A 57,671-nucleotide genomic window follows, 5' to 3' on the forward strand; every position below is an offset into this window, starting at 1 on the left:
AGGGATTGAAGGGGGAATTTGGCAAAAAGACATAGTTGTCGTTCACAACGATTTCCCATTTCCTCTTGATTGTCTCAAAACTGTAGCAAACATCTAAGCTATATATACCAAGGGATTGAAGGGGGAATTTGGCAAAAAGACATAGTTGTCGATCACAACGATTTCCCAATTCCTCTTACTTGTCTCAAAACTGTCGCAAACATTGAAACTATATATACCAAGGGATTGAAGGTAGAATTTGGCAAAAAGACATAGTTGTCGATCACAACGATTGTCAGAAGACCATATAGATTAATCGATTCCAATAAAGTTTGTTACTTTTCCTCTGTCAGTTCACTTGGCAAAGGTGAAGTGAACCAAGAATAGCAAGCACGTCTTTGCCCCAGTACTTGCAAAAGCATTTCCTGTTTGTCGTTTTAGAGGATAAGGACTGCAGGTTGTTTGTGTAAGCTATCTTAGTTTACTGAACCTTTTCTACGAGCCTTTTCAGCTTTCTTTTTAGCTTTAGCCTCCTTGTAAGCCGCTCTGTCCATTTCCTCTGCCAGTTCCCAATCTGATTTCACTTTCGGTTCGGGCGGTTGAATGAATTTTCCTCCGAAATACTTACCAAGACTGAAACCAAATTGTCTTGCAAGAGCGCCCACACCTAAACCCAAAAGGCGTGCCAGAAAGAACAAAACACCTTGCACCATGACATCAAAAATTCTAAACACCCGGCTTACCCTCAATATTCATTTCAATAACTATTGATGGCTAGTATACACATTAAGCTATTGATGACTTGATGACTAATTGAACTGTGATTGTTAAGGCGGAATGATGTGAGTACGAAAAGCAGCTAAAAGTCGTGTTTTTATGTCGATAAAATCATTGGTAAAGATGTCTCGTCGATCACTGGGGTTGCCACTCACCCCCGAATGTTACTCAAAATCGATGCAAGCGTAGAAGCCTTATATAGTAAGGGATTGAAGATAGATTTACCCAAAAAGACATAGTTGTCGATCACACCCCCCCCTACTTTGGTTTCCATCCAAATTGACTATCTAGATGCTAAGTAGTACTCTCTAAACTTACCTTAAGGTATGTATGTCAAATCCTGAAAGACATTAAAACGGAAACGTCGAAAGACATTCATTTCAAATAAATCTATAGGTTAAATCCTACTTACCAATAAACCTTTTTGATTATGGATAATACTCCAATCATAGGTTCCCACTGTCGAAAGACATATTTAATTAAGGAGTAATTCATGGCTAGTCTAATTTGTAGCTGTTGTGGTAATGGTTTTCGCGGGAAACAAGATTCAGAACATGACCGCGGATTTGGCACCTGTAATAACTGTATTACTACAGTCATTGAACCATTGAACGAACGCTTCATTAAGCAAGGTAAAGACGCACTGAAAAAAGCCTCAACACCTGAACGCTGGACACATTTTTGCAGCTGGAACAAAACCAAACAAGACAATTTTATTCTGATGCTATTTCAGAAAGGTGTTCTTAAATTTGGTTATTAACTAATAAAGCCGAAAGGCATTAAGCAAGGAGTAATATACAATGAAAATTTCTAACGTATCGTTTTTGCCAACCCAAAGAGTACGCAATTTCCTAACCCAATTCATTCCAGAAGAACCTGGATGTTATGAATTGGCTTTAGCTGATGGAAACTATTCCATTGAACATCGCGGACATCGCCCTTGCAATTTCACGATAGAAAGAGGTAGCGATAATCAGTTGACGTTACACGAACTCGTTGAGTTCTGTGGTGCAGAGGGTGAATGTGCAATTGGAGGGCTAGTTGAAAGTAATCGATTCGATTTCTCCCTAAGAGCTTGTTATTTTGAGTTCGTTGGAAGATTAGCGATCGAGGCTCCATTCGAAACTGAAGTAAGTGATGTTTTTGACTTGTTTGCACAGAACATAGTTACCAACTATGAAATTGGTTCTTATGATCTCGTTTCGGTAAAGAAACTAGTTACGGGAGAGTAGCTTATGTTCAGCAAACGGCAGAGAACGCCATGTGCCATTTAATTAAGCGTGATACTAAAGGTGAGGTTTTAATGTGTACATTGACTCTAACAAAGAGTTAGGTGAACTCTTAACAACTTCAGCTCAAAATTCGGCTGAAATTAAAATTGTCTACATGGTAAAAGTTGGAAATCGCTAAGCACATTCTGGTTTACGAAATATTTACGTAAACCATTTTTAACACTGAAAAGTGAAAATTAAGGAGAAAATATGGAAATCATTTTAAATTCGAAAGGGACGATGCCCGTGCATAGATTCGTAGTCGATAAGGCATACTTTCTTATGTACGGTCACTACGAGACAGTAACCATTTTAAGTGAAAATACAGAGCTAGTTGTGACAGGTGAGCAGCTTACTCCTATTGACGATTATAAAATGGATTACCCTAATGTGAGCTTTATCTCTCATGATGAATTCGATACTTTAAGTATTGAATATGAAGATATTCTAAAAACGCGGGTTAAACGTATCAGCCAAGAAGCCTACAATTTCATGATGGGTTATGTAGACGCAAGACCGACTATTATTGACGGTTTAACCTTCTTCATAACCGAACATGAAATCAGAGCAAATTTGGTCAATTGGGTATGTTGTTTTAATAAAGTTTACTTTGAATTTATCGATGAAAAAAATCGCGAAAGCGACTACATCGTTGAACGAGCGAAACAAGAGTACAAACGTGTTCTTGAAACTACAGAGTGAGTGTTATGAGTAACTTAATCGATAGTAAGCAACTCGGTAAACTTATACACCTCCGTGACTCGGCCACCAGCGACATGTATAAGCTTGTAGCAAACCAGATGGTTAGCGCTATAAATGTAAAGGATGCTAATAGCTTCGAACAAGCAATTGGTGTTTTACAAGCTTTAAACTTATCTCCTGATGAGTTATTAAAGAAAATGGTTCTCATATTAAAAGAGAAAGCCTAATAAAAAAGCCCGCGTACATAGCGGGCTTTTTTCCTAAACTTCTAAAAACTATCTAATACTTTATCGATCAAATCAACCTCACCAACTCTGAAATCAACTTTCGTTGTCACGTACCGTTTGAATGCTGAGTAACTGTTATGGCCGCTATCTAACATAAGCTTCTCAGGCGACCTACCAGCGCTTAAGGCCAAACTTATACCGGTGTGCCTAGTTGAATGCGCGGACAACGAACGGAGTATATCTGCCTCTTCAAACTCTTCCATATCTTCAAGTCTCGATGCAGTAAAGTGGAATATTTCTTTTATCAAATTATAAATGGAATTAGAGGATAGGTTGGCATCAACAATCCCAGCATCTCTGCCATGTGACGCGGGGCGGTGCCTTGTAAACAACGGGGAATTATCATTCGAGTCCGGATAATCAGTTAGACCTAAAAATCTTCTGTACCGTACCAATGCATCTACCAATTTTCTTGGACAAAGCACCTTACGAGAACGGCCTCGTTTAGCTCGTCTTATATGAAATACATACCTAAATTCATCGCCAACTCGAACCCTTATAAAATCTGACATTTTAGGAGAATATGTTGTTGAAGCCGAAACCTCACTGCGTCTTGGGAAAGCGAGAATCATTAAATACACAAGAAAACGTGTACGTTCATACTTATCTCGATTTTCCGAAGCCAAATCCTCTATTACATCAAGCAAAGTGGCTAACTGTAATATTGAGAGAGATCTATCAACTTCATCATGAGGCTTAACGTTATCTAATGAACCGATATTTAAACGTCTTAATACTAACGCCGCGGGATTATGGTCGCAGTACTCACAATCATTCAAATACGTATAAAAAGAACTAATTACTGATAATTGCTTTGCAATAGTAGCTTGGCTGCGCGAGTAGGGCATTTCAATACTCGGATTTTTAAATGGGCGCCAATCTGGGTTTAAAATAAATTCATCACGATACTTAGAATCCGTTAGTACTGTTCTTGGGGCGGCTTTCGCGATCAATTCTTGGGGCGGTGTATTACAAAAGAAAATAAATTGAGTCATTTCCTTCCTACGAATTGAACCAACTTCCAGTTTATGAGCCCAAACCCAATTCAAGAAACACACTAAATCTGTTCTGTAGCTGTCGTAGTTGTTTTTATTGCCCATTAACTCAGATAAAAAGTCTTCCGCCAGTTCGTATTCTTCCTGAGCTTCTGGTAATTCATTGAATAGGACTTGAAGAATTTCTCTTAATTCTGGGAGAACAACTTGTGAGTACGAATGAGGAAGGATTACTGGATAAAAATTGGATACTGAAAGTGGTGGGTACTGCATTCTATTAATATCCTGTGGTTGGGATAACTCGCTTTGATGATGGGAATTGATAATAAGGTACGTCGAAACAAAATGTAACCGTGTTTCTAGGTGAATCAGGGATCCAATGGATGATAGTTTGGTTTTGATCGTTAATTATGGGGACAAGGCGAAACAAAGCTTTATCTGACACTCTGGTGACTAGTGGGTATGAATGGAACTGAGTTATTACAACTTCCATTAATTTATAACCGGCAACAATCCTCAAAACATCATTTGATTTAGGGTCGGAAGAGGGTTGTGGGACTTCTATTTGGCAAGAATCAAATTTCCCGAAATGTTTAGCCAGTTGTGCTAGGCCGTCTAATAATTCAAGTTCTTTGGCCTTTTTAAACACCTCTACTTTCTGTGGGGTAGAGGTGTCAATTTGGACTTCGTACGTAACAGGTAACTCAGACAAGTTAAGAAGCTCGCTTCAATGGTTTTTTTTCAATTAGTAGTTTAGGTTTCAGTGCTAAACCTGCAGTTCTCGCCCTAGAGTAAATATTCTTACTGAAGTCTAAACTTGCATCTTCGATGACAGTTTTAATTCGATTATGAAATTCAGATAATGGCAGTGAAACAACTGAGAATAGACTGGTAAATTTTGCCTGTTTCAATAATTGAACTTCTTCATCAGCGTTTCCATAGTTTGAAACGAAATCTACATGTTTAAGTGAATTAACATATTCCACGTATCTAGGGTTAATAGCTGCTATCTGGTTCGAAAATGACTTGTGAATTTCCGTATTCAATTCAGGCGGCCAATCGTTATTAGACCCAATATTTGCAGGCACTACTGGCGTTAAAAATTCCGTCATCGCGAGTATATAAGACACACCGGTACTCAATAGGACTTGGTAATGAAAATCCAATCCGTCATAAAGCTTTATCAGTTCAGCATCATGGATTGCAAGTTCTAGTGGGAACTTAAGGAAAAGTACTCTGTACGTAATTTCACTCTGTAGACCCTCATATGCGCAAACTTCATGGTCCCCATTGGTCTTTTCTGACAATTTTTTTATCGAGATTTTTAAGTCAGCATTTTCAGATATCAATTTTGTTTGATCTTCAGTGATTTTCTTATGCTTTTTAAGCAAACGGTCGTAATCACGCTTCAGCTGTTTAGGTTTTAGATTTTGAAGTTCTTGGAACTCGGGCATTATCTTGTCGACTCTTGAAGCACGAGTCTGAGCATCCGATAAGCTCCTTCTAACTTCTTTTAGCAGCTCATCTTTAGCAAATGAGCTATCTTCATATTTCTTCGTTGAAATAGAATGCTTCAGTTCCAGCTCACGATATGCTTGCTGAAGTTCTTCAAGCTGGTCTGCTAATACTTTGCATTCCGAACCTAGTTTTTTTAAATCATTTATATTGGTGTTAATTTGCATCCCATTTTCGGAAATCGTGGTTCGTAATTCACTAACCACTTTAAGGTAGATATCAGCTTCGACCTTTAGTAAATCATAAATCTCTTTCCCTTTGGTCAAACAAATCTCTGCAAGGGCTATATTTCCATCTTTAATATAAGATTCAGCAGCTGCAATAGAACCATATGTATTCATTAATAAAGTTTGGAATGTTTTCGCATTGAAATCCATTAAACCCCTCCTTAAATTGATTGGTAGCAGTATATGCAAATGGGCATACGGTCAACCTTGTATGCCGAGGCAGTAAGGTTAGGATTTACCGGCTTAAATTTTAAACCTATAATACACCAAATATATAACGCTTCACACAATTGTAGGACGCAGAATGAGCTCTATTCACAAGAAATCTATAAATTGTAATTTCCGAAACCTAAAATCCGGGAAATTTATGCGCTATGTGGCGTTATTTACAACTTGTTCATTGATTCCAATGACCGCTGCAGCAAATACACAAACCGAATCCACCGAAATTGCCGAAATTCCGAGTAACATGGAGAACGCTTCTTACAGTGTAGGGTATGAAGTAGGGCGAACTATTTCTGCATTGATTGAACAAACTGAATCAACATCTACGGTTAAGTTCCAGAGAGAAAAGGTCATAGAAGGTGTCCGCGATGCAATTAGTAAATCTCCTAAGCTGACAAGAGAACAAATTGCTCGCCAATTAACTTACCTCGATACGGTCACAAAGGATCTCAGCAAGACCAAAGAAGAATACCCGGATTATCAAGCGGGTATAAAAATTCAAGAATCAGCCAAGAAACAAAAAGGTGAAATGGCGACGGCTTCAGGATTACTTTACAGAGTAATTAAACCAGGGGTTGTAAAAATCAAACCCAGTATAAATAGTGTTGTTACATTGATCTACGAGGGTCGATTAGGAAACGGTAGAGTTTTTGATTCTTCGAACTGGAGAAAGCAACCTTCAAGCTTTGTTGTTTCTGACCTTACACAAGGACTACAAGAAGGTGTTTTATTAATGACGGAAGGTAGCGAATATGAATTCGTAATAAAACCAGAACTTGCGTATAAGGATCAACCACAGCCTAACATCCCAGCTTATTCAACATTAATCTACCGAGTAAAACTGAGTAAAATAGATTAATACTAAATAACCTTTTGCAAAACCTCTAAGACAAACCCCTATCTGACTTTAGATAGGGGTTTTTTAGTTATCCGCAAACTTCTCTTGACTAGCAGGGGAGGGGTGCCATGTGGACATTATTTTGGACCAACATAAATAACGCAGCAAAGAGGGAAGCTGGAAATGCCGCATATAAACAAGTAAATCCATTCCTCACACCTATAATCCCTTACTCCGAATACTTAATGTAAATGTCGCAAACTCTTTGAATATTTTGATCTATCTCGGATGGTAGAAATTCTAAGCAAGTATCACGATTTACATCGTGTGAAATATCACCTCCGCTATGCTGACGAAGCATGAGTTCCGTGAAATAAACTGGTGTATCAGAGTAGAAATCATCGTCCAGTCTAATGCGGAGGTAAGGATTATGATAGAGTTCGCCATTATCCCTCGTTGACCAAAAGAAGTTATCGTCACTATCGTCTAACTCTAAAACAGCTACATCGACACCCATATCGGCCAACCGTTTCAATACTAGCTTTGACACTTCGTTGGGTTCTCTTCTTGGCAATGCAAACTCTGCAACAACCGTTTTCATACTTTAATTCTCTCGTTAAAGCGCTTTAGGGATGTTGTTAGCATCCATGAACGCGCTGACCTTCTTCTCCAGTTGAATTGCACTTGGTTCTGTTTCTAACGTGCTAAGCAATTCATTCACGTTTGAAATGCAGTCGGTATCAACGGTAACTATTTTCTTACCTGTACTTGAAATATGAGTACCACATATCGTTTGTAATTGAAGTTCAACTAATGAATCGACCATGGCCGAACCAAACTCTTTAGCTACTGTCTCTGTAGTTGTAGCATTTGCTATCGATGCAGACATAACCAGAAGCGTTGATATAAATAGATTTTTCATACCGCTTTTGCTTCCCTTAATTATCTGGGCATATTACACATAGATAGAAGAGAATCGAAGTTATGTGGTTCCTTTTGAGCAAGTTGGAATAGCTCAACTTGATTTTTTATACTTCCATCACCTAGTTGGAACCCATCACAGTAAAAACGATAAGCGGCTTCAAGTACTGATACTGGTAATTTGGTACCTAAGAACTTATTGTCGATTTTTTCCTGTAAAGAAAATAAGTGTTCACTAATATCCGATACAGCCATTCCGAAATCGTCTCCAAGCTGAGTAGCTAAAGAATAAATTTCTTGCTCACTGGTTACCGAAGTGATGTAAAACTGAGGGGTATCACTAGTAGAGCAAGAAAGACCTATATAACCAGGCTCGTTGACAACGGTTCGAATCATATGACCTAAACGCCTGTTTGTACTCTGTAGGGTCTTTGTAAGGTGCTTCTTACCCATTTGTACTAAGTTAGCTAAAGAATTCAACTCAGGCTCTGTGAACTCCTTTTTCTGGATTAGTTCATTGAAACTAATGTTAGCTAATGGGTTTGAAATGGTTGGTGTGGTTCTTCGTCCATCGTGAAGTTCTAACGCAGCCAGAAAGAGTTTTTGATCAACGGTTACAGAAATTTCTTCATTGGCACAATCTATGTAACAGGTATATCCATATAGCTCTAGTGTATATTGAGCCTTATATTTGGTTTTTGTAGCATTAAAAATCTTAGTTTTGTTCTTTGTTGACCTAGACAAGCTATATAAAGCATCTTTCAAACGGTTTGCAAAATCTGACACTGAAGAACCTGTTCCAGAGTTTACTAGGAAGAAAGACTCAAAGCTGAATGTATAAGTGCCTTTTTGCCCCATACGAGTACGTAGGTAAAGATATAGCGCAAAGAAAAGGTCATCAACAGTGAGTATGGAAGGTGGCATTAACCAATGAAATTCTTCACAGAATAACGAATTAAAAAGCACTTCTGGAAGCTCAACAATATAGTCCATCGTGCTTGCTCCGAACTTACCTTTGCTATTCGTGTACTCAACGCGAGCAAGTTTACTGAAAGGCTTTATTTCAGTTTCTGTTACTGGCCTGTCACCATCGTTTTCACCAGTTTGCATCAAGGCATTCTTTAAAACAGAGATTTCCTCTTGTTTATGCGGAGTTAATTCCACTATGGTTTTCCGAATTCTTTGTAGTGCTTCTCGGCATTCATTTCTCTGAATTCCGCCAAACCCTTTTTTTGTGTTTGGGTAGATTAGAGAAAGAATGTCATCGATGTGAAGGTGAGTCCGGTTAACAGGAGGTCTTTTCTGGTAAAGGTAATCATTTAGGCGTGCAACATGTGCATGGAACGTAAGAGTATTTGCAGCAAAGTAATACTTCAAATCCTTAAATAGCATCACACTGTCTGAGTTGGTCCATGTTGAAACCTCGTAGTCTGTAAGCATGGTTATTTCTTGAGGACCCTGCTTAAGAGACACTGCCATGGTACCGGTTCTATTTTGTTGTTTATCTGTTGATGCAACTGATACCAGAATGTTCATCAAACCAGAATAGTTATCTTTGATTGCGATAACTCTTTTTTCATCAGTTGCGATATCAAATGAGCTTGGAATGTAGGAAATTTGATTTCTAATTGCTTGTTTATTTAACTTATTTAAAGCAGGTGATAAGGATCCTTCAGATTTCAGAACTTGCAAATTATTACTTCCAGCGGAGTCGATGATAGAATCCAGATTGTCGAGAATTTGACCCGAATACGTAATCGCGGGATAAATCCGATCAGAATTAGAGTCTTTTACGGTGGGAGTTTCAAAAATGCCCTTAGCTATAAAGAAATGATTTAACAAATTACGACAAACTGTCGTTTTACATAGTTCCGACTCAACAATTTCGCTCAATACGTGACTTAGTGGTATGACAGCTTTATGTTGATTCTTTCTAAGCAGTTCTGTAATAAACAGCAGATATTTGCTTTCTAGTTTTAAGCCTGCATCATTTAAACGCTTGGATAGAGTAAAGAAGGGGATAACTAGATCATCATTTACGAAGAAAGGATTTAGAAACAATTTCATGTTCGGACTTGGTTTAAAAGTCTCGTCTAGCTCAATCTCTTTCATCAACAATACCCACTATATCCATTTTCTTAAATAAACACAAAACGACCTTTATTATTATTATTGATCTTTTTATATGAGATCAATGATCAAATGGATCTAAGATAGCTTCAATACTGCACTGTACTTAGTCTATTAGAATCGTTTTGCCCCTAGCCACGTTTAATAAAGTCGCTATATCGGTTTGCTATCATACTCAAATTTGAAAGAGACATGAATACCAAAAACACACTCCAAAAAGATCTTTCTTGAAACTTATTGTAATTCAATAAGTTGAGTTTGTTTTGTGTGAGAAAATTTGAAGATAATAAAGCTAAAAACTAAAAATCTAACCGGATAAAACTAAAAATCTAACCCAGAGATTCCAAAAATCATACCAAGTAATCATAAAAATCTAACCCAGAGGTTTTAAAAATCTAACCGTTAAACCGTAAAAATCTAACCAGAAAAGTTTAAAAGTCTAACCGCTAAAAACCAAAAATCTAACCGAGACTTTCTAATAATCTAACCGCCTAAGTTTAAAAATCTAACCCAGTAAGTTATAAAAATCTAACCGCTTGGTTCTAAAAATCTAACCAGAAGGATTTAAAAATCAAACCCTGAAAGTTTACAAATCTAACCCCATGATTTTTAGAAAAAACAGTAGATTAGCTCGAAATACAAGCTTACCAACAAGCTATGCACAGGATATAAACAGGATTATTAAGTGTATTTGTGGGTTTTTATTTTAAAAATGTGAATTTGATCACTATGAAAAGGATCATTCCTTTTTGGGGGGGAGTAATAGATCAGCTTTTATCGTGTTAATCTATTGTATAAATATACAGCGGTGGTTAGATTTTTACAACTTGAGGATCAGCATTTGTCAAATGATAATGAATATTCAGGTACTACGGTTAGTAATCTAGAGGCAGCTTTCGATGTGATTACGGAAGGTAAAAAACTCCTATCTACCAAGATTAAGAGAGGAGTACATAAAGCAACTCTATACACTTATGCCCCATGGAAAAGAAACAGCGTTCTTAATCATAGTATTGAGGTGACGGAAATAACCGGGTCTGAAGCCGTCAGGATTGCATGTAATATCTACAACTTTGAGCAAAAGCACGAAGGTATTACAGTACCAACCAAGTTCGTTGGTACAGTTGAACTCAATCGCTGGGCCTTTGCTGATATAAGTAAACTAGTATCAGAAATAAATGAAGCTAAGAAAATCATAAAACACGGTGCTAGACACGCTATTCCGTCACGCCTAGAACGCAGGAAGTATTACGATTCCAAAGTAAAAGATGTTATTAGCTCAACTATATACCGACAAATTCCAATATTAAATAATGTTACATCGTCACATTTTCATTGGTGTGATACTCAAAAAGCACCAATCTTATTAAATGATAAAGAAGTAGAGCTAATTACCTCAAATGCTGCACCTACTGATCGAGAAACGTCAATTCATCAGTACCAGCGGCTTGAGCGCTTCCACTCAAATCTTAATTCTCACGTTACAAACGGGAGCAACCTCTACCGTTTGATGAGTGTAAGGATTCATCCAGTTCATCAACTGGGGGTGCTAGAAGGGATGAAGAGTGAAAGAAAACTTCTCAAATTAAGTGTTCCAGTGTTGATTGTCCGAGCTCCAAAAGGGTATAAAGAAACACCTCTTGAAACGTATGTTGCACCGTCATGGTCTACAGGTGATTCCAGTCCACAACAATTTCCAGACCAATACGGAAAATTACGCGGGCTTGGATTTGGTATTTATGTCGATTAACCTTTTTTTTGTATTATGTGTGAAGCGTAATGAAACTAAATAAAATCATACAAAATCCATTAAGAAACTATCAACAACGTGTAGTTACCAAGTTATGGCGGTGGTTTAAGAAAAATAAGATAGGTAACCCACTTATTAAGGTCCCTACTGGGGGCGGTAAAACACACATCCTAGCTCAAATTGTAATCGACGCACTTTCTTTCAATAGTACTAAGAAAATCCGCATCATCGTACTGACCCAAGATACAACGCTGGTTAAACAGAATTCAGAAAAATTCTTTAAAATTGCTCCATCCGTTGATGCTGGCGTATTTTCCGCCAAGTTAGATCGTAGAGATACAGAAAATCAGATTATTTTTGCGAGTATTCAGTCTGTTTATAAACGTGATGATATGGGCGAATTCGATTTAATTATTGTCGATGAATGCCACCAAATCCCTCCGAAAGGTGATGGGATGTATCAAACCTTCATTAGTAAACAAAAAGTTGTAAATAAAAAGGTTCGGATTGTAGGGTTAACAGCAACTGATTACCGTCTTACTACTGGCAAACTAACCGACGGTAAGAATCCACTGTTTAAAGAAGTTGTGGCAGAGGTAACCCTGAAAGAGTTACTAGAGCTCGGGTTTCTTGTACCTATTCGTTACGTTAAAACACCATTTACAGTATCGATGGATAAAGTGAACGTCCGGGGTTATGACTATAACCGTGACGAAGCCGCAGACGTCATGATGGAAGACAACAGAACCGATGATGCGTTAAACGATACAATTGCTAAAGCGAGAATGTTTGGCTTAAAAAAATGGAAAATATATTGCGCGAACGTCAAACACTGCGAAGCGGTTCTAGACTATCTAACATCGATGGGAATTGAAGCCAGGGTGATTGATGGCAATACAAAACAAAAAGCGAGAGATAAAATTTTAGAGGAGTACAGGGACGGTAATTTTACCGCGCTTATCTCATGTGAAACTCTTATAACAGGTTTTGATGAAACAGCTATTGACCTGATCGTAAACCTTAAACCAACAAAGTCAAAAGGTCGTTGGGTACAGTTGTGTGGCAGAGGAATGCGCCCTCATTTAATGGGTACAAAGGACGCCAAAAAAGAATGCATGCTTTTAGATTACACTGAGAATACTCATGCGCTTGGCCGTGCAGACATGATTGAGTGGTCTACTGACTGTATAGAATCACCGAGCCATTTAAAATCAAGAGTCATTCGCTGCCCTCAGTGTAATGTAGCTCTGAATCGTTATGATCAGCACTGTGATAATTGTGATTTCGTCTTTGATTATTCAAGGCCTCTGGTTCAGGCCTCTGAAGCTATCGTTTCCTACTGCGCCAAGGCAGGTTATGAACTTCCAAAAGGACTGTCGCTATTTCATATCCATACCGCTGACATAAAGCCAGCATTTATAAATAAACAGCTGTGCCTGCAAATTAGATTCTTTGGTACCGAAGTAGCTCAAAAAGTGAAGACTTCTGGAAGTCCTTTCCTTAGTGAGTTCATTCCATTTACCGAGATGAAAGAAGAATTTGTTACGTATTTTACGGACGTAACTGATATCAACGTTATAAGTCATTTGGTCAAGCCACAAGACTTTGCAAGAGAAGTGGCAAATCGAATAGTTCTACCAGAAGCGGTAATAACGAAACAAAATGAATTTGGGTATAATTACTCTGTAGCTTACGTACATTCGCAACGTAATAAACTGCATTGGCAAAACGATCAGGAAACTGTTATCAGAGACCTATTAGCCGCTTAATACTGCATACTTGACCGTGCCTCAAATCCGTTATGATTTACCTATACGCAATAAACAGGTAAAGACAGATGACCCTTACAGAAACAACTCTCCACTTAAGTACTACAAAGTTAGGTCTGTATCTTCGTTTTGAATCTGTCGAATCCGAAGATTTGCTTTTCATAATGATTGCAGAGGAACCTAGATATGACGACGAACTAAATAATGAAATCGGGCACCTTGCTAATTTTAGCTCTACAAACATGGGCGATTTGAAATGTTGGGTGGTAAAAAACGCTTCTGAAAGATTGGTTTCTATTACAAACGCATTGAACCGATATTTATCAAAAAAGATGAATAAGTTGAGCAAGATAACTCGATTGTGAAATTGCATCCTAAGATTAAACGGTTTAATATTTAAATGATTATGTCATTCATGGCAATACCTCGCTGAAAAGCACTTAATTTAATCAAGGAGTCACAAATGAAAGTAAAAGTCATCGACTTGAACCATTCACTGTTTAGCAAAACACACCGACCTAAATACCGAAGCAATAGAACACCACCAGTTCATCGCACAGAGACTCACCCTCAAAAAAGAAAGGTGGCTTTATGACGGTACAATTCGAACGCGAAGAATTGGAAAGAACTTTGATCAAGCTCTTGAAAGAATCCAAGCCACAAGAATTTGCCCAACAAGCCTCTGTACTTCTAGGTGGAGCTCATATTCGTGTGCTGGCGTCAAAATCAGGCCCGATATTCATGTTAGACGATGTACCAAAAGGGATGTCCGAAACATTGATGATACTGACCAGAACGGACAGTCAAGTTAAATCCGGACTCGATCAGCTTAGCAAGTTAAAGGAACAACATTTTCATAAGGGGTAATACTATGATTTATGTATTCTTTAGTATGCTTCGAGAGCCATTACGCCTAGTTGTTTTTCTAATTGGATTAGTAGCAATATCTACTTATTTAACCAATGGAGATATGAATGAGGCTGTTGGTGGCTTTATCGCAGCGCTAAAACCATTGAAAGACCAAATAGTTAAGGCGCTACAAATTGTAGTTCCAGCTGCTTTAGAGATGGTAAGTGAAGCAATGAAAGGCTTGAGCTAACAGATTAAAGAAAGGAATCACTCGATGTTTCTTATGAGAATCTTTGTTAAGTTCAAACCTGGCATATGTAAAGGCCTTCTGTTACTTCTGGCATTTACTATCTTACTGCCAATAATCGGGGCGTATTTTGAATGGAACTCAAAGGTGAAATTTGTACTAGGGGCGTTATATCTCTGGGTTTTACTAATTACATGCTTTGATTTTGTTTTGTTCGAAACACCCCGACGTATTACACAGTGGATAAAGAACAAATGGCGATAGGCCACGTTGTTATTGATATTCAGGTGCATTGTTTTACTTCGGTATTTACAATGCACTCTGAGTATTTTTGATCATACTACAGCTCTAAATGCTGGTATTCGATGGCGACAAAACACTTGTTTATCCTAAAACAGCATTGTATTCTGAAGACTCTTATCATACAGCTTAAAAGCTGTAATCCTTCTCTTAAGCATTCAATCCATGCTATCCATACCGAGTGTTGAAATAGGTGTAGTTACGTTAACTAGACGTGCTTATACCTATTTTTGCACTATCGCAAAATTGCGCACTTGCCGTTAGCAAGCATTCCGAAAGGAAATTTAATCAAGGGGACTATCATGCCTTATTTACCAGCCTACATGGGCGAATTTTGGTACGGCATTGCCGAGTTAGCTTTTTGGGTTATTGCAGCAGTTATGCTTGGATACTTATTAAGAAGACTCGTGAATGAAGGTGTCTACATTGTTGTAGATATTTTTATGCGTTTACCGATGATGCTAGTAGATCAATTTATCTCTAGCATGCAGCAAATGTTCTATAAGTTCGGTGAAGAACGAGCAAAACGTAAACGTAGTAAGGAGGAAACAGATACTGTTGAAGAAGAAACTGTTCATATGACAGAATCTCCTGCAGAATCGAAACCATCCAAAGGTTTTGCTCAGTACAACGTTAGCATGTCTGTTAAAGACATAGTCAACGAAGTACCGAAGCAACCTAAAGTGGCTAAACCTCAAGTAAAGCATGAAGCTGACTTGAGCCAACCTGCTTACCTACGTAAAGGTTTATTTGTTTCTGGTGCATTTGGAAATAAAGAAATCGTTGAAAATACTTTTGCTAAACAGCCTCTTCCAGAGACTGTGACTAACCAAAGTAAACGTGATCAGTTACGTAAACAACGTGCTGAATTTGTGAAGAATAAATCTTCGGATAAAAATCCTGCAAAATTTCAGAGTCAATCTGGTTCACGCAGAAAAGCAATGCGCAATAGCACGTACTCATCTAATGGGACAGTGTCACACGCATAAGTAATAAAAAAGAGGTAATGTATCATTACCTCTTTTCCAAGTCTTAATCCCAATGGTACAGCATTGGAATTGAGATTTTTTAACCCGCACTGATGCGGATTTTAACCTGACGAAAGTCAACCTACATTAAGCAAGGAGTCAAAATGAATAACTGTCTATTTTTAGAGGGTAATTTAGCCGAAGACTTATACATCTGCGGCAACGCTGATAATACTGTCGTGAAGTTAGCTGTGATCACTAATGAGACTTTTCGAGATAAGGCCACTGGTGAACAACGTCAAACTTCCGTTCGACACAGTGTTTCAGTGTTTGGATGGAAAGCTAAACAAATCGTCGATAATGCGGAATATTTTCGTAAGGGCGCTTTGGTTCATGTGAAAGCAAAAATGGTTACTGTTAAATCTCATCGTTATGAAGGAATTTATGAGTACCAGCCACATGTGGACAACACCACTTATACATCTGTAGATGCAGTCGTACGTTTTACAAAAAATACTGTTAACAGCAGTGGGTCACAACGCGCACAACCAGTTCGTCAACGTCCACAACCTACTCAGCAGTATTCGCCACGTAGTGAGAGCCTTCCTCAATCGAACGGTCAGCAAATGCCAGCACCGCAGTTTGAAGAATACGAAGAATTTTAACTAAACCAATATGGAACGCTTGAATAGTGTTCCATTTATTCCCGAAAGGGCTAAGTAATCAAGGAGAAATACCCATGTCAATGATCAAAACATTTGCAACAAAATATGGTTTTAACGAAATAGAAGAGATGCTTTGTGTATTGAAGTCAAAATGCTTTCCTCACTACACCAAGTTCTGCTCTGATTCTGTATTAACCTTAATTCAGGCGGCGTTAACACGTGATCTGAATCCGTTTAATCATGAAATCTATGTTGTAGCAGACAAAGATTTAAATGGTGAAGTCGATGGATACAGAACACAAATCGGCATGTCTGGTTGCCTACGTATTGCAAACCGACAATCATCTTACCAGGGCGTAGAGTTTGTCTATCCTGACTCGGGAGACACCATAACTATAAACGTAGAGAGCAAGCTACGTAACGGAACAGTTAATACCGTTACTTGCTTTGCTTGGTTAGAAGCTCGTGTTTATGTGGATGGAATTGAACGTCCATTTGTTGCACGTGAATACTTCGATGAGTGCTTTAGTGAAGTGAGTCCTGCTTGGATACAGAAACCAAAACGTCGTTTACGTCAGACTACATTTGCTCAGGCTATCGAACTAGCTTTCTACGGTAAAGATAACCCTGAAAATTCTGTCTTGGAAATGAACATTTCAGAGAAAGAAATGAATGAGTTTGAGCAACTGGTAAATACCGTTGGTTTCAAGTTTAAGTCTGAAACCAAACCTGAACCTGTAGATGGATCGCGTATCAAATCGAACGTTGATGAGTTAATTACGAAGCAACAAAGTGCTGCACAAGGACACAAACCTCTTGAGAAAGAGAATGTGGAATCTCATAGCGCTCCCGTTGCTAAAGAATTACCAAAAACATCTACCGCTGATTCAGTGGAAGCTGAAACTGATAAATCAGTTGAGGCGGAAAAGCTAGAGACCGTTAACGAAGTTTCAACCCAATCACCTAGTGATAGTGATGAACCTGACTTAACAGTACCTGCGTATATTCGCAAAGGTCTAGAGCTTAATAGCGAAAACCAAGCTGAAGCTGGCGCAAAGGTTCTTGATGAAGCTCAATCTGAAGCAGGAACCCAAGCAAATGATTCTGAAACAACTAAAACTGAAGAAGTCGAAAAAGAGGCTGACTCGGTAGAGGAAATTTCAGATGAGGATGCTGAACGCTATCAAGGTATGTTTGGGCAAGACACTGTTGAAGATGGTGAGACTGGATTTCAACCTCCATTTGTAATGGAAAATGAAATTCCTTTCAAAACAGATTCAGTAGTGACTGAGCCTGTAGTTGAAACTCAAGCTGTAGAGCCTGAGTCGACTACGCAAACGAATGTTGAATCTAGCTTGCCATCGGAAGTTATTGAGTATCTCAATGCTACTATTAGCAAAGAGGATATTGATAACCACGATAGTATTATGTTTATCGACATGTTCATTGATAGCTATTCGTCAGATTCTGAAATGTTCAATGACGTCCAAGTTGCGGGCTTTGTTATGAGTTTACAAGGTAAAGATAAGCAATTCGCTATTCAGCGTCTGTTTAAGGAAAATGTAATCTCAGAAGAACAGCTTCTTAACTTTGTCGAAAAAGTGAACATAGCAGCGTAAAACTGTAGGCACGATTAAGTGCCTACACCGTAACCGAAAGGTGTTCAATTAAGGAGTCAAAGACTAATAAGCTTGGTGGGTTCATCCACCAAGCTTGGAAGTCAAATAACTCAATGGAGTTTGCCGAAAGGCAACCAATGATCAAGGAGAAAACCATGAGTACACAAAACTCATTACATGCTCAGGCATATCAGGAGATGCTAGTTCTTAATCACCATCAACCAAAACTACTTTGGTGGTTGGTGAGTAACTTAGCTGAAGTTGATGCATTAACTGACAGTAAACTTTGTGAGGGCGTTAACCGTGCAGAAGAACTGAAGACTTATCTATTTGGTTTTATCAAGCGAGCTTCATCGCAACAATTGTCAGCCTTTAATTCTCTATGGCAGGCAAGGCTAGGGGAGACAAAACAATGGCTCAACTAGACTTCTTATCAAAGCTTGAATTAGGTAGTGTTGAAACACAGTCGAAGCCAAGACAACGTAAAACCCCACGAGAGAAGGCGGAAGTAAATCCTTTAAACACTTTGCTTCCATATTTGTATCGTGAGGAACATCAGGAACAGGTACTTAAAGGAATGAAGCTTGCTAAAAAGCCTCGCGCCTTCGTATCTTGGGACCTGAAAAACGAACTCCACACAATGCAAATCTGTGTATATTTCATAATGGTGGATGACTTGAGATCTTGTTTTTACTTAAACAAGCAAAATCTGGTTGAACACTTGGAATGGATTATTGATGACCCAGATGATGATTTCTCATTTGTGTCTTGCATGGAGAGTATTGGTATAGATAAGAAGGCAGAGGCCTATGATGTAATAGAGTCTTTCCTTCTTGACCAAGTAGCTTCTGCTGATTTGATCCGAAGTGAAGTATTAAAGAAAATGGATAACGTAGATTATGAATCGAATCTAGATATACCGGAAACGAAGAGTATTCTCGAGTTATCCAAATATGTAGAAATGTATGATCAAAATCGCCGTATTATTATGGCTTGCATTGATCAGTATTTCTCATAACCATAAATGGCCACCTTCGGTGGCCTTTTTTATTCCTCCATTTCCCCAATTTCCCATTAACAAAATTACGGTGAAATTTGTTTGAAATATAACCAGTGTCAATTTACTGCACATGAACTATCGACTATGATTGAAAATTATATGTGAATCATTATTTTTTCGGTGCAGTTATTATGGACTTAGCAATCGCTGAGAAGCGGGAAGTGGCCACAGAAATAGCAAACACACTCTCCAAAAACGTCATAGAACGTACTGGGTATTACGAGTGTACGGATATTGGCTTAATAGTGAGTTGGGCTCAGGGTTTTTTGTTAAAGCTAGCTGACCCGAGTTATTTTGATAAGAGTCTTGAAAAATGGAATCGAGACCAACTCCCGATGAAATGGCCTGTAAAATTCGTCCCTGAACCTAAAACAAAAAAACAATTGGACGTTCTTGGTGCTTTGCTAAAAAAATGTAACCTAGTTTATAACTGTACCGATATAGATAACGCAGGCTCGTGGATATTTTGGAGCATTTACGAGCACTTCAAATGCCAAAATGAAGTAAAACGCGTATACATTAACGACAACAATTTAATACTTCAGGCTTGGCAGCAAGCAAAACCAGGTAAGGAGGATTACGTCAATGCAATGTGTGAACGAAGCCGTCAAATTCTCGATCAACTCGTCGGGTTTAATGTCACTAGAGCCTTAACTACGCAAGCAGGTTTTCAGGGATGGCGCAAACTTCTTACCGCTGGACGAGTGCAATCATTTTTTGTCGGGCTAGTTGTGAGACGGTATTTGGAACGAGAGCGCTTCACATCAACGGATTACTACATTTTGAATGCTGCTTTAACTATCGGCAGTACAGAGCTCGATTTAGTTCGTTACATACCAACTAGTGAGGATCCAGTCGATGAAGAAGGTAGATTGAACAATAAGGATTTTGCGGTACATCTAGAATCCTCTATCGCAGGAAAGAAATTCATACTAGATGAACTTGATGTTGACCAAAAACCTATAAAGCGACCAATGCCCTTTGACCTCGGTAGTTTACAAAGCGAATGTGACCGACTTTTTGGCTATTCATTATCTGAGGTGTTAGAAACAACGCAGAAGCTACGCGATCTCAAACTCATAACGTACAACAGGACGGATTCTAGATATCTGAGTGATGAGTCATTTGATGATGCTGAATCTTTACTTAATGACTTAGCTGAAGTTGATCTGTTTGCGCCATTGATATCTATGACTAGCGTGGACCAGAACCATGTCCCTGCCTGTTTCAACTCTACAAAGGTGAGCGCACACCACGCAATCATTCCCACACATAATACATCCGCTGTTTCACAGTTAAATGAAATGCAATTCTCGGTCTATTACATGATCGTGCGTAACTACATAACCCAATTCTTGCCTGAACACGTAAAGGAATACGTTAGTTTTAAATTCCACACGACTGACGATGATGGGGTAGAGCGCCATTTTAAAGCGAAGAAATCTAGACAGCTTAAACTAGGGTGGAAAGTTTTGTTCGTACGAGAGCCAGAACCAGAAGCAGAAGATAATACTGATGATAATGAGGAAGAAAACTTAGATGTTGACCTCAGTCTGTGTAGTATTGGAGGAGAATTTTCCGTAGTCAAAAGCCATTGTTCTTTAAGGCATACAACCCCACCACCATTCTTCACTATTACTTCATTATTAAGTGCAGCGAAAAATGCGGCTAACCACGTCGATGATCCAGAGATAAAGGAAATGCTGTTGAAAAATAGTCAAGGAAAACCAGAGGTTACTGGTGTTGGTACTTCCGCGACACGCACTCCTATTTTGACTGAACTTTTCAAAAAAGGGTTGCTGAGGAAGGTTGGTGGTAAAGTGAGAGAAACTGAAGAATCGATAGTCTTATACCAAGCTTTGCCGAGTACGTTCACAGATCCAACGACCACCGCTATATGGGCTGACCAACAATCGCGGATTCAAGACGGTACAATGTCCATTAATGAGTTCATGAGCGGCGTAGAACAGGTAACTTCTCAAACTGTCCATCAGATAAAGCAGGGAATAACCATACCTGAAAAGTTCTTAAAAGCAGAAAGGTTAGAAGAATGTCCGAAATGCCACAGTTATACTGCAGAGCAACGACCCGGCAAACACAACCGGGGTGTGTACTGGCATTGTCCGTCATGTTCCAAAAATTTCAATGATTATCAAGATAAGCCATTCGACAAAGAGACGATGCAGCGACGTAAGATGCCGTGTCCAAAATGTAAGGGCGAGGTAGAGCACAACATCGGAAAGTTTGGTGATTACTGGAAATGTATAAGCAACAGCTGTGGCAACTTCCCTGATCTGGAAGATAGTCCGTTCTTTGAATTGTGTCCTGAATGCAATTCTGAACTCAAGATAAAAACGGCCAAGAAGTCGATGTTCATTGGTTGTAGTGGTTACCCAAGTTGCACTTTTACCAGAAAACTATAAATCTGTCTTATGGGCTGAAAAAAATGACCTAAAAAAAGTGCGCGCCTAATGCTGTGAGTCTGAAAGTAGTATTGAAGGCTCACAAAGGTAACTTTAATGAAATTAAATAAGCGTATCCACACAATAAAGGCATTATCACTAACTTCTCTATTACTCTTTGGTGCAATCTCCGCTCCAACTAATGCAGCATCAACGTTAGATATAAAGCAACCAAGTCAAGACCAAATCATCAATGTAAATGCAGCTCTAACTAAAATAGGGATTAAAGTTGCCTCCAAATATGTAACTTCAATGAGTAACGAAGTTGGGTTCCAAACCCTTGTTAGTAATGCCGGGCTCATGCAAGTTAACTATGAAAAAGGCATAGTAATGTATGGGAATAACATTCTTAAAATTGATGAAAATGGAGATTTGGTAAGCAGCAACTCACGAGTAACGAGAGAATTTCTTGATAAGCTTGAGTATAAAATTCTGGCCAAAGCTCCAAATGAAAAATATAGAATTCAGGTGTTTACAGATATAACCTGTCCTCATTGCCAAGATTTTCACAAGAGATTACCGACGCTCCTTAATGAGGGGATTTCCGTAGAATTTATTCTATTTGCACGCTATGGTGATAAACGACCTGAGTTCTTAAGCATGTCGGCTATTCAAGGCCAAAAAGACCCTCTCCAAGCACTAACTAATGAGATGAACGGAATTATTCCAACTGAAGGTACTGGCAAACCATCTTTGCAAATGGTGTTGCATCAACAAGCTGCCATAGGGATAGGTGTAACCGGTACTCCGGCCATTTACTACAAAGGGATTAACATTCCAATCACGCTACCGGAGGCTATGCCAAAGCTTCTTGAGACTTTCGAAGAGGCTTATCGTGACGATAAGTATGCAGTAGAACGGATAAACTAATGGCCGACACTACAACTAATAACACAAGTAACAACCCAAATACCCCAAAGCGGCGGCAAGACATACCGTTAATTACAACGGTATTAGCAACCTTTGGACGCTATTTTTCTTTATGTATTTTGGCTGGTGGTGTGTCAGTTGTTCTGTCAATCGCAATTTATTCTTATTTTTTCTTCTTGGGTGACAACAATTACAGGTGGTCATTGAATATTTACAAAGAAATGCTGGTTTATCAGGAGAGTCTAGGTAAGTGGCTCGATGTTAAAGAGGTTTTCACTGTAATTGTCACCTACATACAAGATAAATTGTCTGGTATCAGTAGTATCGATACGGGCATTTTTAATTCCTTTCTAACGTCCAAACATAAAATTCTGGATTATTCTTTCGAATTTTCGAATATCTATGATGAGAAGGTTACAGCAGAGAACGGGGCGTTTTTTGGAACATTTAGACAGTCGGGTGACTATTTTTACAACTTGGCGATGACCGTATTACTTATGACTATGGTCTGGTTGTTAAAGATATTGACGATAGTTAACTACCTACCGGTTTATCTTCTCTCTATCTGTTTTGGTTTAAGCAATGGACTCACCCAGCGGAAAGTGGCCACTTTTAAAGGTGAGCTGGATTTTCAGGATAGAACAGAGTTGGTATACAGAAAATTACGAATGGTATCTATCACAGTTCTATTCACGTATGTATCGATTCCTTATGGTGTCAATCCTTTATGGGTATTTGTACCTTCTGTGGTACTAACAGGTATATCGGTTAGGTACTTGGCAGCGCTATACAAAAAATACTATTAGAGTCACAACATACGATAAGAAAAGGCTGATAGGTGCTACCCCGTCAGCCTTTTTCATTGGTTATTATCTGATCTCAGTGCGATTTGTGAGTTTTACGCTCCAAAACCACGTCTTCAAACTTGTACCAAGCCTTCATTAATATCAGACCTAAAACCGTAACAATCTTGAAGGTCACAACGATAGGCGGAACAAGAATCCATAACAGTACAACCATATAAGGTTCTTTTGCTGCATTTTCATCCCACAACTTGCGTTTTTTTGGTTTGTAAGTGATGTGTAAGTAAACCAAATACACAATCACCGCAACGGTTAGTGTTGAAGCAAGAATCGGGTTATTCGCATGGAATTGAATAAAAGCAATTTTGGCTGGTTCTACTTTATCCAGCATTGAGTTCAGAAATTCTAGTAGCTCACGCATATGTTTTTCCTTCTTAATTATTCGTTCTTAGTGGCTATGAGAACATCTTATAACCCACTCAGTGTCTACCGCACCCCCCTCTGAATAAAAAAATGCAATTTACAAAATACTGCTTGTAAATCGGAATTATCTCAACAACCACACTTATTTAGGTATTTACATACATGGGAAGAATAACGGTTGAAAAATCCCTTCCGTATTAATTACAGAGGCCTTTTCAGAAATCACAAGAGTATGGATGACGGAAAGATTCTAGGAAAAGGTCATGATACTAAAACACAGCATCCTTTTGTGCGTAGCTGCACTATCCCTACCACAGTTGGCTCATGCTGACGTATGGCAGGAACGAGAGTTACTAGAAAGATGGGCAACCCAAACTGAATCGCTAAATGAGATCTTGGACGAAGCACAATACAGCGCTGATATGAACCGTAGAGCGAAAATGGATTATTCCGCATTACGAAAAGATATCCGGGAAACTCTATTAAAAGTTCGTCATTACCTAGATGCACCTGCTGAACCATTCAATCGTTATAAGGCTGAACAAAATCAGCCGACAATCAGTAAATAACAAGAAAGGAGACCAAGGTGAATATGTTCCGTAAGTTGGTTGCATTACTTGTATTAACAATTTCACCAGGGTTGGCGTATGCGGAAATATTTGCACCATCTCCTGATAGTTCCAATGAAACTCACTGGAATACGATTTTGGGCTCTGGGAGCTACGAAGAATACGCTTTCACATTGCGGCTAATACCATCCGTTCTGCTTTTATTTTGTTCAGCGTGGGCGCTATTTGGGCTTTTTCGTGCTGCTTTTGTCGATGAGACAATTCAAAAAATGGACTTTGTTATTTGGGCCGGGAAGTTAATGCTTATTCTCACCATTTCAATCGCTCTACTTGTTAGTAAATCATCTAGTTAACAAACATAAGAACACGAGGAAATTCATGTTAGTTAAAAAATTATTAAAAGGCATATATCAGTCGAGCGATAAGCTTGCGGTGAGCCTACTTACGTCGCTTGCCTATATTTCACCTTCGCTTGCAGCTTCATATAGTTTACCTACGCCAGTAACAACCGATGTTACAAACGGAAACTACATCACATTGTTTCGTAAGGGCTTCGCGGACTTCGCAATTTTAGCTACAGAGTCGTTCGGTGTAATTGCACTAATCATTATGGCGGCAATTTTTGTTTGGGAGTTCGTACGGGTGACTAACCAAAAACAAACCTGGGGTGGTTTGGGTTTAACGATGGGTGTGGGTGCGCTTATTCTTGTTATTGTTTATGTCCTACTCAACCAAGCTGGAAAGTACGCAGGTGCAGGCTTGAACTCATAATTAGCAAACTATCGCGCTCCTACTAAGAGGGAGCGCAAATCCGTATTGCAAGAAAAAAGAAGAAGGTTCAAGAGATGGATGACGAAGAAACATCAGATCTAATACTCGATACAATCGACTTTACTCCTAATCTTCTGGCTGGTTTTACAGCTAGCGAAATGGTTTCTTTCTTTGCCGTTTGTTTTGTAATTCTGATTATACCGTGCGCTGCTGGTTCACACTACTTAGCCGACACCATTTTGTACGGGTTTATTCTCGATGCTGTAATCAGTTCGTATTTGACATATAGAGGGGCATTGAGGGCGCAAGTACTGAAACGAAATCGTCCTTCATACATGATGTGGATCGACTTACAACGACGTCTACAGGATAGAGGGATTTTAGGCGTAAAGATCAATTTCAAGTTAGTGCCAGATGCTGTCTGGGAAACAAAGAAGATAGGTAGGTAATACGTGGATTTGGACCTTAAGAAAATGTTCAAAAAAAATCAGAATCCGGAAGAAGCCGTAATAACAGAAACTGAAACCATAGATTTAGTTTCCAGCAAAGAATTTGATGAAAACGAAATTCCTTTATCAAAGAGAATTGGTAAGTTACCTAAAATAATGGTCCAAAAAACCCATGAGCATTTATCTCACGTTGCAACTCTTCGTTTCATGATTGCACTGCTTGTTTGTCTCTTATTCATGTCTATGTACACAACATCCCAGATGCCCAAACGTATTTTGGTGAAAATCTCTCCACAAATGCAATCTGGATTAACGATGAAGATAGGCGAGTATCCAAAATCGGCAATTTTAAGTGACATTCAATTCTTGTGGTTGGACATGAACAATTGGGATAAGTCTGGTGATGACCAAGCTATTCCTTTAGTGGATAGATACCAATATTTCCTGAGTCCAGAGTTCCAAGTGCAACTGAAAGAAAAATATGAAGAAATGAGTAGGAAAGGAGCACTAAACCGTACGCGTCTACCTAGTGCTGTGCCGGGTCAACTATTCCAGTTTGAAGATCGCGTAATTCAAGTCAGCAAAGACTCGTGGAAAGTATTTTTAGATATAAAAATTGAAGAAAGGATGGATGGTGAATTAGTTCGAAGTCCGACCTATCGGTATTTCTTCCTCGTCGAGCGATTCGAAAGCAATCTCGATTACAACCCGCTTGGTCTAAGAATCGTTGGTTACAGCGATGAACCAAAACGTATCAAGGACTAATCACAATGAAGAACTTAAAAGTAGTCTTAATCTTACTTTTTACATGTTTAACCTCGGTGGCAGCTAATGCGACTGAGGTACACGTGTGGGATAAGAAGCCTATTGAGATCCAATTAGAAGTTGGTAAAGAAAGAATCATTTTTTTTCCTAGTAACGTGAAATTTGGAATGAGCCCGGACTTTCGTTCGAAAATTAAATTGAGTAATGCTGCTGGTACGGTTTATATAAAGCCTATGCAGGCTTTCAATAAAACCCGTGTCTTTGGGACATTGGATAATGGCGAAAGACTTGTACTTGACTTCTTTTCTGTAAGACCACAAGGGAATGATGTCCCAGAGGATTTCAAAATTGTTCACCCCGCACAAGTGAAAGAGGCTTCGGAAAGTTTAGGTACACAATCTACTGAAGCAGAAGCTGTTGCTGTAGGTGGAAGCTCGAAAGCGGTAACCATTAAGGATCTACTTCAATACGCGAACATAGATTTGTATGGGCCAGCACGATTACTGCCTAATTTACCCATCACAGAAAAAAAAGTAACAAAGCCACTTAATCTAAAGCATGTATTTATCAATCGTTCTGCAGGTTTATTTGAATTAGAGGCATTTAAGCAGTATCAGTCGATGAACTATACCGTTACTGCAATTCATCTAAGAAATAAGACTAGTCGTAGACAGTATATTAACCTTACCGATGTATATCCGGCCATGCTCGTTGATTCGTCTCATCATAGTTTTGTTGAAGCGCGAACTTCTGACCCATCTCAACGTGACAGCACGACTTTCTTCATTGTGACTAACAAACCTCTATCTGATTACAGTTTCTATGCGCCTACGGTTGCAGGGTTACATCAAGTCCAAGGAAGTGAGAATGAATAAGAAAATCGTCCTACTTGGTCTATTGGCTGCAGCCGCGGTGGTTCTTTTGTTCTTCGATGATGGAGAGGCACCCGTAGCACCTCAACCTGTTAATACGACTCCTGAATCGAAGTTTGCGCCAGAAAATACGGCTATTGGAAAAAAAGCTGAGATTGATAATTCTTCAGATGAATTACGGGCAGTTCTGATCGAAGTGAGAAAACTGAAGTCAGAGAATGAGCAACTGCAGGATCAAGTTTCGAAAATTCTATCTAAAGATGCCACGCCTGATTCTAATCAAGCCATTCAAAAATTGCGTAGGGATTTTGCAGAGAAAAATGTAGCGATAGATGAATTAAACCAAAAAGTCGCTGAACTGAATGAAAAGAATCGCAATCTGGCTAACAAAGTCAAAGAAGGTGTACAAACGCCACCTCAAGCGAGTGCTTCTTCGTCTTCGGTTGATTCAGATTTAGGAGTTGACGGGACTAAACCAACGTCGGTTAGTGATGATGACATTCCTATTCTGAATAGACCTGCTGATGCAACGGCAAGTACGAATAATTCTACTCAAACAGTTAATTCCAATACTGAAACCGTAGATGGTGTCGATGACTCGGTCATTGTTTGGTATGAGCCTGACGATGCCATTATTAAAACAGACCAAAGCGGTTCAGAAAAAACTGTTACTTACCCTTTCACGAGTACTCAAATTTCAGGTGTGACACTTGCAAGTGCAGAGCTGGAATCTGTCGGTGCTGAACAGGACAGTCAAAGCGTTAGCAGCAAAGGTGAAAAGAAGAAGGAAAATACGCTGAAACCTATGTATACAGTTCCGGCAAACAGCACGCTATGGGATGTTACCGCAATGAGCACAATGATTGGCCGAGTGCCAGTAGGCGGCTCACTAACCAACCCATACCGATTTAAAGCTTTAGTCAGTTCAGAAAATATGGCGTCAAACGGTATTTTTATTCCCAATCTTAAAGACATGGTTGTTTCCGGTTATCTAGAAGGAGACATGTTGCTTAAGTGTCTTCGAGGAAACATCGATTCAGCGACTTATACATTCAATGATGGAACCATTCGCACTATAAGTGGAAGTGGTAGTGAGGGTGGCGCGGCTGGAGGTATCGGTTGGATAAGCGATAAATGGGCTAATCCATGTATTCCGGGCACTTACGTATCCACTATTAAAGAATACTTAGCGCTCATATCCGGTACCAGTGCAATTCAAGCCTTTGGTGATGCTCTATCTGATGCAAATACAACAACGGCAACTTCAGGTGATGTAATTACAACTGTTACTAGTGGTAGCACGCTTGAAAGCGCGATTGGCTCAGGGATAGCTGACGGTGCAAGTGCTGGTGGCGACTTTATTGAAAAACGTCTAGAAGATGCCTTCGATGCGGTTGTAATTGAAGCAGGACGGTCCATTGTGCTTCACATCGAGCAAGAAATGGACATCGATTACGACACCCAAGGTAGAAAAATTGTTTACCAGAACAACGTAGAGGAGTACTTGAATTGATGTCTAACTTATCATTTAAAAAACAGATTGCAGTCGGGCTGATTTTCTCTGTATTGGTACTGTCAGGTTGTTCCTCTCCAAACGAATTTCAAACCGAAGAAGAACTATATCAAGATTCGGTTATTCCCAAGTCTGAACACACAATGAAAGAGATTTACGAAAATCGCGGGTCTACAGGTAATCAAACTGAAGGGCAGGGAATGCCAACCCAATATGCTGGTTACATGGTTAACAAACGTCCAGCTTCGGACTATGAAGTAGGGCTAAGTCCGTACACTGTCAGCAACACTGCTCAGGCTCATTTTCATTTTTTGCCAAATCCGGTGATTTACATGTACATATTGCCTTCTCTGACAAAAGAAGACCGCCTTCCTCGTCCTGGCTGGGTAACAGAATTTCACATGTACGACAAAGATGAATACGCTTTACCGGGCGAAACTAGCCTAAGAGAGGACAACTGATATGGGCGCGAGCTTGAAAGCTACTTTCAACAATTTTAAAAGAAATGTCTTGGGGCTAGGTTTATACAGACAAGAAGATGAAGCTCGTCTATATGAACGTAAAGGCCCAAATTTTGCTGATACCTTGCCATATACCGCTTATGACGAGTATACAAAAACTTGGATCTTAGAAGACCATGAAAGTAGAGCTGTTGTCTTAACGTTAAAACCAATTTCAACTGTTGGTAAAACTACAGAATCTCTTGTTCAAGACCGTAACTACATCCGTTCAATATATGAAACTTTCGAACGAGTACTACCGGAGCAAGGACAGTGGGTTCTGCAGGAGTTCTATTACAACGATAACCGTGTTTCCCAAATCATGAAAAGCATGCGGGATTACATTGCCCCCCATGCGAAAGGAACGGAGTTTACGGAGCAGTATTTAAAAGTCCAAGAGCACCACTTACGCGGTATGAATAATGAAAATGGGATTTATAAAGACCGTAACGTAACGCGTGAACAGTGGGGTTTAAAAGTTCCCCGTATAAAACTCGTCATTTACCGTCGTGTCACCAATTCTGATTTAGCTCAAAAAGCAAAAGGGCGCTTCGACGCTGCTCAGGAGTTAAATGAGAAGATTGAAGACTTGTCCACAAAATTTGCTTCAGGTGGTCTTACGTTCGAGCGTGATACGAAAGAGGACGTTCTTTACTGGCTATTCGACATGTTTAATGGCGATGGTGACTATGAGGGTGAACGTGAAGATTACATTAAAAAAATGACCGATGTTGACGATGATGTAGTCACGGATCTTAGCGACGTCATTTTTGTAGATCGTCCTGTAAGCAACACAAAAGACAATAGTTGGTCATTCGGTAATAAGAAATCGCGATTTTTGCGTTTCTCTGGATTAACCAAAAAACCGCGGATTGGTCAGATATCCGGCGAAGTTGCAGCAGGTAGCAGTGGTATTCAAAATATTAGTTGTGCCATTGATGCTATGCCTGTTTCGACAATGGTTACTCGTACTATTGTCTTTACGCATAAAGGTGATTTAGAAGCCACATTGAATACCCTTGAAACGAAAAGTAAGGGTGGCAGTACTGAGGCTAGGAAAGCGCGTCGAATCCATAAACAGGCAACAGAAGAATTAATCAACGATGACAATGCAGTACGTTGCACAATGGGTGTTTACTTTTCAGGTAATTCCGTTGAAGAACTCGAGAGGCAGCAGAGAAAGATCATAACGACTTTCGCCAATAACAACATAGCACTAATCAAGGATACAGAAGACGGACTCTGTTTAGATTCTTACCTCATCCACCTACCGATGAATTTTAAACCGTTAAATGATCTCAAGTTTCGTTATTTACGACAAATGAGGATGGATCATAACTGTAACCTGTCTTTGTTATTTGGTCGCTCTGAAGGCTCAGGTAACCCAGGATTAATGTTTTTCAACCGCGGTGGCACTCCGGTATTCCATGACCCATTAAATGGCGATGAAAGGGCTATGAATGCATTTTCATTTGTTGTTGGCCCTCCTGGTGCAGGTAAGTCCGTAACTCTGGCACAAATGGCAATTATGAACATGGCTGTGCACCGTCCACGACTATTTATCGTTGAGTATGGTAATTCATTTGGCTTGCTTGGTGAGTACTTTGAAAGATTTGGTCTAAAAGTTCTGCGTCAGAAATTAGACCCTCAAAATGCTCCTTCATTGGCGCCTTTCGCTGATATCGATTTGGTTATAGACCAGTCCACAGAGCAACGTATTGACAGTTTTGATGACTGGGATTTAAGCAGTATTAAGACTGAAGAAGGACAGGACGCCCTAAGCTTAATGAAGAAAGCTCGAGATAGTCGAGAAGAAGCTGGTGATACTGAAGATGAAGACCGTGATGTCTTAGGTGAGCTTGAACTAATAACTTTCTTAATGATCACCGGCGGAGAAGAACGTGAGTATTTGCAGTATTTACGTGCTGACCGTCAGCTTATACGTGAAGCGTTAGTCCATACGGCTTACCGTATGCGTGATGAAGGGAAAAAGTCATTTGAAACAGCATTAAAAGCTAATGCCTTAACCGAAGAACAGATTGAAGCTGGACCAAAACCGAAAAGCTGTATCACTCAAGATGTTATCGACACCATGATCATGATGGTCAACGGTAAATATGATACGGAAATTACAACATATACAAGTGGCCAAAAAGATAAGCTCAATCAGATGTTGACCACACTTAAGATGTTTACAACTGGTTTCAACGCAAAATTGTTCAACAGACCGGGTGAGTCATTCCCAGACGTCGATGTTGTATTGATTGACTTGGCGGAGTTAGCAAAAGATGCCAACAAAGATAAATTAGCCGTTGCCTATACAGCTCTCATGCAGCGTGTTAACTACCTTGCAGAAAAACACCAATCGGACGCACGGCAAATCCTGGTGTACACCGATGAGTGCCACCTTGTATGTAGTAATCCTCTTCTAGGACCATTCCTAGTTAAGATGGTTAAGTGTTTCCGGAAACTTCAAACATGGCCTTTATTCGCCACCCAAAACGTGGGTGACATGGCTGGTGGTAGTGCAAAACTATTATCAATGATCGAATGGTATTTCGCACTGAATACTGAAAAGGAAGAAGCTGAGCTAATTCAAGAGGTAAAAGGTTTACCTGATGAAATCTGCTATTTGCTTCAGTCTTCTCGTAAACAAGCTAAATCATACACTGAAGGTGTTATCTGTAGTAAGAACTACAACACTCAATTCCGGTCATCACCAGCTTCATTATTCCTCGCTATAGCCATGACTGAAGGCCATGAAAAATCGGCTCGCAGGGAAATAATGGAAGAAAAAGGCTGTGACGACCTTACAGCTGCTTATTACATCGCGCAACAAATAGATAAAGGAAGAGGTTTTAAACATGAATTGGCTTTTAATTAAAAAATCTGCAGTAGTTGTTGCGTTGGCGTCAATTGCTTCAGGCTGCGCGGTAAATAACGAGGCAGAGCAACCTAAAGAAGAAGTAGTTTATACCAATGTTGTTTATTCTGCTGATACGCGCATCGACAATTATTTTGATGATCAATACAAGATATTCAAAGACATTTTCACGGAATTTACGGTGCAAAGAATTAGTGATCGTGAAATTAGAATAATCATTCCGACCGATTATGGGTTTGATGTTGGCGGATGGTCTATGAATCGTACTTTACGCAATCATATAGCTGACATGGCTAATACGCTGAATGATTACAAGGAAACTTCAATTTGGGTACATGGCCACACAGACAATCAAGGGAACCTGAAATACAACATCGGTCTTTCTCAACATAGAGCGGATGCAGTTAAAGACTTACTGATAGCAAATAACGTCGATAATCCACGAATTAAAACGGTAGCAGAAGCATATGAAATGCCCCGGTGTGATAACACCACGAAGATAGGTAAAGATTGTAACCGTCGTGTTGAGATTGTCGTTAGAGCGAATGCATTGAGGTAGTTATGAAGATGATACCCTCATTATTAATTCTCCTTTCATTTCTTGTGCCGACAATAGCGTCGGCACAAGATTACCCGAAAGACATAAAAGTGTTCACTCAGCTTGCAAAAGCAGATGAGATAGTAGATGTGGCTAAAAAGGATCTTCCCGGTGTCAATATCGAAGTTTTCTTCGTTGACCGTTACGAAGACATTATGAACTCAATCAACTCCAACCTCCCACTTGATGAACTCAAACCAATGAGTGAAGAACAGCGGCTAGAGTGGGCAAAAGTTCATATGAAAGAGTTAGCTCAAGCAAAGACACTAAAAAATATGAAGTCCAAGCTTGGCGTATCTTACACTCGCTTATTTGATATTCAGAAAGTTCCTGCAGTATTAATGGATAACTACTATCTAACTTACGGAATGAGCGTTTCAGAGAGTATCGATCAGTTTATTAAAAACGAATCAAGCAAATAGGGTATGTATGGGCAGGAAGTGGTTATTACTAGCAATATGCTTTTGGGTACTACAAGCTAATGCTGCAGAGCTAGCAAGCTTCAGTGAGATAATGGGTTCAGCGTCCGCTATGAGTTCTTCTGATTCTTCCAGTGCCTTAAGTAATAATGGCTCGGGGGCTGCTGGAGCTTCCGGTGGCTCCGATAATATGTTCACAACGGCTTATGAATATATTGCGGGTGCTATGCCTGACATGGAAACGCTAACAGAGGTAGTTAAAGAAGCTGCCGAAACGACAGGTGTAACATCAACACAAGCGGAACCAGTAAGTATCTGGGATGATATAGCGATGTCCTATTCGTACGATTCGAAATCTAGCTGCGTAAAATATATGTTTTTAGGTGAATGCTGGTACATAAAAACATCTTGGATTCCTAATATTGGCACTCAAAGCGTAGCTCAAAACCGTTTAGCAGACCTTCAAATAGAGGTTACGTCTCGCGTACCGTCTGTCTCTGACTCTGCGTTCTTAATGGAATCTGACAACGCGCCGACAGATAGTTACTCTGGTTCTATTGTTCAAAACATGGGTTCCGTAGTCGGAGCATTGTTTAATGAGCTTTTAACCCTCGATGGAGATCCGGGTCTTCAATTTATGGAGAACGAAAGCGATAACAAAAACAACGACATCGTCTTATTCAGAGAAGCGTTAGTGATTGGTAATCCAGTGCAATCACTAATAATGAATCCTTTTTCCATAATGCCAGGCTACTGCAGTTCTTCAGTTTCCCCTTACACACCTTACTTTGTTTCTAGTTTAGACCTCTTCTCTTGGAGGATACTAGCTACAACCGATACCATACTTCTCCCCATTTACATGATTACGTATCAAGGATGGAATGAAGTTGGCAAGAATATGGGCTCAGTATTTCCTCGGATAGGATATAACGAAAGCCCAGACGAGTTCGATGTCGCGGTAACTACCTCTTATAGAGCTTTAAGTATTGTTAGCGACCTGCGTCCTCAGTTCAGCGGTATTCTAGGCTTACACATCGCTTCACCAACTCCTGCCTATGCTTCTGGTTCATGGGATAACCGGGGAGACTATAAGTACAGAACTGTCCGCGACCATGTCACTCAGTTACTTAGAATTTACTATCCGTTTAATGGTGGCACCTGTACCAACTTCCGTGGTTACTCTCAAAGCGGTAAAGACCAATTGAATATTAAGTACAACAAAAAGAACAAATACCACAGTGGGGCATTTAAGGTTTATCGCCCATATGTTTGTTGTAAAAGAAAATACCAATATCTGTTTACGACTGCTGCAAGACCTTCTTTTAAAACATATTAAACGAGAGGCAATGGTGAAAAAGCATATTTTTAGAGTGATTCTTCTTATTTCTACAGTGTTAGTGCAGCATTTATGCTTTGCTAACACTGTAGCAGTATGTAATACGGACCAAATTATATGTAGTAAGCTCGGATCTGAAGATATTAAGTATGGTCTTTTACCATTCGCCTTATCGAGACATAAAATCGATAGTGTAGATTACATTGACTACCCAAAGGCTCTATTGGATGAATTAAGTTTCGATGTTGCTTTGTTGCCCAAAACAGAAGCTCAATATCTACTGAAAAATGGGGACTTTACTGTTTATGATATACCGTTGAAGAACTCCATTATTAAACTCACCCCAGACAATTTGATGACTGAAAGGTTATTGGGAACTCGTAACGCGTGTGATTATGGGCGTACTGATTTGAAGTGCGTATCTATAGAGCAGGCTTTGGGAGAGTTTAATCAAGGCCTCGCAAGTATTGTAGGTTTCGATTCGGTATTAACTCCATTCATACCATCGCTTCAGAATGTCAGAAGCAGTGAAACGTTGGATAACATAGCATATGTACTTCTTGTAAATAACGAATCACCTCTGGCGAGTATTAATTTAAGAAGCGATTTAATTCAACCGTCATTTTTAGATGGGTATGTCATAACAGTACTTATTCTGGCTTTAATCCTGTTGTTGACAGGCTGTACTGTGGCTTATGTTCACTTTAAATCGCAAATTGATGAACAGTCAGGTTGCTACTCTAAAAAGATGTTTGAGAAAACTCAAAACAAAGCTTCAAGTAAGCCTAAAACGATCATGTTGATAGATTACAATAATTTCAAATCAGTTAATGACATTATGGGGCATCCCGTAGGCGACAGAGTAATAGAGTTGGTCAGTTCAGAACTTATCGGAATTCTCCGTAAAAATGACAAAATTTATCGTATAGGCGGGGATGAGTTTTTCGTTGAGTTCAGTAATTATTTGCCTGACTCACGTGTAATTCAACTAAGGCAAAATATGGAAGAGGCCGCCGCGAGAGTATCAAATCAACTGGGTCTAGATGATATTGAATTTGGTCTCGCTGTTGGTCATAAAGCACTAGAAGCGGGTGAGACGATAAAGGATGCTTACAAAATAGTCGATGAACAGATGTACATTCAAAAAAAAGCAATGAAGGCATCGCGTTAGTATAGTTGTTCACACAGCTATCTATTCAAAAAGGTAAGCTTGTGTTAACTTTAAAGTTCTAACTCACCAATTGGTGATTCAGTAGCCGAAAGGCATTAATCAAGGAGACAATTATGGCACCAGCAAAGCCAGTGACGAAATGGCGTCGCACCATCAAACAGCAACTAGAGAAATCTAAGTTAGCTACATCAAATGAGATGGCGTATCGAAGTTACGTTTCAATAATCCATCGTTTATCAATGTCGAACAAGTTGGGAGAAGACTTAAGTAATATAAGTCGACCTATTTTGTTTCGTCATATACGTGAGTTTTTAGCGAATAATGTTTCGCAGCCATGGGAAGCAGATGTCTTGTGGTACACCGCAAACCTTTTAATGGACGCTAGTGAAGGGATTGATTCCCCTCCATTTCAAGGCGCATCTATGGTCTGTGGCGAATGCGGTTTACCCGCAAAACTCAATGATGAACTAGATAGATATGTTTGTCCTTACTGTAACGCACAGGCAAAGGCAGGCCCAAACCGAATACCAATTGCAATTCCTGCATCCAATGAGATAAGGGATGAGCGAGTTCGTTTACACGAGCGCCTTTCTAATGTGATCGGCAATGGTGTAAAAAATGCGAATGTGCGGGATTTGTATTACCGCAAGATAGCTTCGTTGATCAATAAACCTATTGAGAACACACATATTGGTTATATCACTACCATTTATGATGTCGCCCTATGGGATATGGCAATTGATGCTTTGAGCACTATGGACAAATTGGTTTGGAACACGGAGGCTGCTAATGTTTGATATCAGTTTACGTAGGGTGTACCACGAGCAAAAAACTCTTTCTTGGCTTAAATGGCGAATGGAAGGTGTTGGGGCTTCAGACATTGCGGTAATCGCAGGTGTCTGCAAAGAGAAAACTCCATACCAACTATACCAGGAGAAGAAAGGTTATGTAGAGCCAGAAGATCTAAGTCGGAATCCTCATGTAAGACGCGGTAATCGGTGTGAACCTATTGTACGCGAATACATGATTAATGAACTTGGTGTACCTATCGAAGTATTCTGTGCTGAAGATTCAAATCATCCGCATAGAAAAGTGTCATTCGATGGTGTCGCAGTGTATCTATCAAAAGGTGAAGCAATACCTGTTGAAATTAAGTGTCCTTGTCCATCACGGTTTAATGAAGTTCTTGAACATTATGACCCTAATGACCAAGAGAAGGTGCTTAGTAGTGAATTGGTACAATACCATTTATGGCAAATGCAGTATCAAATTGCGATGGTAGGATCGAGATACGGGTTACTTGTTTTCTATTGTGAACATAGCAATAGAATCGTTGTGATCAAAATCCAAGCCAATTTAGCAATACAGCAGAAAGCTATTGAACTGGTAGATCAATTTGCAGAAGCACTTGCGACAGATAATCCACCAGACATGGATCCTGACCGCGATGTTTTTGTGCTCGATGAAAGTACAAAGTCGGACTGGGAAGAAGCAGCAACACAACTTTGGTTACTTAGTGATGAAGAATCGAAGTTAAAAGCTAAGTTGGAAGAACTGCAGAGGAAGAAAGATACCTACTGTAAGGTTCTCTATGATATTTCAAGAGGTTTCCGCACGGTAAACGCTGGTGGAGTTCAAGTAACACGATTCCCGCGTAAAGGTCGTCTGAATTATACCGCGCTTTTAAATGATCATAATATTCAATTGAATGATGAAATGAGAGCTAAATACTCAGGAGAATCAACAATTGGTTATAGAGTCTCGTTTAAAAATAAGGGGTTGTTAACTCAGCAATCAAACCAACTAGTAGTGAAAGATTACTGCTCAACTTGGGATGAAGTGAATAGGGCTATTGCTCTAACGCTATAAATAAGACGGCTTCGGCCGTCTTATTTTTTTGGAGCCAAATTGACTTTTTAATGTAAAATGGCTACATGTTGCAAAAATAAATGTGATGCATATCGCACAAAAAGTTCAAAATAAGACTGACCCTATAAATGCACCTAATGATACATTTAGATAAATGCCATGAATGTTTAATTGTGGCAAATTACCGTACTAAATAACAGCGTGAATGAGATTATGAATCCCCGAAAGCTACAGTTTATTCAAAATAAATTAACGTCGCTGGAAATGATGTCGAAACTGGTGTCAAAGGAAATTGAATCTGCTTCAAAAACGCTCGCTCAAGCTCTCTGTGGCGGTATGGGTATGGTCCTTGATGTCCAACAGTTCGATAAAGTAAAAGAGCATATAAGAGAGTTAGAACTGGATTTTATTGAGTCTCATGAAAAAACAATATCTGATCTAACAATTCAGCATAACCGTATTAAAACTGCCATTTCTAGAATAAAGAATGGTGAGTATCTCACTTGCGTAGATTGTCGTTCTGATATCCCTTCCAAAATACTTAACGTGGACAAAACATCTACTCGATGTGGTTGCTGTATTGAAAAAAATCACCATCTACAAGTTAAACTTGGGATTAACCAACTTACTGAAAGTAACCGTTCAATAGAGTTGCATCAGCTCTCATAGATAATGTAATATGAAATCGTATATTTGGAGTCCAGTACTTCACTTCTAAAGCCGAAAGGCCTAATAAACAAGGAGAAATAACCTATGCATATAGAAGTATGCCCAAAACAACTTTCTTTTCTGATTTCAAAAATCTCAATATTATCTAAAAGTAAGTTTGTCCTACTATCAGCCCAAAAAGGTACGATCCGTTTCTTTGGCGCAAATGACCAAGTTCAGGTTAAAACCCAAACATTAGAATGTAATGTTGTCCGTGAAGGCAATTTTGGATTCGATGTGTCAGTTTTAAAAGACCTTGTTTCAGGTTTGTCCGCATTTTCTTCCGTTACTCTTAAGAGTGATGAGAAAAAGAACGGCATGAGTGTCAATTGTCCGGAAACGAAAGCTAAGTACTTTATAAATGGTTGCAGTGAAACTGAAGTAATGGTTGAACTCGCAAATGCATTTGGTGCACCAAAAGCTCAAATTTTCATTGAACCTGAAATGCTAGCTTGGGCGTTAAGTGCGGTTACCAAAACGGCTGCGAAAAATGACGTTAGATACGAGCTAAACGGTATTTGTGTCGAATTCGTACCAAGTAAAGAAGGTAATTATCTACTATTTATAGGAACAGATGGTCACCGTTTGAATATGGTGGAAGTCCCAGTTCAAGGTATCGGGGTACCTTCGGAATTTATAATTCCTAACAACCCTCAAAACCAGTTTGTGGACAACATTGTTCGTATGGCAGCAGGACAACAATCAAAAGTGGAACTACTCTTCATGGAGAACAGCGTTACAACTGTCTTCGAAGGAGAACGTATTACCTCTTTGTATATTGATAGAAAATACCCCAACTGGCGAGCAATCGTAGATGGTGATTTAGGAAGTTATAAGGCAATCACTGTAAACAAAGGTACGTGTTCTAGTGTACTGAGACGTCTACAAGTTATGACAAGAAATGAACCTTCTCACACTGTTAAGGGCATTCTTAAAGGTAACTCGTTGACATTAAGTGCAATGTCAAAACTAAATGAATACTCAGGTTCGGAAACTATTGAAGTTAAGAACCCAGAGAATCATAAAATGACATTTGGATTTAACTCTACTTACCTAATGGACATGTTAAATTTATCAGTAGAGAATGAGACTACGTTATGGTTGTGCGATGAAGCTACACCAATACGTTACTCACGCGAAGGCATTATCGGAGTTGTAATGCTCTGTCGTCTTTAGAGACAAAAAGGGGCTCAATGAGCCCCTTTATTAGCGTCACAAAAGCTAAGTGCAGTGTACAGTGTACTTAGCTTTTTTGTCGTTGACAGGAAAACACCTCATGGAGGTTTGCTGAAAAGCTGTTAATCAATACATATATGCAATTTTGCACTGCCGAAAGGCTTTATTAAATCAAGGAGTATTTTCATGAACTATCCAACAAATAGCGCAAATCAATTTTTGTTTTCAGATATGTTTTATCCCAAACAAATTTCACATTTGAGCCCAACGGCAACCGCTATGGCCATAACAAGATTTAAGGCTGAAATGAACCCTTTCGTACCATCGATAAATCGAAAATACGTTTTTCGTTATTCCGATGGATTTAGAAAGTTAGTTCAATACTTAAGAAATGGTAAAGGCCAGCTACCGTGGATCTACGGTCCACAAGGTTGCGGTAAAACAAGTGGTGTTTCTCAACTTGCAGCTTGGTTTAGAGCTGAATTGCGACAAGTTTACGTTTCAGATACCACTGAAACACAAGACTTGTTGTGTGGCTATATTCCTTCTGAAGAAGGTGGCGCTAAATTGAAATATTACGCGTTAGCTAAAGCGATGGATGAAGGTCATTGGCTACTTATTAATGAGTTTGACCAATTACCGCCTTCGCAGCAGAAAGAACTAAACCAGATCATAGAGGAAAGAGTGGCTGAATTACCAAATGGAATTCGTATCAAAGCACACCCTAACTTCAGACTGATTGTATCTGCAAATACCAATGGTACAGGTGATGCCACAGGAAACTTTGGTAACACCGAGGCTAGTGATGTTTCTGTTCCTGACCGTTTCTTCTTTGTCCCAACAGACTATTTAGAAGAAGAGGAAGAAACAAAATTATTACGAGACACTGGTGTTCAAAAGTTGAGTGAGATTGTCGACACTTCTGCGATAAGCAAACAAGCTTGGAACAGCTTGAACCAGAGCGTTAATGCGATGGTCAGTGCAATAGTTTCATACGCAAATGTTATTCGTAAGAGTTACAAAGCAGCTCTTGCTGGGAACGATGGTGTGTCATATACATGTTCACAACGCGTCACTATTGAGTGGATTGAACAAGCAGTTGAGGACATGTTTTGGGAGAAGGATCCTAAGCTAGGTATTAGTAACGCGATGAAAAAAGCATTTCAACATGCCTTCCTATATGGATTAAATCCAGAAAACCAAATCTTAGCTTCAGATACATATGACGAAAAGATTGGTGACAGTTTAAGCGTATTAGCTTAACTAGAAACTGATTACGTAGGCTTTCAGCCTACGTAACTTACTACGCCGAAAGGCATTTTAAACAAGGAGAAATAAAAAATGAGTATTGATACAGATACTAACGAAACCAAAACTAATCAAAGTCTAAGTCATTTCATACCTGCTGGTTATGTTGGACTATATTTCAAGCCAGAGAGATCTACGTTTAAGCGTACGGTCGATTTTGCAAAGGAATTAGGCATTAAATCAACCATAGACAAGAAGGTTGTAAGTAGAGGTTCGAAGCTTTTAATCCGAGACGAAATCCCGCTATGGTTTAGAGGTCCTATTGAACAGGCAGAGCGCATTTTGGATCTACATACTGTGAAACTCAGTAAGTATATTCGACTATGCAGGCTTGATGTATTGGACCAAGTAACGGGTCAGGTCAATAAGTTGAAGACAGAGTTCTACATGAACAAGTTTACACTGGCCGCAACTTATGCCAAAGAAATTGAAGATTGGGCTACTGTGTGTGATAACAATCCAGACTTACCTGTAGGTTTTGGGGAGGTTGTTCGCACTCAGCATTATCCATGGAGTTACCTGGATGAACAGTTACAGTTTCATTTCTCTGTAGAGTACGATGTAGAAAGGCTGCTTTCACAGAGCCACATTGAACAGGTCGCTGCGGATGTTGAAAAACACTTGGAAGGAATTATGGAAACAGCTCAAAAGAATGGGCAGTATCCTAAAATTTCAGCCAAGAACGCAGCTAAATTACAAGAAATAAGAACAAGGCTGGAAACAGTCGTCATGCTTGATCCGAAAGTACAGTATGTTATTCAGTTGATTAATGAATGGCTTGATACACATACCGTACCTTATGACAAAGCAGCGGCTACGGGTTTAATACAATTACTTATGGTGTTGTCTAATCCTAAGCAACTCGAGAAAATCGCTACTTTAGCGTTTAACTCAGGTGAGCTGGAGGTATTTACCCTGCAAAATCTACAAGATGAACTTGCAGGATGTAATATTACCCTTTAAAAATTAGATAGACAGTTGCATTAGCAGCTGTCTACCTTTCATATAGTGAGCATAGCAATAACTCGATTATGACTATGCTTATTAGAGCGTAAAAGCCCATTTCCGGGTAATTGGAAACAGTCGAAAGACAATTTTTAAACAAGGAGAAACACATGAGATTGATTGACTCATTACCGATCAAGATAGGAATGTACTCAGAACAGTTTGGAGCGGAACTTAAACTAGAAGGTTCCACGGCTTGTCTGAAAGGAAAAACTATCTATATGCCTTATCCCATAGAGGGTCTGGAAAAGTTAACGCTAGGGTTTGCTTGTCAGATGTCTGCAATGGTAAGGGAAGCAAATACTAATAGTAATAGCGTTATCCAAGGTGAAGTGGGGATCCAACTACATAAAATGATTGAGCAAATCAGATGTGATATTGCTTTCATGCAAAGCTTCAGAGGTGTGAAACACTATTTTGAAGCAGTCGCAGCAGCTTATGTGGAATATTTGGATATCAAAGAACTCAACCTTGTGGATTACATTACTGTTTACCTCAATGGAAAGGTTATGGGCTATGAAGCCTTTCAACCTTTGCTAAATGAAATGGTAAACATCGTCAGAAATGACGATGAGAATTGGTTTGAGCAATTAAATCTGCTTTTAGATCAAGCTGGGACTATTCCGACATATGACGATGGGGTAAATCTTACTCTAAAAATCATTGAGTTTGTCAGTAATAGTATTGAACAGCCATCAAACCAACACGCCCCTTCAAGTCAAGCGAGTGAAAACAAAGCTGGCAAAGAAAGCGATCCAAACTCTGGTTCTGATTCTTCCGAAAACGTAGATGATGCACAGAGTAAGCCTAACTCTGAGAACAATTCTAGCGAGTCTAAAGATAACCAACAGGGCAAGTCTTCTTCTGATAGTGATTCTGACGATAACACGGATGACCTAGATGCAATGGCAAAGTCCTATGGCAAATCAAGCAACAATAAAGACAAACTAAATGGTAAGTCTGTTCCGAACGGTGATTCTAGCGACAGCGAAGATGAACAAGAAGGTAATGCTCTATCGGACGGTGATTCTATCGACAGCGAAGATGAACAAGAAGGTAACGCTCTATCAGACGGTGATTCTAGCGACAGCGAAGATGAAACAGTAACTGAAGGAGATCAGACTGATACGGAAGACTCTCAGAGTGGTAACACATCAACAAGTCCGTCTAAGAATAATGGACAGGCAGGAGTTGAGAGCCAAAAGAGTAGCTATCCGGATATTAAAGGACTCGGTGAGTCGTTTTTGAAAAACACAAAAGAGTTTGCTTCAAGCTCTGAAGTGGTGGCAGATTTATTATCTCAAGATGAAAATCAGGCACAGAGCGCTAATTACATGAGCAGCACAATTGCAAATGTACTAAGTGATAAAACGGTTGACCTTAAAAGCTCGTATACGGGACGCGGTTTACGCAAGCTGACATCAATGAAATCCGGGCTTATGAAAAATAAGCTAATGGCATTGGTAAATAGCATGCGAAAGTCCAAGAAACAGACTTTGAAAAGAGGTCGAAGAGTGGAAGGTCGAAAGATCATCCGGCTCTCACAAGGGCGATTTGATATTTTCACGAAGCGTAATCAAAGTGAATTTAAACCCAATAGTGCAGTGACAGTTATCATTGATTCTAGTGGTTCAATCGGTAGCTCTATGATTGACGTAAAAATGGCTGGTTATGCCGTTATCGATGCATTTAGCTCAATAAAGGGGGTTGTTACCTCTGCACACAATTTCGGACAGAACGGTTCATTTCGATTAAAAAGCTATAAACAAAGTGCTATGCAGTCTGCTGGTAACTTTGAAGCTTTAAGCGCAGGTGGTGGCACTCCAATGTTATTGGCATTAGGTGCAGCAGTTAGAGACTTTGCTACAGAGTGGAAACGTAAAAGGGTCTTGCTCGTACTTACGGATGGTACTCCATCGGATAAGGAACAGTGTGTACAGATGATTCGTGAACTGCAAAGGGAAGGAGTTCTCTGTATTGGTGTTGGGATGGGTACAAGTATCTCAACAACCTCACTAGTGAGCATGTTTGGATATGACAACGTTATTATGGTTCCTTCGTTTGACGATTTGGTACCAAAGATGATGAGTCTTTCTAGACAGATAATCTGCAATAATATTTAACTTAAGAATGCGGTACAAAGTACCGCTTTACTTCTGCCGCAAGGCGAAACATTAAACATGGAGACATTAACTATGATTATGAGTGAAGAAGAAAAAAGGCAAAAGAACCAACAGTTTTGGGAAGATTGCCGAGAGTATGGTTGGTTGAACATACTCAGTTCTCTTACGTCATTAACACGAGCAATTGATTCTTATCCAGCTGGTGGCGGTAAAACCTCAAAAGTCGGTGATTTTTGTCCAATTCATGGCGGTAAAAAAGGTGACAAGTTTGTTTTGTTACCATCCGCTTTGGAGGATGGCGCGGGCTATTGCCGGAAGTGTGGTGAAACACTCTCAGGTATGGACATTATTATGGAAGACAGAGGGATTACTCAATTTGCTGAGGCTGCCAAATTGGTTCGCGATCTGATTTACCCTGCTGGCTATCAGTATGGTAAGTCTAACAGCGCACCTTTGGAGAAACCAAAGCCTAAGATAACACCGGTAAGTAATGAATTAACCGAGCGTGAAAAGCAATGGGCTCAGAAACTACGAGCTCAAAACAATGACCTTTGGAATAGTGCGTATGGCATTAACCATCAAGTTTCAAAGCCATTGCAGAACTACTTCCTTTCGAGAGCAATATTGAATTGGGGAGAACTTGGCAACAATGTTCGATTCCATCCTGCAGTACAATTTGTCGAGAAAGTGATTAACCCAAATTTTTTATCAAGTGATGAAGCACAGAAAGAGCGTCTAGATAAATTAGAGTTCTTGAGAAATCATCGTTTTTATCGTTCTGAATGGACGAACAAAGATGGCGATATCTTCTGTGATATGGGTGACCATCCAGCTGCACTTTTCATAATGCGGGACAACCACACGTTGGCTGCAACCATGATTCAGAGAGTTTATTTATCTGAAGACGGGAAGAAAATGGAATTGGCTGGGCATCATGGAATACAGGTGAAAAAGAAAACACCTCGTATTCCGGGAGTAAGTGCGCGTGCGAGCTGTCATATTGATCCTCCATCAATGCCAATTATTGGTGTTGCAGAAGGGCCTGAAACAACTTTAGCGATACGTGGCGCATCAAGGCTGCCAATGAACTGTTGTATTGACGCGGCAGGTCTTCAAAATTGGGAACCTACTGATAACACAAAAGTAGTTCTTATTTTTGAAGACAAAGATGCGAAAGGCGGTGGTCAAAAAGCTGCGATGAAGCTACAAGAAAAGCTGAAAGCGCAGTTCATTGAAGCAATTATCGTTACTCCACCAATAGAACTTGGAGAAGGCGATAAGTCGGTAGACTGGCAAGACTGTATTCAACAATTAGGTCTAGCTGCTTTACCGAACTATGTTCACCAGTGGGATACTTATTTTCAATAAGTAAAAACACTATTTTTAGGCTCCGTTTCGACGGGCCTATCTTATATCTCTTTCATTAAGGGGTATAAGATAGGGAAGTATTACTAAATCCATGTATTACGAAAACCCTTGCCAAGTTAATAAATACATCTAAACTAACTGCTTAGTAATTATCGAAATGCAACATGAAATCTCGGTACTTACATGGGAAACCAATTAACAACCAAGGAGAAAGCATGCATAAGCTATTTACCTACACAGACGAATCCCAACTCAAAGTTACTCCAAATGAAATCCTAGTTAACGTTTTTGCAAAAGTAGCAATAGATGATGACCTGGCTACTGAAATGAGCTTAAACGTCGGTGCAGTCACTACTTCACCAATTATGATCGAAACACGATTCCCTCTGAAATTTGGTCAGGAAGAAAAATCAACTGTATTGGCATGTGCTGAAGCTGTAGCGCAGATTGCAGCTGTTGGTCCGGACTTCTTTAATATCTTTGGCATCAAGAAAGGCATTAACAATACCCGTTTAATGCTCGTTAGTTCACAACCAGTTCATATCGACTTCTTTAATCGAGAGGGTTCAGGTACGTCTGATGCTTATAATGCATATGGTTCTATCCATGGAACTTTTTTCTACGGAACTGTAGGCCGTGGGATGAAAGAAGGTGAGTGTGACTGGGCAAAACCTCTTTTAACTGGTGAACAAGCCCCTGCAGCAATTTACAATGCTTCGTTTAGAAATGTCTTTGAGCGTTTGTTGACGAAGAATAGCATTGGTGAATTTATGTTGACTCGTAAATCTATTGAGGACTTTCTATCCTTACCTCAGCGCTATAAAGAACACCAAGGCATCACCCGACCATTCCAAGCTACTCGAGCAGTGTTCGAACAGTTCTTCGAAGAGGCACAGGAAGGTACTGGCTTAGCACCTAAACAACCTTTTGATGCTGACGGAAACCGCATTCGCCACTTTCTATCTAAAAGACACCCAAGTTTTAAAAACAATTTCCGTGTGAAATTAAAAGTTCTCGAGGGGATGTTTTTTAACAAACCGGTTTATATCGTAACTAACATCGACATGTTTGTTACTTATGATGAGCTGATCGCTTACACCGAGCAAGGAATTACGCATGGTAAATACCAAGCTGAGGTCAGAGAGAAATACAAAGAACTTCAGCGACAATGCTTAGCCGGTGAACTCGGTTAATAGACATTTTAAAAAGACTGCCAATAGGCAGTTTTTTTTCGCCCCAACTCCTTTCAAGAATGAAATGAAAAAAATCAGTTCAGTCAAAGCTTCCTTCGGAAATTACCTCAAATCAAATCAGCAAAGGTTAATCGGAAATTCCGAGTTAAAACGTGTGACTTGTTGTAATATTTTTGCATTTAGGGTATAAAACTTTCACCTATAATCGGGGAGGAAATAACCTTGGGCGTTGAAACAATCACAAAAAAGTACAGCAAAACACTACTCGTTGTGCTCGACCAAATAAATTTTTCAATCTTTCATGCGCAAATTTCACATCCAAGGTTGTTATCTAAAAGCCTAAATCAAGACAAAATCTTCGGTTTTACCCATGACGAAACCGTAAAGATTGCAGCTGCATCTCAACGCGGTATCGATATTGCTGCTGCATTAGATAAATACGTTAGAGCTTTCGGAATACAATTCCTTGATTTAGATGAACAGAAGCAGAATTTTTTAACTGATATCAGTCTAAATCAGAGGGCTGCAGCATGAGTTATTTACAAAACCTTAGTAGAACGCCGCTTCAGCAAGCGGTTCTGGGGGACTTAGCTATATTGGGTAACCTTTGGTTGAGTTCAGCATCATATGACGACCTAGTTCAGTTAAAATTTTCTGAGAATGTAGCTAAGTTATTCGGTAACAATGAGCTGTACAACGATGCTTTAGTTGCAGCAATTGAAACAACTCACAAAACTTCATCGGAAATTAAAACAATACTTTCAGACAGCGCTACTAGAGATCGATTTTGTCGAATCCTAGAAGTAAAAAATCGAGAATTTGGTAATGTATTAAAAGCCGTTGCATTGCAATGCCCAGTAGATGTTTTATGCCAAATTGAACCTACATGGTCAGACAACAGAAGAAACGTGTCTCGTATACGAAAAATGTACAAGCATGAAATTGCAAAAATTTGCAGAATGATGTTGTTAAAAAAACAAGAGTTATATGAAAGTTTCACGATTGATGAAGAACAAATAGCTCAGTTCGCAGAAAAAGAAGTCAAGGGTCGAGTAAGAAAGCCATCCGTATCTGAAGTTATATTGATCGACAAAGCTATGGCTGAAGCTGAAGAACTAAATTTGACAGGACTCTTGAGATACAATTTTATTTCTGAAAAATCATGTACTTTCATTAATCAAATCTGCTTACGAGAAAAAGAACTAAAAGAGTTCGAGGAATATTAAAGATTAATAGCTCTTGGGATTAATCACATTCGATACCTTCTAGTCACAATGACCATTTCGGCCTAACTTAGTTAGGCTTTTTTTTGTTTATGGTTAAACAAAAATAACCTTAAAAAAATTCTTCTTCACCTGCACGAAAACAAAGTTAATTGCAGAGGTGATCAAATGTTTAAATCTTTAATTCTAGCTTTAGGTGTAGTTGTATCAGCTTGGGCTCACGCCGGAGTACCCGATTACTACCATAAGCTCGCTGACAAAACAGCAGTACCCACTGAAGTATTGTTTGCGTTAGCTATTACTGAAACAAATACACCTCTCGATAACGGTAAAAGCATGCCTTGGCCATACACGCTCAATCTCAATGGAATCCCTGAATATTTCTTAACTTTTGATCAAATGATCTCGCGTGCCAAACAACTATTGAGTAATCAAATTATTCATTTTGACTGCGGGTTGTTTCAAGTCAATTGGAAATGGAATGGTCGAGTTAGATCACCTTCGGTTACCGACGCTTGTAGCCCGTACCGAAACGGGGAAATTGCATCAGACATCATGAAAGAATGGTACGCAAAAACTGGGGATTGGGTCGAAGCGGCAGGGTACTACCATAATCCAGCAAACCATGATGGTGCAGCGGACATATACAAAAAAAAATTTGATAAAAACTTAAGGTTTGCGAAGAGGGCTTTGCATGAATATTAGTTCACCAATTCCAGTAATGGTGAGTAACGAAAGTTTTAAATTACTGTCTGGTCAAAAAGTGGTAATAGAATTTGACGGATACATTTGGGTCGGCGCTACCGATGGAAGTTACCTGTACGTTCTTAGCCTTGACCTTGAAGGCCAATTGGTACCACGAATATATAAAAATCTGGATGAAGCACGTGCCAAAGTAGACCTAGATATTGCTTTGGAAGATGTAGAGATGGTTGAAGGGAACCTTTTCGACACAACTTTAATCATTCCCAGTAACTCGCTATTGAGAGAAAAGCATGTGATTCACTAGTATATGTAAGTGATACACACAAATAGTCTTATAAAAACGACCGATAAAACTTACAAATACCTTCGCATTTAAACCAATAGATAATTAAGCGAATGTTAAATGATTACAAATAGGATCTTCATGAAACGAGTAACGTTTCCGTTATTAGTACTGATTACAAGTCTTTCAGGCTGCGCAGCTCAACAGCACGTTGTTAAGCCTGTTGAAATTCGCCAGTACCAGGTTGCAAAAGGTAATCAAATTCAACTTGTTGCTAGTGATTTAGCTGTAGAACTAGGTATTGATGGTATTGAATGGAACAACCAACTTAGACCTTGGGATTACAAGACACTCCGAACCAGAACGATAGACATCACTAAGAACAATGCCCAGCAAGCATATTTTGAGTTGTTTTCCGACACTGGTTTATTGCCTTATTACGATGTAACTAAAAATCGTGTCTTCATTGAACCCTTCAAAACACAAATTAAACAGACATATAACTTTGAACCTAGCTTCAACTCTGCTGCAGAAACCGCTAATGCTCTTGAACTAGCAGTACAAAAAGAGGCTTTGCAGAACGGTTCTATTAAAGAGTACCAGATCTATAAGGGTGAAAAGCTACAAGATACTTTGAACGGTTGGGCTAAAGAGGGTGGTTTCTCAAATGTAATCTGGTACATAAAAGATCAGAAGCAGATTGATGCATTAAAACAAACGAATAAAGCCAACATGACCGTAATTGAAAGGTCACCACTACTGGCGATTAAAGCTTTACTCAATAGTGTCAATAATTCAAATCGAATAGACCCTATCAATTTCCGTGTAGTCGAAGGTTCGCACCTATTGGTATTCCATGGACTAAACCAGAGCGAACCATTCAAAGTTGTACAAATTGAAGCAACAAATACGAAAAGTGCGTTTGACAAACTTGCTAAGGAATACAACGCCTCTCTTGAATACTCGGCACCTGTTTATATCGTTAAAGAATCGTTCAACACGGTTCTCACTAATCGAATTCAACTTTCGCTCAATGAGGTTATGGCGGGATATCCACTGAATATCAGCTATATCGAGTCAACCAACACAATTAAGGTAGAAAAACAATGATTCAATGGAATAAAACCAGTGTGGTGTTGGCCGCCGCTGCCATCGCTTTAGCCGGATGTTCAACCACACAAAGTCAAGTTGATGCAGATGTTTCAGCACCTGAGACCAATACCCCATTGAATCAACCAAAAGTGGATGATGTTGTAGAAGTGTCTAAAGTGAGCACTGAGTTGGCTCCTGCCCACGATACTACGCCCAAACTGAATACAACTTCTTTGGAACAAAATGCTAATACGAAACATCTCGAACATGTTTTCGAATCAACGGATACATCTCAAGTTACTACATACACTTTAATGAAAGGTGAGTCTTATAAAAACGCTATTTATCGATGGCTGTCAAAGGAAGGCTATACATCAATTGGTTTATTACTGAATGAAGACTATCTGTACCGCTTACAAGCCAAAGTAACTAAAAATCAGATATTTAATTCAAATTTTGATGACGCAATCTCAAACCTTATTCAGGCGTTAAATAACGTAGAGCTGACAGAATCTCAACAAGACAAACTTGAATTACACGACTTTTCTGAAGGCCCAGGTGAACATTTTCATTTAGCAAAAGTAGGGGATCACAAGGTCATTATTACTACTTCAGCTTTGCCTGTAACAATGTTTGAAGTAAAAAAAGGTGACGTGCTCACTAACTATCTGCGATTAGGTAACCACTACAATTGGAATGTCAGCCCAGACTTCTACTTAGCCGCTAACTATAAAGTTCCATTCGATTTCAACATTGTGACTGAAAGAGACAATGTGAAATTAGCACTCCAGCAATTCCTAGAACAATACCCGGCATTAACAGGGAGTGTATACGCAAGTAAACGTCAAATTTTCATTGAGAGCGCGGAGAAGTAATGAACAAGTTTATTAAAACAGCTTTAGCTGCCGTTTTAGTGCCGGTTGTACTTAGTGGCTGTACTGCTTTCCAATTTAAAAAATACGAAAAAAGTAACAAGCGAGTACAGGATTATATTTCAGCCCAGCAGCAGAGTTTCGAGTATAAGAAGGTCAAAGAACTCGACGTTCCGCCAATTAAACCTACAAAGATAGAAGAAGATAATACTATTGGTTGGCTAAGCAAACCTGTAAGCCAGAAGTCCAATGGTGTGCCACTTTCTATTGTCTTGAAACAAATCATGAAAGGTTCTGGCGCTTCAATTGATTATGACTACGATGTTGACCCAAATCAGTCAATTAATATCAATTTCGAAGGTTCAATCGAAGAAACCTTAAAAATGGTTAGTCTACAAGCGAATGTTTTTATTCGTAAAACGCCAACAAAGATCATTGTACAACGATACATTGTTAGAACCTTCACTATTCCTGCAATAGCCGGTAAAAGCTCATTTCAGCTAGGTAGTAACGGTTCCGGTGGTTCTACATCGAACGAAGCTGCTCAAGAAGGTCAAGTCGTAGCTACCGGTTCTGGTGACGGTCAATTTGCTAAATTTGTACTTCAGGATAACAACAAGACAACGGATCTCGTTGAAGGTGTTAAAGCTATCTTGAAGACCACAGGATCACGAAATTCATTAAGTGGATCAGTACAAGCACTTAATGGCTTGTCTACGCTTGTAGTTCGCACAACACCGGAGCTTATGAGTCAAGTTGAAGAGTTTGTTAATCACGCTATTTCCGAAATGACAAAAGAGGTTGTTCTAGACATAGAAGTTATTGAATGGCAGAAAAATGAAGGTTCTGAGTTTGGTTTAGATGGCTTGATCCAAAGAGCCGTTGGTGCAGGCACAATTTCTTTGGGTGCATCCTCCACACAAATTACTGATTCTGGTGTTGCTGGATTAGGCTGGAAGGGAACGGATACTTACAACGGTACCGATGCCTTAGTCCGATTCCTACGTCAATATGGACTTGTATCTATTACTACACATCAAACAGTAAAAGCTTTGAACCAACAACCACAAGAAGTGGACTTGTCGGATGTACGTTCGTATGTCTCAAAAACAACTGTGACATACAGCACTAGTGATTCGGACCCGGCTGTAGAAATTGAAAACTCAACAGTTCGTGATGGTGTAAAGATGCTCGTTGTCCCGAGTATCTATCAAGATCATGTCTACTTACGCTTAAATGGTACTTTAGTGAAATTCGTGAAATTTGATACCCAGGAAATCTCTGGCGTAACCGTCTCGAACCCACGCACAAGACAATCACGATTCAATGTGGGCGGTAAGTTTGAATACAATCGTCCAGTTCTCCTAACAAGTATGAAGCAAATAGTTGAGCAGTCCCAAGACAACCGTACTGCGGAAGTTGTCGTTTCAAACAGTGGTGAAAAGAAAATCGTAGATACATTAGTGCTCGTTACTCCGCATTTGAAAATGGAGATGTCTAAATAATGACTCCTTTAAGTGGTTACGCAATACAAAGTGTCAGGATCAAGGATGGCAATGACACCGCGACGCAGATATCTAGGACAAAAAGGGCGCTGCGTAATTCCCATAAGGCTGAGTACGATGTGTTCATCAAACGAGATGGACACTTAATCCGCTATTCCGCTTCTCAACCAGTAGATTGTTATATTGAAAGCATCATTGGTGGGTTGCGAAATACAGAACGTGCTGAGGTTGCTGACGGGTCATTCTTTTATTTGACAATCGTTGGTGGTCAATATGTTTGTACTGACATAGAAGGTTGGATTCCGAAGGAAGAAGTAGTGCTAACTAAAGATGATTTAGTTCAGTACATACAACGTGGTTATGTAATCTTCACTTCAAGCAATGAACTTAAGCAGGTTCAAGTTGATGAGGAACAACTACTAGCCTCAATCAAAAAATTACAACTGGTTTGTGATGATTATGAAACCAACCAAGAACAGCTCGGTGAACTGGAAGCCATCGAAAAGCAAGAATATGAGGTTTCCAAGAAGAGATTAGTAGATGAAAAGCAAAAGGTCATATCTACAAAATTAAAAACCGATGTGACCTTGAGTAATTTACAACCTGTTCATATCAGTGGTACGGAGCTTACCCGAAAACAAATTGTAGGTATTTTTATCGTAGTTGGCCTAATTGTACTTATCGGTTCAGCATATTTTTATTTTAAACAAAGTAACCATAATGCGACTTTTGAACTCCCCTTGAAAAAGGTTTCAGAAACAGTTGATACATATGAAAGCTTCCGACAAACCCAGAGTGGTAGAACAACACTAGGAAAAGTTCTTCACTACTTAGAGCCAACATATTTGACTGTTAGAAATAATCGAATGCCTGATAACTGGGTAAACAAAGAAATTTTTTTCACAGATGGTTCTCTTACAGGAACGATCATTACCGAAGGTAATCGAATCGGAAAAATTGGTGACTTAGTCATGGCATTTAATAAAAGTCCCAACAAACAATTTATTCGCATCGATGGTCAAGACGTTTCAATAAATGTACCAGTTGCGAGTGATGGGGAAGGACTAACTAATCAAAAATTTAATTTCACAAAGCTGAGAGATAATTCGTTGGATCTATTGGCTTTATTAGGGGCAAGGGAAATTCGATCAAACAAGAAAGTTAATAAGGGTAATTACACTACTCAAGAGATAACCGCTTCTTTTACTCAAGTCCCAGTCACATATATTGGCCGATTAGCTCGACTTATGGGTAATCAACCAATTTATGTTGAAACTTTGAAATTAACTCAAACTGCAGTTATCGGGAAGGTTTCCATTGATTTCACTGCAACCGTAATTGGATTTAATGATACAAACGCGAATGAGGCTAGTCATGCAGCAACAAAGTAATAAAAAGAAACTCGTAATAGTAGGATTTCTAGTCGCTGTAGCGCTCTACTTATCTTTCGACACGTATTTTGGTGGGACTAGTCATAAGAGCACTACTAAAAAAACCTCGTCAGATACCGTGCCGGAAAACAGTGTTATTACTCAGAAGATCGTTAAAGAAACTACGATTGTTAAAGAGCCAGAAATTGCAAATCGAGATCCTATTCCCATGATGACAAAGGATGATATTCAATTCATCAGGGATATGAGACAGGAAGAGACCCTAGAGCATAACTTAAAAGTTCAACAGTTAAATTCTGATATTGCCAAGGCAGCTCTAGAACAGGCGACAGCGAACAGTAAAGTTGATCCTGAAGGTAAATTGGTTAACGAAATTACAGGTGGAGGTGTCCCTTATGCTGCTAAGTCTTCAACCTCTAATTTAAATATTGGTGTCTCGGAAACAACTGTATCCGATGAAAATGACCAAAACCAAGCACCCGACCTCGATTTTCTTGTACAGCAAGCGTTTGAGGGGCTAACCGTTGCCTCTTTAAGCACAAATAATGAGGGTACGGATGTATGGCTTAAATACCAAGGAGACCTATTCCATGTATTCAAAGGATTTAAGTTCAACGGGTTTGAAGTTTTGACAGTAACTCCAAATACAATTGAAATTGAGCAAGTAATTAGTGGGTTTAAGAAAACCTTCCAAATGACGTCTATTTCCTACCCCAAAAACGGTTCAGATCCGTCCGTAGAATACCAACGAGATTCTGATACCACTGACGAATTACCTCAAAGAGGATAGAGTTATGGCGGTAGCGCAGAAAAAATCACACAAGGAATCTCGTGAAGCAAGAATTGCTTTACAGACACTGTTGGCAGAGAAAAACATAGCATATGTAGACAAGAACTATGTTTTGCATACCTACGATAGATTCAGTCCTGAAGTTAAGGAAATAGTTAACTTTATTTCCAATAACCGATATTTGTTTAACGGTGAGCTTTTTGGGAAGCGGCCTATTATCAAAGAAGCCTCTAAAGATGAAGTTCAAACAGCACTTGCTGAAGCAATTATTCAAGATTCTGGAAATAAGGTCGCGGACATTACCCAGATTGCAAACAGAACAAAGAACTTGCTTGAAACTGCCGTTAATCAAGGTATTTCCGACATTCATATTCGTATCTTTGACAGGTCATTATTCTTCGGACGACAAGACGGGATTATTAAGACATTAATGATGCCGCAAGATCGAACGTACGGTAAATCAATGCTTTCGTACATGTTCATGCGTTTGGCTCGTGAGAGCTGGAATGAACATGGCGACTTTGACGGTCGATTCGATATGACTGTTGATAAAAAAGGTGTGGGTGAAATTACTATCTCTTGGCGTATTTCCCAAATACCGTCTGTGCATGGGCCAAAGGTAACTATACGTAACTTAGATGCAAGTGATGTTGGCGAAAGTTTAGACGCTCTTGGGTTAAATGAGGGTCAATGTTTTGAGGTTAACCGGCTTTTTAGTTCACAAGATGGTCTGTTTCTTTTAAGTGGTCCAACGGGTTCCGGTAAAACGACAACCATAAATACAGCCTTAGACACAGTTGCTAAAGCTGGTGATAAGATTATCCAGACTTTCGAGGATCCCGTTGAATGGAGTTCAAAAAGACCTAACTTGATTCAAACTGAAGTAAGACCAGGTCAGAAAGTCTCTGAAGATTCCGATAAATTCAAGGATTTCGCTTACTTTGGTAAAAAAGCCCTCCGTGGAGATACCGATCTAGTATATGTCGGGGAGATCCGAGACAACGAAGTGGCAATGCTTGCGCTTCGTATGGCGGATACGGGCCAGTTCTGTGTATCTACAACACACACCAACTCTGCATTAGCGAGTGTTAGTACGTTTATTGAACAGTTCGACGTCAAGCCATCATTATTAGCGGCACCAGGTGTACTTCGAGGTTTAGCTCATCAACGACTCACTCGTAAAGTGTGCAATTCTTGCGGCCTGACTCATGACATGGCTCAAGAACGTGCTAATAACGGTGATGAGCACTACATTAACGCAATCAAAAGCGCAGAGAAGTACGTAGCTAGATATTCAAAATCAGAAGAACAAGAGAAAAGGTACCGTTCCCAACTTCGTTTCCGCGACCGTAAGGGTTGCAGTTTGTGCAACAACGGATTACGAGGTCGTACCGCCGTATTTGAACTCATAATAGTTGAAGAAGAAGACCGAAAGTTCATCAAAAATAATGATATGAGTGGTTGGGCTGAATATCTAAATAGTAAAGGGATGCCTACTATTTATGACCATGCAGCTGAAAAAGTCATAGAAGGTCACTGTGATGTACTTGTTATCGAAAGCATGCTGAGTGACATGACCGTTTATGATGTTGATTCAGCTTATAAATCGATGAACAAGTTGAGGTAGTCCCAATGGCTAAAACTATAACTCAACTACTTTTAGGTACTGACGAGCGACTTAAGCTTCTTGAGGATTTGGAAACGCGATTCACATTTGGTGATGATCCTCAAACAGTAGCCGATGATTTTATTGCATTCGGTAGCAACTTAGAAAAAGAGTTTGGTACTGCAATCAATGATGCAATTTCAAATGGTCTGAGTTTTACAGCAGCACTTGAAGGTTGGTTTCCTGAAATTGTCATAGAAGCAATTCGAATGGGGGAAACATCCGGTAACTTTGGTAAGGGTTGCAAATACGGTAAAGAAGCTTTAGAGGCTACATCAGAATCTGTCATGACATTTTTTATGACGATCGGTAAGCCAATTTTGTTCATCGTTAGTGTCTTTGCAATGATAGGGCTTATTTCCGTAAACCTAATGGGTACCCTTGGTTCGAATAAACCGATGAATCAATGGCCTTTAGTCAGCGTATCGGTTTATGACTTTGGCCATAACTTAGTTAATAACTGGGGACTTTATTTATGTTTAGTTATTTTCTGTGTTATCTGCCTATTTATTGCCCTGACCAACTGGACTGGACAGTCAAGAAACAACGTTCGCATGTCACCTCTATTTCGACAATACAACTTAGTTATGGCTCTGCGAATCATTAACGGTTTTGCTCAGCTACGTTCAATTGGGCTCAGCCTCGATGAATCGGTCGAAATAATGCTTTCGAGCACCGGGTTAAATCGATACACCAGATATCACCTTGAGGAAGTGCAGGGAAATATTCAGTTATCGGAAGTTGAGGGTGTTTTAGGAAGACTTCTAGATACAGGAATGCTTGAAGAACGGATGGTGAACCGACTTAACCGCGTTACTAACCCAGCGATTACTGACGTAAGGCTTTTAAAGCAAACTGCTACGGAAATTTATCGGTTATACAAAAGACAACTGGCTCGTACATCAGCAGTAATGGCTCAACTAAACCGAGCTATTGGGGTCGCTTTATTTCTATGGATGATGGCTGGTTGTTTATTCCTTGCCATTCCTGATATGTAAAAAGGTAATTCAAATGAATAACACAACCAATGACTCAACATCAACACTTACCAATTCAGCAATAGATTTAACTGTGAGAGAAAATAAAATGGAACAATCAAAAAACGTCAACAAATTCACTGCACCAAAAATCCTGACTAAGAAACGCTCCGATGGTTTGGCGTTGTTGGATTTAATTTATTGGGGAGCAGGTATTCTGGCGATTGTAGCTATCATTGCTGCTCTTTACCCTAAAGCGATGCACCAGTTGCACATGTATCAACTTGGTACAGATATTGCCGACATTCAAAAAGCCTCAGTGAACTGGAAAGGGCGCCGTACGAACTATTCAAATATCTCGATTAGTGATCTTTGTAAAGCGCGCTATTTATCGCACTCAATTTGTGGTGCCAGTGATGATGCTACAAGTGCTAACCCTTGGGGCGGAAATTACACCGTTTCGGTTAACTCAGATAAATCACTAATCGATGTAACAATCACTGGTATTGACGACGATTACGGTCAACAAGTAATTGACTCTTTAGCTTCTCGTACTGCTGATGAATGTTCATCTGCTGGCTCCAACGGTGCGGACTGCGACACCATCAGCCTATCAGGTACGACTGCTACTCTAACTCTGAAGTAATACAGGAACTGGTCGCGGCATGAGTCGCGACCTTTATCGGGTGCAGTAAATGAGAAAGAAGCAGAAAGGATTGGCTCTAATAGATCTTCTAATGTCAGGTGCAGTGTATGTTGCTCTAATATCTATGGGGACAACTTTTATCTACAGTACTTTTCGGCCTTACCTCGACAATATGGAACTGGAAGATTACTCAGTATCTCTGTTCAGAGGTATGGAACAGTATTATTGGGATCACGTAATTGATACACGATGCATCCAACCACCATCTAGCA

Annotated in this window: 61 protein-coding genes (1 of these 61 running past the window's edge); 53 read left to right on the top strand and 8 right to left on the bottom strand. The window is 39.5% G+C overall.

Annotated features, from left to right (window positions below; all coding sequences use genetic code 11):
- Nucleotides 1–455: 455 nt before the first annotated feature.
- A complete protein-coding gene (locus HUO09_RS16755; RefSeq protein WP_188234658.1) occupies nt 456–713 on the bottom strand; it encodes a hypothetical protein in 258 nt (85 codons plus the stop codon).
- Nucleotides 714–1,249: 536 nt separating this feature from the next.
- On the opposite strand from HUO09_RS16755, the gene HUO09_RS16760 reads away from it, so the two are divergent.
- From HUO09_RS16760 to HUO09_RS16775, 4 genes are all read left to right on the top strand, one after another.
- Nucleotides 1,250–1,516, top strand: coding sequence for a hypothetical protein (locus HUO09_RS16760; RefSeq protein WP_188234659.1), 267 nt, complete (start codon nt 1,250–1,252; stop codon nt 1,514–1,516).
- Nucleotides 1,517–1,556: 40 nt separating this feature from the next.
- Entirely contained in the window at nt 1,557–1,988 is a 432-nt protein-coding gene (locus HUO09_RS16765; protein WP_188234660.1) for a DUF2787 family protein, read from the top strand.
- Nucleotides 1,989–2,237: 249 nt separating this feature from the next.
- Nucleotides 2,238–2,729 (top strand): hypothetical protein, encoded by a 492-nt coding sequence (locus HUO09_RS16770; RefSeq protein WP_188234661.1) that lies wholly within the window; start codon nt 2,238–2,240, stop codon nt 2,727–2,729.
- 5 nt (nt 2,730–2,734) lie between these two features.
- Nucleotides 2,735–2,956, top strand: a complete 222-nt coding sequence (locus HUO09_RS16775) for a hypothetical protein (RefSeq protein ID WP_188234662.1) — start codon at nt 2,735–2,737, stop codon at nt 2,954–2,956.
- A gap of 41 nt (nt 2,957–2,997) precedes the next feature.
- Here HUO09_RS16775 and HUO09_RS16780 read toward each other — a convergent pair whose 3' ends face one another.
- Genes HUO09_RS16780 through HUO09_RS16785 form a run of 3 tightly spaced genes read right to left on the bottom strand, consistent with a single transcriptional unit; the run spans nt 2,998 to nt 5,903 of the window.
- Nucleotides 2,998–4,284: a site-specific integrase gene (locus HUO09_RS16780; RefSeq protein ID WP_188234663.1), complete on the bottom strand. Its 1,287-nt coding sequence runs from the start codon at nt 4,282–4,284 to the stop codon at nt 2,998–3,000.
- Nucleotides 4,285–4,288: 4 nt separating this feature from the next.
- Nucleotides 4,289–4,723: a hypothetical protein gene (locus tag HUO09_RS22340; RefSeq protein WP_223159484.1), complete on the bottom strand. Its 435-nt coding sequence runs from the start codon at nt 4,721–4,723 to the stop codon at nt 4,289–4,291.
- Between the two features lies 1 nt (nt 4,724).
- The gene (locus HUO09_RS16785) at nt 4,725–5,903 is read right to left on the bottom strand and encodes a hypothetical protein (protein WP_188234664.1); all 1,179 of its coding nucleotides are present in this window, start codon (nt 5,901–5,903) and stop codon (nt 4,725–4,727) included.
- 154 nt (nt 5,904–6,057) lie between these two features.
- Between HUO09_RS16785 and HUO09_RS16790 the strand changes: the two genes are divergently transcribed.
- Nucleotides 6,058–6,837, top strand: coding sequence for an FKBP-type peptidyl-prolyl cis-trans isomerase (locus tag HUO09_RS16790; protein WP_188234665.1), 780 nt, complete (start codon nt 6,058–6,060; stop codon nt 6,835–6,837).
- Nucleotides 6,838–7,045: 208 nt separating this feature from the next.
- Here the strand turns inward: HUO09_RS16790 and HUO09_RS16795 are convergent, their stop codons facing one another.
- The 3 genes from HUO09_RS16795 to HUO09_RS16805 are packed head-to-tail and all read right to left on the bottom strand — an operon-like array spanning nt 7,046 to nt 9,849.
- Entirely contained in the window at nt 7,046–7,417 is a 372-nt protein-coding gene (locus tag HUO09_RS16795; protein ID WP_188234666.1) for a hypothetical protein, read from the bottom strand.
- Nucleotides 7,418–7,432: 15 nt separating this feature from the next.
- Nucleotides 7,433–7,738: a hypothetical protein gene (locus tag HUO09_RS16800; protein ID WP_188234667.1), complete on the bottom strand. Its 306-nt coding sequence runs from the start codon at nt 7,736–7,738 to the stop codon at nt 7,433–7,435.
- Nucleotides 7,739–7,758: 20 nt separating this feature from the next.
- Nucleotides 7,759–9,849, bottom strand: a complete 2,091-nt coding sequence (locus HUO09_RS16805; protein ID WP_188234668.1) for a replication initiator protein RctB domain-containing protein — start codon at nt 9,847–9,849, stop codon at nt 7,759–7,761.
- 859 nt (nt 9,850–10,708) lie between these two features.
- On the opposite strand from HUO09_RS16805, the gene HUO09_RS16810 reads away from it, so the two are divergent.
- From HUO09_RS16810 to HUO09_RS16865, 13 genes are all read left to right on the top strand, one after another.
- Nucleotides 10,709–11,617: a DNA replication terminus site-binding protein gene (locus HUO09_RS16810; protein ID WP_188234669.1), complete on the top strand. Its 909-nt coding sequence runs from the start codon at nt 10,709–10,711 to the stop codon at nt 11,615–11,617.
- A gap of 29 nt (nt 11,618–11,646) precedes the next feature.
- The gene (locus HUO09_RS16815; RefSeq protein ID WP_188234670.1) at nt 11,647–13,386 is read left to right on the top strand and encodes a DEAD/DEAH box helicase; all 1,740 of its coding nucleotides are present in this window, start codon (nt 11,647–11,649) and stop codon (nt 13,384–13,386) included.
- Between the two features lie 463 nt (nt 13,387–13,849).
- The gene (locus HUO09_RS22490; protein WP_262926949.1) at nt 13,850–13,981 is read left to right on the top strand and encodes a hypothetical protein; all 132 of its coding nucleotides are present in this window, start codon (nt 13,850–13,852) and stop codon (nt 13,979–13,981) included.
- Entirely contained in the window at nt 13,978–14,253 is a 276-nt protein-coding gene (locus tag HUO09_RS16820; protein WP_188234671.1) for a hypothetical protein, read from the top strand. Before HUO09_RS22490 ends, HUO09_RS16820 begins: the two co-directional genes overlap by 4 nt.
- A gap of 4 nt (nt 14,254–14,257) precedes the next feature.
- Nucleotides 14,258–14,485 carry a hypothetical protein gene (locus HUO09_RS16825; protein WP_188234672.1) on the top strand — a complete coding sequence of 76 codons (228 nt, stop codon included), beginning with the start codon at nt 14,258–14,260 and terminating at the stop codon, nt 14,483–14,485.
- Nucleotides 14,486–15,084: 599 nt separating this feature from the next.
- Nucleotides 15,085–15,771: a hypothetical protein gene (locus HUO09_RS16830; protein WP_188234673.1), complete on the top strand. Its 687-nt coding sequence runs from the start codon at nt 15,085–15,087 to the stop codon at nt 15,769–15,771.
- A 143-nt stretch (nt 15,772–15,914) separates the two neighbouring features.
- Nucleotides 15,915–16,415 (top strand): single-stranded DNA-binding protein, encoded by a 501-nt coding sequence (locus HUO09_RS16835; protein ID WP_188234674.1) that lies wholly within the window; start codon nt 15,915–15,917, stop codon nt 16,413–16,415.
- Between the two features lie 74 nt (nt 16,416–16,489).
- The gene (locus HUO09_RS16840) at nt 16,490–18,034 is read left to right on the top strand and encodes a recombinase RecT (RefSeq protein WP_188234675.1); all 1,545 of its coding nucleotides are present in this window, start codon (nt 16,490–16,492) and stop codon (nt 18,032–18,034) included.
- A 155-nt stretch (nt 18,035–18,189) separates the two neighbouring features.
- The gene (locus HUO09_RS16845) at nt 18,190–18,459 is read left to right on the top strand and encodes a hypothetical protein (RefSeq protein WP_188234676.1); all 270 of its coding nucleotides are present in this window, start codon (nt 18,190–18,192) and stop codon (nt 18,457–18,459) included.
- Nucleotides 18,447–19,052 carry a hypothetical protein gene (locus HUO09_RS16850; RefSeq protein ID WP_188234677.1) on the top strand — a complete coding sequence of 202 codons (606 nt, stop codon included), beginning with the start codon at nt 18,447–18,449 and terminating at the stop codon, nt 19,050–19,052. The genes HUO09_RS16845 and HUO09_RS16850 overlap by 13 nt, the downstream gene beginning before the upstream one ends.
- A gap of 173 nt (nt 19,053–19,225) precedes the next feature.
- Nucleotides 19,226–21,517, top strand: a complete 2,292-nt coding sequence (locus HUO09_RS16855) for a DNA topoisomerase (RefSeq protein ID WP_188234678.1) — start codon at nt 19,226–19,228, stop codon at nt 21,515–21,517.
- 96 nt (nt 21,518–21,613) lie between these two features.
- Entirely contained in the window at nt 21,614–22,426 is an 813-nt protein-coding gene (locus tag HUO09_RS16860; protein WP_188234679.1) for a thioredoxin fold domain-containing protein, read from the top strand.
- On the top strand, nt 22,426–23,232 hold the full coding sequence (locus HUO09_RS16865) for a DUF4400 domain-containing protein (protein ID WP_188234680.1): 807 nt from the start codon (nt 22,426–22,428) through the stop codon (nt 23,230–23,232). Before HUO09_RS16860 ends, HUO09_RS16865 begins: the two co-directional genes overlap by 1 nt.
- A gap of 73 nt (nt 23,233–23,305) precedes the next feature.
- Here the strand turns inward: HUO09_RS16865 and HUO09_RS16870 are convergent, their stop codons facing one another.
- A complete protein-coding gene (locus HUO09_RS16870; RefSeq protein WP_188234681.1) occupies nt 23,306–23,650 on the bottom strand; it encodes a hypothetical protein in 345 nt (114 codons plus the stop codon).
- Nucleotides 23,651–23,915: 265 nt separating this feature from the next.
- On the opposite strand from HUO09_RS16870, the gene HUO09_RS16875 reads away from it, so the two are divergent.
- The 35 genes from HUO09_RS16875 to HUO09_RS17045 form a co-directional block, all read left to right on the top strand.
- Nucleotides 23,916–24,221, top strand: a complete 306-nt coding sequence (locus HUO09_RS16875; protein WP_188234682.1) for an RAQPRD family integrative conjugative element protein — start codon at nt 23,916–23,918, stop codon at nt 24,219–24,221.
- Between the two features lie 17 nt (nt 24,222–24,238).
- A complete protein-coding gene (locus HUO09_RS16880) occupies nt 24,239–24,574 on the top strand; it encodes a hypothetical protein (protein WP_188234683.1) in 336 nt (111 codons plus the stop codon).
- 25 nt (nt 24,575–24,599) lie between these two features.
- The gene (locus HUO09_RS16885; RefSeq protein ID WP_188234684.1) at nt 24,600–24,992 is read left to right on the top strand and encodes a DUF2976 domain-containing protein; all 393 of its coding nucleotides are present in this window, start codon (nt 24,600–24,602) and stop codon (nt 24,990–24,992) included.
- A 74-nt stretch (nt 24,993–25,066) separates the two neighbouring features.
- Nucleotides 25,067–25,441: a DUF3487 family protein gene (locus tag HUO09_RS16890; RefSeq protein WP_188234685.1), complete on the top strand. Its 375-nt coding sequence runs from the start codon at nt 25,067–25,069 to the stop codon at nt 25,439–25,441.
- Between the two features lie 24 nt (nt 25,442–25,465).
- Entirely contained in the window at nt 25,466–26,206 is a 741-nt protein-coding gene (locus HUO09_RS16895) for a DUF2895 family protein (RefSeq protein ID WP_188234686.1), read from the top strand.
- Between the two features lie 5 nt (nt 26,207–26,211).
- The gene (locus HUO09_RS16900) at nt 26,212–27,081 is read left to right on the top strand and encodes a DUF3438 family protein (RefSeq protein ID WP_188234687.1); all 870 of its coding nucleotides are present in this window, start codon (nt 26,212–26,214) and stop codon (nt 27,079–27,081) included.
- Nucleotides 27,074–28,591, top strand: a complete 1,518-nt coding sequence (locus HUO09_RS16905) for a TIGR03752 family integrating conjugative element protein (RefSeq protein WP_188234688.1) — start codon at nt 27,074–27,076, stop codon at nt 28,589–28,591. Before HUO09_RS16900 ends, HUO09_RS16905 begins: the two co-directional genes overlap by 8 nt.
- Nucleotides 28,591–29,052: a hypothetical protein gene (locus HUO09_RS16910; protein WP_188234689.1), complete on the top strand. Its 462-nt coding sequence runs from the start codon at nt 28,591–28,593 to the stop codon at nt 29,050–29,052. The genes HUO09_RS16905 and HUO09_RS16910 overlap by 1 nt, the downstream gene beginning before the upstream one ends.
- Nucleotide 29,053: 1 nt before the next feature.
- The gene (locus tag HUO09_RS16915; protein ID WP_188234690.1) at nt 29,054–31,975 is read left to right on the top strand and encodes a conjugative transfer ATPase; all 2,922 of its coding nucleotides are present in this window, start codon (nt 29,054–29,056) and stop codon (nt 31,973–31,975) included.
- Nucleotides 31,956–32,534 (top strand): OmpA family protein, encoded by a 579-nt coding sequence (locus HUO09_RS16920; RefSeq protein ID WP_188234691.1) that lies wholly within the window; start codon nt 31,956–31,958, stop codon nt 32,532–32,534. The genes HUO09_RS16915 and HUO09_RS16920 overlap by 20 nt, the downstream gene beginning before the upstream one ends.
- Before the next feature lie 2 nt (nt 32,535–32,536).
- A complete protein-coding gene (locus HUO09_RS16925) occupies nt 32,537–32,995 on the top strand; it encodes a DUF1525 domain-containing protein (protein WP_188234692.1) in 459 nt (152 codons plus the stop codon).
- A gap of 109 nt (nt 32,996–33,104) precedes the next feature.
- Complete coding sequence (locus HUO09_RS16930) at nt 33,105–34,328, top strand: hypothetical protein (RefSeq protein WP_188234693.1); 1,224 nt, start codon at nt 33,105–33,107, stop codon at nt 34,326–34,328.
- Entirely contained in the window at nt 34,258–35,499 is a 1,242-nt protein-coding gene (locus HUO09_RS16935; RefSeq protein ID WP_188234694.1) for a GGDEF domain-containing protein, read from the top strand. Before HUO09_RS16930 ends, HUO09_RS16935 begins: the two co-directional genes overlap by 71 nt.
- 477 nt (nt 35,500–35,976) lie before the next feature.
- Entirely contained in the window at nt 35,977–36,057 is an 81-nt protein-coding gene (locus HUO09_RS22605) for a hypothetical protein (protein ID WP_373563707.1), read from the top strand.
- 231 nt (nt 36,058–36,288) lie between these two features.
- Nucleotides 36,289–37,368, top strand: coding sequence for a lambda-exonuclease family protein (locus HUO09_RS16945; RefSeq protein WP_188234696.1), 1,080 nt, complete (start codon nt 36,289–36,291; stop codon nt 37,366–37,368).
- Between the two features lie 213 nt (nt 37,369–37,581).
- Entirely contained in the window at nt 37,582–38,037 is a 456-nt protein-coding gene (locus HUO09_RS16950; RefSeq protein WP_188234697.1) for a hypothetical protein, read from the top strand.
- Nucleotides 38,038–38,121: 84 nt separating this feature from the next.
- Nucleotides 38,122–39,252 (top strand): DNA polymerase III subunit beta, encoded by a 1,131-nt coding sequence (locus HUO09_RS16955; protein WP_188234698.1) that lies wholly within the window; start codon nt 38,122–38,124, stop codon nt 39,250–39,252.
- Nucleotides 39,253–39,438: 186 nt separating this feature from the next.
- A complete protein-coding gene (locus HUO09_RS16960) occupies nt 39,439–40,515 on the top strand; it encodes an AAA family ATPase (protein ID WP_188234699.1) in 1,077 nt (358 codons plus the stop codon).
- Nucleotides 40,516–40,593: 78 nt separating this feature from the next.
- Nucleotides 40,594–41,523 (top strand): DUF3150 domain-containing protein, encoded by a 930-nt coding sequence (locus tag HUO09_RS16965; protein ID WP_188234700.1) that lies wholly within the window; start codon nt 40,594–40,596, stop codon nt 41,521–41,523.
- A 152-nt stretch (nt 41,524–41,675) separates the two neighbouring features.
- Complete coding sequence (locus HUO09_RS16970) at nt 41,676–43,688, top strand: vWA domain-containing protein (protein WP_188234701.1); 2,013 nt, start codon at nt 41,676–41,678, stop codon at nt 43,686–43,688.
- Nucleotides 43,689–43,760: 72 nt separating this feature from the next.
- Nucleotides 43,761–45,056 carry a toprim domain-containing protein gene (locus HUO09_RS16975; RefSeq protein ID WP_188234702.1) on the top strand — a complete coding sequence of 432 codons (1,296 nt, stop codon included), beginning with the start codon at nt 43,761–43,763 and terminating at the stop codon, nt 45,054–45,056.
- 215 nt (nt 45,057–45,271) lie between these two features.
- Nucleotides 45,272–46,249 carry a hypothetical protein gene (locus HUO09_RS16980; RefSeq protein ID WP_188234703.1) on the top strand — a complete coding sequence of 326 codons (978 nt, stop codon included), beginning with the start codon at nt 45,272–45,274 and terminating at the stop codon, nt 46,247–46,249.
- Between the two features lie 222 nt (nt 46,250–46,471).
- Nucleotides 46,472–46,783, top strand: a complete 312-nt coding sequence (locus tag HUO09_RS16985) for a hypothetical protein (RefSeq protein ID WP_188234704.1) — start codon at nt 46,472–46,474, stop codon at nt 46,781–46,783.
- Nucleotides 46,780–47,475 (top strand): hypothetical protein, encoded by a 696-nt coding sequence (locus tag HUO09_RS16990; protein ID WP_188234705.1) that lies wholly within the window; start codon nt 46,780–46,782, stop codon nt 47,473–47,475. The genes HUO09_RS16985 and HUO09_RS16990 overlap by 4 nt, the downstream gene beginning before the upstream one ends.
- A 165-nt stretch (nt 47,476–47,640) precedes the next feature.
- A complete protein-coding gene (locus HUO09_RS16995) occupies nt 47,641–48,177 on the top strand; it encodes a transglycosylase SLT domain-containing protein (protein WP_188234706.1) in 537 nt (178 codons plus the stop codon).
- Nucleotides 48,167–48,481, top strand: a complete 315-nt coding sequence (locus HUO09_RS17000) for a hypothetical protein (protein ID WP_188234707.1) — start codon at nt 48,167–48,169, stop codon at nt 48,479–48,481. The genes HUO09_RS16995 and HUO09_RS17000 overlap by 11 nt, the downstream gene beginning before the upstream one ends.
- Before the next feature lie 120 nt (nt 48,482–48,601).
- Nucleotides 48,602–49,570 carry a hypothetical protein gene (locus HUO09_RS17005; RefSeq protein ID WP_188234708.1) on the top strand — a complete coding sequence of 323 codons (969 nt, stop codon included), beginning with the start codon at nt 48,602–48,604 and terminating at the stop codon, nt 49,568–49,570.
- On the top strand, nt 49,567–50,427 hold the full coding sequence (locus HUO09_RS17010) for a hypothetical protein (protein ID WP_188234709.1): 861 nt from the start codon (nt 49,567–49,569) through the stop codon (nt 50,425–50,427). The genes HUO09_RS17005 and HUO09_RS17010 overlap by 4 nt, the downstream gene beginning before the upstream one ends.
- Nucleotides 50,427–51,929 (top strand): hypothetical protein, encoded by a 1,503-nt coding sequence (locus tag HUO09_RS17015; RefSeq protein WP_188234710.1) that lies wholly within the window; start codon nt 50,427–50,429, stop codon nt 51,927–51,929. The genes HUO09_RS17010 and HUO09_RS17015 overlap by 1 nt, the downstream gene beginning before the upstream one ends.
- Nucleotides 51,929–53,320, top strand: coding sequence for a hypothetical protein (locus tag HUO09_RS17020; protein ID WP_188234711.1), 1,392 nt, complete (start codon nt 51,929–51,931; stop codon nt 53,318–53,320). The genes HUO09_RS17015 and HUO09_RS17020 overlap by 1 nt, the downstream gene beginning before the upstream one ends.
- On the top strand, nt 53,304–54,110 hold the full coding sequence (locus tag HUO09_RS17025) for a hypothetical protein (protein ID WP_188234712.1): 807 nt from the start codon (nt 53,304–53,306) through the stop codon (nt 54,108–54,110). Before HUO09_RS17020 ends, HUO09_RS17025 begins: the two co-directional genes overlap by 17 nt.
- Before the next feature lie 4 nt (nt 54,111–54,114).
- The gene (locus HUO09_RS17030) at nt 54,115–55,737 is read left to right on the top strand and encodes a GspE/PulE family protein (RefSeq protein ID WP_188234713.1); all 1,623 of its coding nucleotides are present in this window, start codon (nt 54,115–54,117) and stop codon (nt 55,735–55,737) included.
- A gap of 5 nt (nt 55,738–55,742) precedes the next feature.
- On the top strand, nt 55,743–56,774 hold the full coding sequence (locus HUO09_RS17035) for a hypothetical protein (RefSeq protein WP_188234714.1): 1,032 nt from the start codon (nt 55,743–55,745) through the stop codon (nt 56,772–56,774).
- 88 nt (nt 56,775–56,862) lie between these two features.
- Nucleotides 56,863–57,399 carry a type 4 pilus major pilin gene (locus HUO09_RS17040; RefSeq protein WP_188234715.1) on the top strand — a complete coding sequence of 179 codons (537 nt, stop codon included), beginning with the start codon at nt 56,863–56,865 and terminating at the stop codon, nt 57,397–57,399.
- Between the two features lie 49 nt (nt 57,400–57,448).
- Nucleotides 57,449–57,671, top strand: partial view of a hypothetical protein gene (locus HUO09_RS17045; protein ID WP_188234716.1) — the 5' end (the start) only. It continues 332 nt past the right edge of the window; 223 of the gene's 555 nt are visible here — the first part of the coding sequence; the start codon lies at nt 57,449–57,451; its stop codon lies beyond the right edge, outside the window.

The sequence above is a fragment of the Vibrio sp. Y2-5 genome, from assembly GCF_014596725.1.
Classification (GTDB): Bacteria; Pseudomonadota; Gammaproteobacteria; order Enterobacterales; family Vibrionaceae; genus Vibrio.

Coding starts and splice junctions, on each gene's coding strand:
- HUO09_RS16990 (WP_188234705.1), top strand. CDS start 46,780: ATGAGTTATTTACAAAACCTTAGTAGAACGCCGCTTCAGCAAGCGGTT.
- HUO09_RS16820 (WP_188234671.1), top strand. CDS start 13,978: ATGACGGTACAATTCGAACGCGAAGAATTGGAAAGAACTTTGATCAAG.
- HUO09_RS16795 (WP_188234666.1), bottom strand. CDS start 7,417: ATGAAAACGGTTGTTGCAGAGTTTGCATTGCCAAGAAGAGAACCCAAC.
- HUO09_RS17015 (WP_188234710.1), top strand. CDS start 50,427: ATGAACAAGTTTATTAAAACAGCTTTAGCTGCCGTTTTAGTGCCGGTT.
- HUO09_RS17040 (WP_188234715.1), top strand. CDS start 56,863: ATGGAACAATCAAAAAACGTCAACAAATTCACTGCACCAAAAATCCTG.
- HUO09_RS16950 (WP_188234697.1), top strand. CDS start 37,582: ATGAATCCCCGAAAGCTACAGTTTATTCAAAATAAATTAACGTCGCTG.
- HUO09_RS16885 (WP_188234684.1), top strand. CDS start 24,600: ATGTTAGTTAAAAAATTATTAAAAGGCATATATCAGTCGAGCGATAAG.
- HUO09_RS16860 (WP_188234679.1), top strand. CDS start 21,614: ATGAAATTAAATAAGCGTATCCACACAATAAAGGCATTATCACTAACT.
- HUO09_RS17025 (WP_188234712.1), top strand. CDS start 53,304: ATGCAGCAACAAAGTAATAAAAAGAAACTCGTAATAGTAGGATTTCTA.
- HUO09_RS16980 (WP_188234703.1), top strand. CDS start 45,272: ATGCATAAGCTATTTACCTACACAGACGAATCCCAACTCAAAGTTACT.
- HUO09_RS17000 (WP_188234707.1), top strand. CDS start 48,167: ATGAATATTAGTTCACCAATTCCAGTAATGGTGAGTAACGAAAGTTTT.
- HUO09_RS16970 (WP_188234701.1), top strand. CDS start 41,676: ATGAGATTGATTGACTCATTACCGATCAAGATAGGAATGTACTCAGAA.
- HUO09_RS16875 (WP_188234682.1), top strand. CDS start 23,916: ATGATACTAAAACACAGCATCCTTTTGTGCGTAGCTGCACTATCCCTA.
- HUO09_RS16770 (WP_188234661.1), top strand. CDS start 2,238: ATGGAAATCATTTTAAATTCGAAAGGGACGATGCCCGTGCATAGATTC.
- HUO09_RS17030 (WP_188234713.1), top strand. CDS start 54,115: ATGGCGGTAGCGCAGAAAAAATCACACAAGGAATCTCGTGAAGCAAGA.
- HUO09_RS16765 (WP_188234660.1), top strand. CDS start 1,557: ATGAAAATTTCTAACGTATCGTTTTTGCCAACCCAAAGAGTACGCAAT.
- HUO09_RS16840 (WP_188234675.1), top strand. CDS start 16,490: ATGTCAATGATCAAAACATTTGCAACAAAATATGGTTTTAACGAAATA.
- HUO09_RS16925 (WP_188234692.1), top strand. CDS start 32,537: ATGAAGATGATACCCTCATTATTAATTCTCCTTTCATTTCTTGTGCCG.
- HUO09_RS16850 (WP_188234677.1), top strand. CDS start 18,447: ATGGCTCAACTAGACTTCTTATCAAAGCTTGAATTAGGTAGTGTTGAA.
- HUO09_RS16995 (WP_188234706.1), top strand. CDS start 47,641: ATGTTTAAATCTTTAATTCTAGCTTTAGGTGTAGTTGTATCAGCTTGG.
- HUO09_RS22605 (WP_373563707.1), top strand. CDS start 35,977: ATGTTTGTCCTTACTGTAACGCACAGGCAAAGGCAGGCCCAAACCGAA.
- HUO09_RS16830 (WP_188234673.1), top strand. CDS start 15,085: ATGCCTTATTTACCAGCCTACATGGGCGAATTTTGGTACGGCATTGCC.
- HUO09_RS16760 (WP_188234659.1), top strand. CDS start 1,250: ATGGCTAGTCTAATTTGTAGCTGTTGTGGTAATGGTTTTCGCGGGAAA.
- HUO09_RS16955 (WP_188234698.1), top strand. CDS start 38,122: ATGCATATAGAAGTATGCCCAAAACAACTTTCTTTTCTGATTTCAAAA.
- HUO09_RS16865 (WP_188234680.1), top strand. CDS start 22,426: ATGGCCGACACTACAACTAATAACACAAGTAACAACCCAAATACCCCA.
- HUO09_RS16900 (WP_188234687.1), top strand. CDS start 26,212: ATGAAGAACTTAAAAGTAGTCTTAATCTTACTTTTTACATGTTTAACC.
- HUO09_RS16845 (WP_188234676.1), top strand. CDS start 18,190: ATGAGTACACAAAACTCATTACATGCTCAGGCATATCAGGAGATGCTA.
- HUO09_RS16895 (WP_188234686.1), top strand. CDS start 25,466: ATGTTCAAAAAAAATCAGAATCCGGAAGAAGCCGTAATAACAGAAACT.
- HUO09_RS16960 (WP_188234699.1), top strand. CDS start 39,439: ATGAACTATCCAACAAATAGCGCAAATCAATTTTTGTTTTCAGATATG.
- HUO09_RS16800 (WP_188234667.1), bottom strand. CDS start 7,738: ATGAAAAATCTATTTATATCAACGCTTCTGGTTATGTCTGCATCGATA.
- HUO09_RS16935 (WP_188234694.1), top strand. CDS start 34,258: ATGTTTGTTGTAAAAGAAAATACCAATATCTGTTTACGACTGCTGCAA.
- HUO09_RS22490 (WP_262926949.1), top strand. CDS start 13,850: ATGAAAGTAAAAGTCATCGACTTGAACCATTCACTGTTTAGCAAAACA.
- HUO09_RS16975 (WP_188234702.1), top strand. CDS start 43,761: ATGATTATGAGTGAAGAAGAAAAAAGGCAAAAGAACCAACAGTTTTGG.
- HUO09_RS17005 (WP_188234708.1), top strand. CDS start 48,602: ATGAAACGAGTAACGTTTCCGTTATTAGTACTGATTACAAGTCTTTCA.
- HUO09_RS16965 (WP_188234700.1), top strand. CDS start 40,594: ATGAGTATTGATACAGATACTAACGAAACCAAAACTAATCAAAGTCTA.
- HUO09_RS16815 (WP_188234670.1), top strand. CDS start 11,647: ATGAAACTAAATAAAATCATACAAAATCCATTAAGAAACTATCAACAA.
- HUO09_RS16930 (WP_188234693.1), top strand. CDS start 33,105: ATGAGTTCTTCTGATTCTTCCAGTGCCTTAAGTAATAATGGCTCGGGG.
- HUO09_RS16790 (WP_188234665.1), top strand. CDS start 6,058: ATGAGCTCTATTCACAAGAAATCTATAAATTGTAATTTCCGAAACCTA.
- HUO09_RS16780 (WP_188234663.1), bottom strand. CDS start 4,284: ATGCAGTACCCACCACTTTCAGTATCCAATTTTTATCCAGTAATCCTT.
- HUO09_RS16835 (WP_188234674.1), top strand. CDS start 15,915: ATGAATAACTGTCTATTTTTAGAGGGTAATTTAGCCGAAGACTTATAC.
- HUO09_RS17010 (WP_188234709.1), top strand. CDS start 49,567: ATGATTCAATGGAATAAAACCAGTGTGGTGTTGGCCGCCGCTGCCATC.
- HUO09_RS16910 (WP_188234689.1), top strand. CDS start 28,591: ATGTCTAACTTATCATTTAAAAAACAGATTGCAGTCGGGCTGATTTTC.
- HUO09_RS17020 (WP_188234711.1), top strand. CDS start 51,929: ATGACTCCTTTAAGTGGTTACGCAATACAAAGTGTCAGGATCAAGGAT.
- HUO09_RS17035 (WP_188234714.1), top strand. CDS start 55,743: ATGGCTAAAACTATAACTCAACTACTTTTAGGTACTGACGAGCGACTT.
- HUO09_RS16805 (WP_188234668.1), bottom strand. CDS start 9,849: ATGAAAGAGATTGAGCTAGACGAGACTTTTAAACCAAGTCCGAACATG.
- HUO09_RS16905 (WP_188234688.1), top strand. CDS start 27,074: ATGAATAAGAAAATCGTCCTACTTGGTCTATTGGCTGCAGCCGCGGTG.
- HUO09_RS16945 (WP_188234696.1), top strand. CDS start 36,289: ATGTTTGATATCAGTTTACGTAGGGTGTACCACGAGCAAAAAACTCTT.
- HUO09_RS16775 (WP_188234662.1), top strand. CDS start 2,735: ATGAGTAACTTAATCGATAGTAAGCAACTCGGTAAACTTATACACCTC.
- HUO09_RS16870 (WP_188234681.1), bottom strand. CDS start 23,650: ATGCGTGAGCTACTAGAATTTCTGAACTCAATGCTGGATAAAGTAGAA.
- HUO09_RS16890 (WP_188234685.1), top strand. CDS start 25,067: ATGGATGACGAAGAAACATCAGATCTAATACTCGATACAATCGACTTT.
- HUO09_RS16785 (WP_188234664.1), bottom strand. CDS start 5,903: ATGGATTTCAATGCGAAAACATTCCAAACTTTATTAATGAATACATAT.
- HUO09_RS16920 (WP_188234691.1), top strand. CDS start 31,956: ATGAATTGGCTTTTAATTAAAAAATCTGCAGTAGTTGTTGCGTTGGCG.
- HUO09_RS16915 (WP_188234690.1), top strand. CDS start 29,054: ATGGGCGCGAGCTTGAAAGCTACTTTCAACAATTTTAAAAGAAATGTC.
- HUO09_RS16855 (WP_188234678.1), top strand. CDS start 19,226: ATGGACTTAGCAATCGCTGAGAAGCGGGAAGTGGCCACAGAAATAGCA.
- HUO09_RS16825 (WP_188234672.1), top strand. CDS start 14,258: ATGATTTATGTATTCTTTAGTATGCTTCGAGAGCCATTACGCCTAGTT.